Annotated in this window: 41 protein-coding genes and 11 pseudogenes; 26 read left to right on the top strand and 26 right to left on the bottom strand. The window is 58.7% G+C overall.

Features of this window, described 5'->3' with window-relative positions; translation table 11 throughout:
• From DH08_RS17205 to virG, 3 genes and pseudogenes are all read right to left on the bottom strand, one after another.
• Positions 1–640: IS1595 family transposase (locus tag DH08_RS17205; RefSeq protein ID WP_192180423.1), on the bottom strand; the 640-nt coding region annotated here is incomplete at its 3' end.
• 290 nt (positions 641–930) lie between these two features.
• Positions 931–1,517, bottom strand: a pseudogene (locus DH08_RS17200) (ISKra4 family transposase); the annotation flags it as partial.
• A gap of 26 nt (positions 1,518–1,543) precedes the next feature.
• Positions 1,544–2,269: a two-component system response regulator VirG gene (gene virG, locus DH08_RS17195; RefSeq protein WP_192180421.1), complete on the bottom strand. Its 726-nt coding sequence runs from the start codon at positions 2,267–2,269 to the stop codon at positions 1,544–1,546.
• Between the two features lie 1,086 nt (positions 2,270–3,355).
• On the opposite strand from virG, the gene DH08_RS17190 reads away from it, so the two are divergent.
• Genes DH08_RS17190 through virB11 form a run of 11 tightly spaced genes read left to right on the top strand, consistent with a single transcriptional unit; the run spans position 3,356 to position 12,772 of the window.
• Positions 3,356–4,132 (top strand): type IV secretion system lytic transglycosylase VirB1, encoded by a 777-nt coding sequence (locus tag DH08_RS17190; protein WP_192180420.1) that lies wholly within the window; start codon positions 3,356–3,358, stop codon positions 4,130–4,132.
• Between the two features lie 14 nt (positions 4,133–4,146).
• Complete coding sequence (gene virB2 / locus DH08_RS17185) at positions 4,147–4,506, top strand: pilin major subunit VirB2 (RefSeq protein WP_192180419.1); 360 nt, start codon at positions 4,147–4,149, stop codon at positions 4,504–4,506.
• Positions 4,506–4,832, top strand: a complete 327-nt coding sequence (locus DH08_RS17180; RefSeq protein ID WP_183465361.1) for a type IV secretion system protein VirB3 — start codon at positions 4,506–4,508, stop codon at positions 4,830–4,832. Before virB2 ends, DH08_RS17180 begins: the two co-directional genes overlap by 1 nt.
• On the top strand, positions 4,832–7,201 hold the full coding sequence (gene virB4, locus DH08_RS17175; protein ID WP_192180418.1) for a type IV secretion/conjugal transfer ATPase VirB4: 2,370 nt from the start codon (positions 4,832–4,834) through the stop codon (positions 7,199–7,201). The genes DH08_RS17180 and virB4 overlap by 1 nt, the downstream gene beginning before the upstream one ends.
• 13 nt (positions 7,202–7,214) lie before the next feature.
• Positions 7,215–7,898: a TrbJ/VirB5 family protein gene (locus DH08_RS17170; RefSeq protein ID WP_192180417.1), complete on the top strand. Its 684-nt coding sequence runs from the start codon at positions 7,215–7,217 to the stop codon at positions 7,896–7,898.
• 58 nt (positions 7,899–7,956) lie between these two features.
• A complete protein-coding gene (locus DH08_RS17165) occupies positions 7,957–8,844 on the top strand; it encodes a type IV secretion system protein (RefSeq protein ID WP_192180416.1) in 888 nt (295 codons plus the stop codon).
• A 24-nt stretch (positions 8,845–8,868) separates the two neighbouring features.
• A complete protein-coding gene (locus DH08_RS17160; protein WP_183465357.1) occupies positions 8,869–9,027 on the top strand; it encodes a type IV secretion system lipoprotein VirB7 in 159 nt (52 codons plus the stop codon).
• Positions 9,024–9,737 (top strand): type IV secretion system protein VirB8, encoded by a 714-nt coding sequence (locus DH08_RS17155; protein ID WP_192180415.1) that lies wholly within the window; start codon positions 9,024–9,026, stop codon positions 9,735–9,737. Before DH08_RS17160 ends, DH08_RS17155 begins: the two co-directional genes overlap by 4 nt.
• Positions 9,734–10,615: a P-type conjugative transfer protein VirB9 gene (locus DH08_RS17150; protein ID WP_192180414.1), complete on the top strand. Its 882-nt coding sequence runs from the start codon at positions 9,734–9,736 to the stop codon at positions 10,613–10,615. The genes DH08_RS17155 and DH08_RS17150 overlap by 4 nt, the downstream gene beginning before the upstream one ends.
• Complete coding sequence (gene virB10 / locus DH08_RS17145) at positions 10,612–11,748, top strand: type IV secretion system protein VirB10 (RefSeq protein ID WP_192180413.1); 1,137 nt, start codon at positions 10,612–10,614, stop codon at positions 11,746–11,748. Before DH08_RS17150 ends, virB10 begins: the two co-directional genes overlap by 4 nt.
• On the top strand, positions 11,732–12,772 hold the full coding sequence (gene virB11 / locus DH08_RS17140; protein WP_192180412.1) for a P-type DNA transfer ATPase VirB11: 1,041 nt from the start codon (positions 11,732–11,734) through the stop codon (positions 12,770–12,772). The genes virB10 and virB11 overlap by 17 nt, the downstream gene beginning before the upstream one ends.
• Here the strand turns inward: virB11 and DH08_RS17135 are convergent.
• The 8 genes and pseudogenes from DH08_RS17135 to DH08_RS17105 form a co-directional block, all read right to left on the bottom strand.
• On the bottom strand, positions 12,769–13,758 hold the full coding sequence (locus DH08_RS17135; protein ID WP_192180411.1) for an IS481 family transposase: 990 nt from the start codon (positions 13,756–13,758) through the stop codon (positions 12,769–12,771). The genes virB11 and DH08_RS17135 overlap by 4 nt on opposite strands.
• Before the next feature lie 228 nt (positions 13,759–13,986).
• Positions 13,987–14,181 (bottom strand): hypothetical protein, encoded by a 195-nt coding sequence (locus tag DH08_RS36400; protein ID WP_246800901.1) that lies wholly within the window; start codon positions 14,179–14,181, stop codon positions 13,987–13,989.
• Positions 14,182–14,187: 6 nt separating this feature from the next.
• A complete protein-coding gene (locus DH08_RS17130; RefSeq protein ID WP_246800900.1) occupies positions 14,188–14,694 on the bottom strand; it encodes a recombinase family protein in 507 nt (168 codons plus the stop codon).
• Entirely contained in the window at positions 14,678–14,992 is a 315-nt protein-coding gene (locus DH08_RS17125; protein ID WP_192180410.1) for a hypothetical protein, read from the bottom strand. Before DH08_RS17125 ends, DH08_RS17130 begins: the two co-directional genes overlap by 17 nt.
• Before the next feature lie 169 nt (positions 14,993–15,161).
• A pseudogene (locus DH08_RS17120) lies at positions 15,162–15,827 on the bottom strand (IS110 family transposase); the annotation flags it as partial.
• A 576-nt stretch (positions 15,828–16,403) separates the two neighbouring features.
• Positions 16,404–18,911, bottom strand: a complete 2,508-nt coding sequence (locus DH08_RS17115; RefSeq protein WP_192180409.1) for a two-component system VirA-like sensor kinase — start codon at positions 18,909–18,911, stop codon at positions 16,404–16,406.
• Positions 18,912–19,236: 325 nt separating this feature from the next.
• Complete coding sequence (gene virD4 / locus DH08_RS17110) at positions 19,237–20,982, bottom strand: type IV secretion system ATPase VirD4 (RefSeq protein ID WP_192180424.1); 1,746 nt, start codon at positions 20,980–20,982, stop codon at positions 19,237–19,239.
• 333 nt (positions 20,983–21,315) lie between these two features.
• Entirely contained in the window at positions 21,316–21,864 is a 549-nt protein-coding gene (locus DH08_RS17105; RefSeq protein ID WP_246800899.1) for a hypothetical protein, read from the bottom strand.
• Between the two features lie 381 nt (positions 21,865–22,245).
• Between DH08_RS17105 and DH08_RS17100 the strand changes: the two are divergent.
• Positions 22,246–23,314: pseudogene (locus DH08_RS17100) on the top strand (IS110 family RNA-guided transposase).
• A gap of 212 nt (positions 23,315–23,526) precedes the next feature.
• Here DH08_RS17100 and DH08_RS17095 read toward each other — a convergent pair.
• Positions 23,527–23,739: pseudogene (locus DH08_RS17095) on the bottom strand (transposase); the annotation flags it as partial.
• A gap of 375 nt (positions 23,740–24,114) precedes the next feature.
• Here DH08_RS17095 and DH08_RS17090 point away from each other — a divergent pair.
• The 4 genes and pseudogenes from DH08_RS17090 to DH08_RS17075 form a co-directional block, all read left to right on the top strand.
• The gene (locus tag DH08_RS17090; protein ID WP_192180408.1) at positions 24,115–24,261 is read left to right on the top strand and encodes a hypothetical protein; all 147 of its coding nucleotides are present in this window, start codon (positions 24,115–24,117) and stop codon (positions 24,259–24,261) included.
• Between the two features lie 99 nt (positions 24,262–24,360).
• On the top strand, positions 24,361–24,681 hold the full coding sequence (gene trxA / locus DH08_RS17085) for a thioredoxin (protein ID WP_123170339.1): 321 nt from the start codon (positions 24,361–24,363) through the stop codon (positions 24,679–24,681).
• 303 nt (positions 24,682–24,984) lie between these two features.
• Positions 24,985–30,447: a shikimate kinase gene (locus DH08_RS17080; RefSeq protein ID WP_246800898.1), complete on the top strand. Its 5,463-nt coding sequence runs from the start codon at positions 24,985–24,987 to the stop codon at positions 30,445–30,447.
• A 295-nt stretch (positions 30,448–30,742) separates the two neighbouring features.
• Positions 30,743–30,874 (top strand): annotated as a pseudogene (locus tag DH08_RS17075) (IS6 family transposase); the annotation flags it as partial.
• Between the two features lie 253 nt (positions 30,875–31,127).
• Here the strand turns inward: DH08_RS17075 and DH08_RS37460 are convergent.
• A complete protein-coding gene (locus DH08_RS37460; RefSeq protein WP_192180425.1) occupies positions 31,128–31,304 on the bottom strand; it encodes a hypothetical protein in 177 nt (58 codons plus the stop codon).
• Positions 31,305–31,495: 191 nt separating this feature from the next.
• Between DH08_RS37460 and DH08_RS36390 the strand changes: the two are divergent.
• Positions 31,496–31,675 (top strand): annotated as a pseudogene (locus DH08_RS36390) (hypothetical protein); the annotation flags it as partial.
• Here DH08_RS36390 and DH08_RS37455 read toward each other — a convergent pair.
• Both DH08_RS37455 and DH08_RS37450 read right to left on the bottom strand, forming a co-directional pair.
• Positions 31,632–31,790, bottom strand: a pseudogene (locus tag DH08_RS37455) (toll/interleukin-1 receptor domain-containing protein); the annotation flags it as partial. The pseudogenes DH08_RS36390 and DH08_RS37455 overlap by 44 nt on opposite strands.
• Positions 31,771–31,857, bottom strand: a pseudogene (locus DH08_RS37450) (toll/interleukin-1 receptor domain-containing protein); the annotation flags it as partial. The pseudogenes DH08_RS37450 and DH08_RS37455, both read right to left, overlap by 20 nt.
• 603 nt (positions 31,858–32,460) lie before the next feature.
• Between DH08_RS37450 and DH08_RS17060 the strand changes: the two are divergent.
• Both DH08_RS17060 and DH08_RS37155 read left to right on the top strand, forming a co-directional pair.
• Positions 32,461–33,342: pseudogene (locus DH08_RS17060) on the top strand (IS110 family RNA-guided transposase); the annotation flags it as partial.
• On the top strand, positions 33,321–33,704 hold the full coding sequence (locus tag DH08_RS37155; RefSeq protein ID WP_192180407.1) for a transposase: 384 nt from the start codon (positions 33,321–33,323) through the stop codon (positions 33,702–33,704). The pseudogene DH08_RS17060 and the gene DH08_RS37155, both read left to right, overlap by 22 nt.
• Positions 33,705–33,710: 6 nt before the next feature.
• On the opposite strand, the pseudogene DH08_RS17050 reads toward DH08_RS37155, so the two are convergent.
• Positions 33,711–33,843 (bottom strand): annotated as a pseudogene (locus DH08_RS17050) (IS6 family transposase); the annotation flags it as partial.
• Here DH08_RS17050 and DH08_RS17045 point away from each other — a divergent pair.
• Positions 33,837–34,370 carry an RNA-dependent RNA polymerase family protein gene (locus tag DH08_RS17045; protein WP_246800897.1) on the top strand — a complete coding sequence of 178 codons (534 nt, stop codon included), beginning with the start codon at positions 33,837–33,839 and terminating at the stop codon, positions 34,368–34,370. The pseudogene DH08_RS17050 and the gene DH08_RS17045 overlap by 7 nt on opposite strands.
• A gap of 344 nt (positions 34,371–34,714) precedes the next feature.
• Positions 34,715–35,293: a hypothetical protein gene (locus DH08_RS17040; protein ID WP_192180406.1), complete on the top strand. Its 579-nt coding sequence runs from the start codon at positions 34,715–34,717 to the stop codon at positions 35,291–35,293.
• A gap of 481 nt (positions 35,294–35,774) precedes the next feature.
• Here the strand turns inward: DH08_RS17040 and DH08_RS36375 are convergent.
• The 3 genes and pseudogenes from DH08_RS36375 to DH08_RS17025 all read right to left on the bottom strand — a co-directional run.
• Positions 35,775–36,149, bottom strand: a pseudogene (locus DH08_RS36375) (SIR2 family protein); the annotation flags it as partial.
• A gap of 580 nt (positions 36,150–36,729) precedes the next feature.
• On the bottom strand, positions 36,730–37,677 hold the full coding sequence (locus DH08_RS17030) for a nucleotidyl transferase AbiEii/AbiGii toxin family protein (RefSeq protein WP_246800896.1): 948 nt from the start codon (positions 37,675–37,677) through the stop codon (positions 36,730–36,732).
• A gap of 110 nt (positions 37,678–37,787) precedes the next feature.
• Positions 37,788–38,381 carry a DUF6088 family protein gene (locus DH08_RS17025; protein ID WP_428338505.1) on the bottom strand — a complete coding sequence of 198 codons (594 nt, stop codon included), beginning with the start codon at positions 38,379–38,381 and terminating at the stop codon, positions 37,788–37,790.
• Positions 38,382–38,788: 407 nt separating this feature from the next.
• On the opposite strand from DH08_RS17025, the gene DH08_RS17020 reads away from it, so the two are divergent.
• Positions 38,789–39,322: a hypothetical protein gene (locus DH08_RS17020; protein WP_192180403.1), complete on the top strand. Its 534-nt coding sequence runs from the start codon at positions 38,789–38,791 to the stop codon at positions 39,320–39,322.
• On the opposite strand, the gene DH08_RS17015 is transcribed toward DH08_RS17020, so the two are convergent.
• The 3 genes from DH08_RS17015 to DH08_RS17005 all read right to left on the bottom strand — a co-directional run bounded on the left by DH08_RS17015 (position 39,319) and on the right by DH08_RS17005 (position 42,142).
• Positions 39,319–40,395 (bottom strand): hypothetical protein, encoded by a 1,077-nt coding sequence (locus DH08_RS17015; protein WP_192180402.1) that lies wholly within the window; start codon positions 40,393–40,395, stop codon positions 39,319–39,321. The genes DH08_RS17020 and DH08_RS17015 overlap by 4 nt on opposite strands.
• The gene (locus DH08_RS17010; protein WP_192180401.1) at positions 40,335–41,060 is read right to left on the bottom strand and encodes a hypothetical protein; all 726 of its coding nucleotides are present in this window, start codon (positions 41,058–41,060) and stop codon (positions 40,335–40,337) included. Before DH08_RS17010 ends, DH08_RS17015 begins: the two co-directional genes overlap by 61 nt.
• 197 nt (positions 41,061–41,257) lie before the next feature.
• The gene (locus tag DH08_RS17005; protein ID WP_192180400.1) at positions 41,258–42,142 is read right to left on the bottom strand and encodes a hypothetical protein; all 885 of its coding nucleotides are present in this window, start codon (positions 42,140–42,142) and stop codon (positions 41,258–41,260) included.
• Between the two features lie 216 nt (positions 42,143–42,358).
• Between DH08_RS17005 and DH08_RS17000 the strand changes: the two genes are divergently transcribed.
• Entirely contained in the window at positions 42,359–43,087 is a 729-nt protein-coding gene (locus DH08_RS17000) for a hypothetical protein (protein WP_192180399.1), read from the top strand.
• 650 nt (positions 43,088–43,737) lie between these two features.
• On the opposite strand, the gene DH08_RS16995 is transcribed toward DH08_RS17000, so the two are convergent.
• Complete coding sequence (locus DH08_RS16995; protein WP_192180398.1) at positions 43,738–44,082, bottom strand: GIY-YIG nuclease family protein; 345 nt, start codon at positions 44,080–44,082, stop codon at positions 43,738–43,740.
• 189 nt (positions 44,083–44,271) lie between these two features.
• On the opposite strand from DH08_RS16995, the gene DH08_RS16990 reads away from it, so the two are divergent.
• The 3 genes from DH08_RS16990 to DH08_RS16980 all read left to right on the top strand — a co-directional run bounded on the left by DH08_RS16990 (position 44,272) and on the right by DH08_RS16980 (position 46,750).
• Positions 44,272–44,811 carry a hypothetical protein gene (locus DH08_RS16990; RefSeq protein ID WP_192180397.1) on the top strand — a complete coding sequence of 180 codons (540 nt, stop codon included), beginning with the start codon at positions 44,272–44,274 and terminating at the stop codon, positions 44,809–44,811.
• Positions 44,812–45,081: 270 nt separating this feature from the next.
• Positions 45,082–46,035, top strand: coding sequence for a hypothetical protein (locus tag DH08_RS16985; RefSeq protein ID WP_192180396.1), 954 nt, complete (start codon positions 45,082–45,084; stop codon positions 46,033–46,035).
• Positions 45,980–46,750, top strand: a complete 771-nt coding sequence (locus DH08_RS16980) for a hypothetical protein (protein ID WP_192180395.1) — start codon at positions 45,980–45,982, stop codon at positions 46,748–46,750. Before DH08_RS16985 ends, DH08_RS16980 begins: the two co-directional genes overlap by 56 nt.
• Before the next feature lie 17 nt (positions 46,751–46,767).
• Here DH08_RS16980 and DH08_RS16975 read toward each other — a convergent pair whose 3' ends face one another.
• From DH08_RS16975 to DH08_RS16965, 3 genes are all read right to left on the bottom strand, one after another.
• Positions 46,768–48,999 (bottom strand): nSTAND3 domain-containing NTPase, encoded by a 2,232-nt coding sequence (locus DH08_RS16975; protein WP_192180394.1) that lies wholly within the window; start codon positions 48,997–48,999, stop codon positions 46,768–46,770.
• Positions 49,000–49,083: 84 nt separating this feature from the next.
• The gene (scpB, locus tag DH08_RS16970; protein ID WP_192180393.1) at positions 49,084–49,812 is read right to left on the bottom strand and encodes an SMC-Scp complex subunit ScpB; all 729 of its coding nucleotides are present in this window, start codon (positions 49,810–49,812) and stop codon (positions 49,084–49,086) included.
• 2 nt (positions 49,813–49,814) lie between these two features.
• Positions 49,815–50,539, bottom strand: a 725-nt coding sequence (locus DH08_RS16965) for a DUF1403 family protein (RefSeq protein WP_192180392.1), incomplete at its 5' end; no start/stop codon positions are given.

Below are 50,539 nucleotides of genomic sequence, written 5' to 3'. Positions count from 1 at the left end.
CTCGCGCCGAGAGACCAGTCACGACCGCGGCACGCGCGTCACCGGCCAGAGTGCCAGACATGACATCGGTCGGTCGCTGCACCATTGCCATGACCGGCGTTTTGTCCGTATTCGTCTGGCCTTTCCGGCCGCGGCCCGGAGGCGGGTCGTCGGGATTCTTTCTGGGCCTTCCACCGAGATGGAAATGGTCGATCTCCACCGTGCCGGCGAGCATGTTCTCCCGCGCCACCATGAGACGCAGTGCATGTCCCATCCGCCAGGCCGTTGGCTGGCTCACCCCGAGCGCCTCGGCCAGGCGCACCGACGACAAGCCCTTGTCGGATTGCAGTAACAGCCACATTGCCTTCAGCCAAACACGCAAGGAAAGCTTCGTGGAGTGCAGAGGCGTGTGTGTCGTCACCGTGAACTGGAACCGGCAAACGCCGCTGGAACATTGATAAAGACCCGGTCGGGCGCGCCGCTTGCCGGTATCGCGGCCGGCAAGCGCAATCGAGCGTTTGAATCCGCAGGCGGGGCAGATCCGGCCATCCGGCCACACCATGCTTTCCAGCAACCGACGGCAATGCTGCTCATCCCGGAAGGCCGCGATCATTTCTTCAACAGTCCGAATGCTGGAAAGCGCTGCAAGCATTTCAGGCATCCTCACCTCCTTCAGATCCGCCCGAAGAATCAATGAAAAGCCTTATATATCACAAGGATATTGCTGTCTTTGGTTGATAAAGGCCGCGTACGATTTCGCACTGCTCTTGTTCCGACCCCTAAAACGAACGATAGTCCACAAAGCCTCGCCAAGGGGCGGCAGCGGAGCGAAGCAACCACCACGTCCATCAGCCAAGCCTCAGATCAAGCCCGAGCGGACCTGATGGCTTCCTTCAGAAGCAGAGAGCGCTCCGACGCGGGGCGTTGAGCTCCATGGCTGGGGTCAAGCAGAACGGCTCTCTTGACGACAGCGGCGCTGACGCGATCTCCGGAGCGGCAGCTCTCGCCGAAATTGATCAGGCTGGGCACTTTTGGAAGGCGATGTAGGCTTGGAACCCGCCGATGGCGGTCAGGAACTTGCGCGTGTCCGGCTGACCTGTCTCGAGACCTTCCGCGTCGAACTGCTGGTCGGCGATTTCGTCACAGGCACGATAAACGTTACGATGCCGGAGATGCCATTTGATTCTGCGCAAGGTTTCAAGCAGGTCCTGTCCGGCCTGCTCGTCGTGGTTTTCGAGCCCTTGCACGAACTGGCGAAGGACCGTGATGCGCATGGTGATATTGAACCAGTCGAGGACAGGCGTGCTCGCCGGTGCGATCATTTCCGCGAGCGAGCGGACTTCCTCCCCGCCGTCGGTGACGAAGGCAATATCCTGTTTGGCCTGGACGCACTGCTTCTTGAGATGGTCGAGAATGCGCCGTTGCAGCTTGCGATCATAGCTGGACAAAATCGACGTAGCGCGGAGCGCCGTCTTCAGGCTGCGAGCGGCCTGCGATCAGCTCGAATTTTTCTTCCGGTCGTCACGGTGGCGGATGTACTCGGGAAATCCAGCATAGCTCCCCTTCAAGCGGCCAACGTGCCTCCGTAGCTAATATCTACGTCAGCATTGAAGAAGTACCCTGCACCACGGGATGTTTTGACCAAGCGAGGATTGCTCGCATCGGCCTCCAGCTTTCGGCGCAAGCGCAAGATCAGGACATCGATACTTCGATCATAGACCTCTTCTTCACGCACACGGCTCGCGAGCAAAAGCCGTTCTCTGGATAACACGTTGCGTGGGTTCTCCAGGAACGCGATTAAGAGATTGAACTCACATGCGGTAAGCTTGACCTCGCCACGCTCCTGACAGACCAGCCGCCGCTGCTTGACGCTGAGTTTCCAGGTCCCAAAGTGAAATAAGCGCTGATCTTTTTTTCGCGGACTGGAAATGCGCTGGCGTAGCGCTACTCTAATGCGGGCCAAGAATTCGCGCAGCCCGAAAGGTTTGCAAATGAAATCGGTTGCGCCGAGCTCCAGTGCAACCACTTTCTCCGCCTCATCAAGCCGGTCGCCACTGATCACTATGATGGGAATGTCCGATTTTGCTGCCAGATTGCGGACGATCGCAAGTCCATCCTCCCGGCCTAGGTTGAGGTCAACAATCACCAGATCGACTGGGTCCTGTGAAAGAAGCTGGTTAAACTGCTTGCTATCGTTAACTGCGGTTACCTTCAAGGCATGTATCGCGAGATAATTGGCGATGAGGCGCCGCATTGCGGCATCATCATCGATGACAAGAACATGTTTCAACGGCTCACCTTTCAATCTTGAAATTGTCTTCCTAAATCTGTTGCCGAGTAATTCTCGGGCACTGATGCAGGACAGCGGCCTCTGATCCCACTCGCTGCTGGCGGCCAGGAACGACGGCCCTGCTCGTCCAGAATTGGCTGGCTGGGTCTTGTCATCAATCCCGAATTGGCCGCGTGCATTCAGCCGTGCCCCCTTACAGGTTCAAGCGCATTGCCTACCGTGACGTCTTTTCGCCTTTTCGGATCGTGATTCCGTTTTGGTCAGTTTGATGCAGGCCTGCTCACACTATTCGGGTGCGACGGCATGGGTGCCGAGTTGCCTGCCATATGTCTGCTTCCTCGTCACGCTAGCTGGCGCTCGGACCTCAATCATCTCGACATCGTCCGGCTCATGGGTCGGCGTCGGACGTGGTGAGCAGCGCGGCTTTGATTGGTTCCCTCAAAGGCCGTCGGCGGCACGACCGACGGGATTCGCTGCAACGGCCTTGTGCCAAATAGTATGTCTCCTGCCAAGCCGGGTTCTTCCGAGACGGCCGGCGGCGTCGAATCTCGTTTTGGCCGAGGACGGTTACCGTCCGAGCTAACGTTTCTCAGCTTACGCGAGACCTCCACTTTGAGCCTGTCACGTCACGGGCAGCACCTCAAACTCGACAGCGCCAAATCGAACCTCATGATTATGCTCGGCGATGGGCGGTCGGGTTCCGTCAATGGCGTGCGGTTTTTCTGCCGATGGGGACAATCTATGATCTACTCATCTACATTAGCGCGCACGGCCAAACAGCTAACCAGGTTCGCCAGCGTCAGCTCTCCGATCTTGGCATGGACGGCCTTTATATCCACCTCGCTCCGATTCTCCCGCGCCGAAACACGGTTGCGGCCCTTCCAGAAGCTGCTTTCTCCAGTCCGTGATCAGTTCGCATGAACATGCTGCGCCAGCTCGCCAGCGTCTTTTCTCCATGAACAAATGTCTTTGCTTCAGTTGAAACCGAAAAGCTGAACTTGAACATCATCGAGTAACAAACCTCCCGGATAAGGGCGTGCCGGACAGGCCAAACCGTGCGGCGGCTTAGAGAGGTAGGTCATAGGAATGTTTATAGCGGCTTGGCCCCTGGCCCTTATCTTGTTGACCTCTATGTCCCTCCCGGGCGAGCCTGCGCCCCTTTCCCTGCGTGAGTTCGACCGCCTATCGCGCACATGCGCTCCCTGGGTTGCGTCGTCCACGCTCGCCGCGATTGCCACAATTGAAAGTGGCTTTGATCCGCTTGTGGCACATGACAATACCACAGGTGAGCAGCTTCGCTGGACAGATCATCTGCAAGCTACGCGTGGCGTCAAGGACCGCCTCGAAGCACACCATTCCGTTGACGTTGGATTGATGCAGATAAACAGCAAGAATTTTTCTATTCTCAATCTCACGCCGGAAAAGGCCTTGCAGCCCTGCACCTCGCTTTCGGCTGCCGCTCAGTTGCTTGAAAGCCGGTATGCCGGCGGCATGACTGCTGTGGCACAGCAACTCGCGCTTCGCCGTGCCATCTCGGCCTACAACACCGGCGACGTCACCCGCGGCTTCGCCAACGGTTATGTGCGAAAGGTTGAGTCAGCCGCAAAGGATGTCTCAATGCTCCGAAGGCTGGCGCCGGCTGCTCGAGGCATCCGAAAACTTGAGGCAGCTGGTCCGAAAACGGTGCCCCCTCTGCTCGAACAGAGCCAACAGACCAATGAAAAGCAGCCCACACAAGATTCGTGGGACGTCTGGGGCTCCTATCAGCGGAACCGCTCAGGGGCAGATCCATCCGCTTCGCCAGGCAGCCAAGATGCGCAAGGGCGGGAACCCTCAAACCCAAATAAACGCATATTCGATTGAATCGTGGAGATCCAATGATGAAGACACTCAAGACATTTCGTATGCTTGTAAGGCATGTTCCTCGTGCCATGCTGCGGATGGCGGCTGAATATATACCGGCCGCTGCTGCAGGCGCGGCGTGGACGGTCTTGTCCAGCGCGCCAGCCGCAGCTCAGGTAACTGGGGGGACGGATCCTGCCAAGATGGTCGAGAATATCTGCACGTTCATACTTGGCCCCTTCGGACAATCACTGGCCGTGCTCGGACTAGTAGCCATCGGTATCTCTTGGATGTTCGGTCGTGCTTCACTTGGCCTGGTTGCCGGTGTCGTTGGAGGGATCGTCATCATGTTCGGGGCCAGCTTCTTGGGCAAGGCGCTTATCGGCGCGGGCTGATGAGCGACCGGTTGGAGGTAAGCACCCTTTATGTGGCAGCGACACGCCCTGCACTCTTTCTGGGTGTGCCGCTGACGCTGGCCGGATTGCTCATGATGTTGGCTGGGCTCATTATCATTATCCTTCAGAACCCACTTTACGAAATCATGCTCGTGCCACTCTGGTTCGGAGCACGGCTGGTTGTTGAGCGTGATTATAACGCCGCAAGCGTCGCGCTACTCTATTTGCAGACGGCTGGCAGAAGCGTGGACGGGCCGTTCTGGGGTGGCGCGAGCGTCAGCGCTAATCCGATCAGAGTGCCGAAACGCGGAAGAGGAATGGTGTAATGTTTGGCGCCAGCGGCAGGACTGAGAGATCTGGCGAGATCTATCTTCCGTATGTTGGTCATGTAAGCGATCAGGTTGTCCTTCTGGAAGACGGATCGATCATGGCCATGGCACACGTGAATGGTCTGCCCTTTGATTTGGAAGACGCTGACATGCGCAACGCGCGCTGCCGCGCGTTCAACACTCTCCTGCGCAACATCGCCGATGACAATGTCTCGATATACGCTCATCTTGTGCGACACAATGATGTGCCAGCGTCCGCGCCGCGCCAGTTTCAAAGTGCATTCGCTGGCAGTCTGAGCGAAGCCTACGAGCGACATGTGCTGTCGGGAAAGCTCTGTCGCAACGATCACTTACTCACTGTCATCGTGTTCCCTCGCAGCGCAATCAGCAAGATCGGCTTGCGGATTTCCAAGTCCCCCAGACGGAATGACAACGATCTAGCCACCCAAATGCGAAGCCTAGAAGACCTCTGGCACATCATTGCTGGCGCACTCGGCGGTTACGGTCTGCGCCGGTTGGGTATTCGTGAGAAAGGCAACGTGCTCTTCACCGAAATTGGTGAGGCGCTTCGGCTGATAATGACTTGCCGATTTCTTCCGGTTCCAATGGTTACCGGTTCACTTGGCGCCTCGATCTACACTGACCAAGTCATCTGCGGGAAGCGGGCGCTTGAGATTCGAAGACCCGGCGATAGCTCCGTGGGATCATTGTTTTCGTTCCGTGAATATCCGGCGACGACGCGGCCAGGCATGCTAAATTCCCTGTTGTCCGCCAACTTCCCGCTTGTCCTCAGCCAGAGCTTTTCCTTTCTCACTCGCCCCCAAGCCCATGCGAAGCTTAGCCTTAAGTCCAGCCAGATGACGAGTGCCGGCGACAAGGCCCTGACCCAGATCAATGAACTTGCCGAGGCAGAGGACGCACTGGCAAGCAACGAATTCGTGATGGGTTCGCATCATTTGAGTCTGTGCGTCTACGCCGACAGCCTCAATAGCCTTGGAGATCGCGCAGCAAATGCCCGCGCACGGCTGGCCGACACGGGCGCCGTGATCGTCCAAGAGGGTATCGGCATGGAGGCCGCGTACTGGTCCCAACTTCCGGGGAACAACAGGTGGCGCACGCGTCCCGGCGCCATCACCTCGTACAATTTTGCCGGGCTCGTCTCATTTGAGAATTTCCCAAGCGGTTCCAGTTCCGGCCACTGGGGCAATGCTATTGCGCGCTTTCGCACAAACGGTGGAACTTCCTTCGACTACATCCCCCACGAGAATGATGTCGGCATGACGGCAATATTCGGGCCCGTTGGCAAAGGTAAAACGACGCTGATGACCTTTGTCCTCGCCATGCTTGAGCAAAGCCTGGTCGATCGCAATGGTGCGATCGTCTTCTTCGACAAGGACCGGGGTGGTGAACTGCTAGTGCGAGCCACGGGAGGAACATATCTTGCGTTGCGCAGAGGCGCTCCGAGTGGCTTGGCCCCTCTGCGTGGTCTGGACAACACCTCCGCCTCGCTGGACTTTCTGCGCGAGTGGTTGATGGCCCTGATCGAGAGTGATGGCCGTGGCCCGATCTCGCCGGAGGAAAGCCGTCGGTTGGAACGCGGCATTGTTCGTCAGCTATCGTTCGAACCCGTCATGCGCTCACTTGCGGGCCTACGCGAATTCCTGCTGCACAGCCCCTCCGAGGGCGCAGGAGCACGGCTGCAGCGGTGGTGTAGAGGGAACGCTCTTGGATGGGCCTTTGACGGCGATGTGGACGAAGTAAGGCTGGATGCCTCCATTACGGGCTTCGACATGACGCAGCTCCTGGAATATGAGGAGATCTGTGCGCCGGCCGCCGCATATCTTCTGCATCGAGTGGGCGCTGTTGTCGATGGCCGTCGATTCGTCATGAGCTGCGACGAATTTCGCTTCTACCTACTCAACCCCCAATTCTCGGCTGTTATCGACAAGTTCTTGCTCACCGTCCGCAAAAACAACGGGATGTTGATACTCGCAACGCAGCAGCCTGAGCACGTCCTGGAATCGCCTCTCGGAGCTAGTCTCGTTGCACAATGTATGACGAAAATATTCTACCCATCTCCGACGGCCGACCGATCCGCGTATGTCGATGGCTTGAAGTGCACTGCGCAGGAGTTCGAGACAATCCGTCAGGGAATGGCAATCGGCAGCCGCAAATTTTTGCTCAAGCGCGATAGCGGGAGTATTGTTTGCGAATTCGATCTTGGGCAGATGCGCGAGTATGTAGCCGTACTCTCGGGGCGGGCCAACACCGTGCGCTTTGCCGACCAGCTGCGTGAGCAGTACGGAGATGCCCCAGGTGGGTGGCTCGACAAGTTCATGGCCCGTTACCATGAAGTTCAAGACTGACGGAGGAAAATTCATGAAATTTGCCAAGCTTGCAGCAACGACGCTTGCTGCTTCCCTTCTGCTTCAGGGACAGGCCAGGTCGCAGTTTATCGTCAGCGACCCCCTAACAGAAACACAAGCGACCGCGACCGCGATTTCCACCGCAGCGATCCTTGAGAATGCGAGCGCGACACTCGCCAACACAATCAACATGGTGGATATGCTTACGTCGTCATTCGCTGTCGTGGGACTGTTAGGCTCACTTGACCAACGAAATCATTACCCGTCGAGCAATCAGCTAGAGAAGCAGATGTTTGACAGCCAGACGCCAGCTTCGAATATAGCGCGTCAGATTGCGCAGGAGCCAAATCGTAGCGTCATAGGCACCGACCTGGAGGCGGGACAGTTGCGGACTCAGATCGCCGGCGCTGCCAATGCTGCAGGTATTGCAGCTGAGAGTCTGGTTATGATGGACAAGCGCCTTCAGGAGAACACCCGCACTCTTGGCCAGCTTTCCCGCTCGCGAAATATTATGCAGGCCACCGTCACCAACGGTCTAGTTCTCAAGCACATCCATGATGCGATTATCCAAAATGCCCAGGCCACGAGCCTGCTGACGATGGCCACTGCACAAGCGAGCCTTCGCGCCGCAGAGGAGGCCGCGATGCAGCGTCGCGAACACCAGAAGACCGCTGGCATCTTTGGCATCCTCCCGTAAACGACGCTGAGTTCATCCGGTCCAGCTGCGCTGATCAGGAACAAATCAGGCTCACGCCATGACTTTCAGAATTGCCGCGCCATTCACGGCTATACACACGATCTTTGATCAGGCCTTTACGTTGGGGCTGCACAGAGTGCTTGAAAAAATCCAAGAGGCAGTCAGCGCGCCTCTGGTTGCGTGTGTCACGCTTTGGATAATAATCCAAGGCTGTCTGGTCATGCGTGGTCAAGTCGATGCGCGCGGGGGTATCTCGCGCGTAATCATGGTATCGATTGTCGTTGCCCTTATCTTAGGGCAGGCCAACTACCAGCAGTACATTGAATCTGTCTTCGACGACACGATTCCAAGGCTCGCTCATCAGATCAGTGGCAGCGACTTGCCCTTCATCGGTATCTCCCAGAAGCTCGACATCATGTTTGCTTCAACTCAGTATGCCCTTCAGGTGATTGCATCCGAAATTGGGCCTATGAATGGCCAGGACTTACTTGCTTTCCAGGGAGCGCAATGGATTTTCTACGGCGCGCTGTGGACAGCGTTCGAGATCTATGATGCCGTCGGAATTCTGACGAAGGTGCTCTTGGCGATCGGTCCCCTGGTTCTTGTAGGCTACCTTTTTGATCACACTCGAGACATAGCTACCAAATGGATCGGCCAACTGCTCTCGTATGGGCTGCTGCTTCTCCTCCTCAACATCGTTGCAACGATAGTTATCGCTGCCGAAGCAGCCTCGCTGACAGTCATGCTTGTGGTGATCAAAACCTCCGGTACGACAGCAGCCAAGATCATCGGCCTTTACGAACTCGACATGCTTTTCCTAGCTGGCGACGCTCTGATCGTCGCGCTTCCGACGATCGCCAGCAGCATAGCCGGCGGCTCTTGGGCAGGTGCGAACCAACCGCCTAGCAGCCTCACTCGCCACTTTGCCAAAACGGCGGGTGTTTAATCAATCGACTAGCGCGGTGCCAACATGAAATTTTGCCTAATTTTATCAATCCTAGCTTTGTCCGCGTGCAAGACAACTAGTGGGCTTGCGACCTGCGCTGGTGCGCCATTCCAACTGAATGTGGGACAATGGGAAACCACCCCTGAGGATCTTCAGGTCGAATGTGCGGAAGAGCCCAAGTGAAGTTTCCCGAACATGCCCTTCTGGTGGAGAGAGAAACGCTAGCCGCCCACTACAAGAAGGTGGAAGCGTTTCAAACTTCACGAGCGAAGTCTGCGCGGCGCCTGTCAAAGGCCCTCATAGCCTTTGCAGCCGCGGCGGTCCTAGGAAACGTTGCGCAGGCCTTCACTATCGCTGCCATGGTCCCGTTGGCCAAGCTCGTGCCTGTGTTCCTTTGGGTACGGCCGGACGGGACCGTTGACAGCGAAGTGTCAGTCTCTCGACTGCCGGCAACCCAAGACCGGGCTGTCATAAACGCTTCGCTGTGGGAATATGTGCGCCTGCGCGAGAGCTACACAGCAGATACAGCCCAATACGCCTATGATCTGGTATCCAGTTTCAGCGCACCGGCTGTGCGACAGGAATATCAAGATTTCTTCAATTACCCGAATTCCACCTCGCCGCAAGTCACAGTCGGCAAGCGCGGCAAGCTCGAGGTCGGGCACATTTCCTCAAATGACATCAGTCCGGACGTTCAACAGATCCGCTACCAACGTACGCTTATTATTGATGGGCAGATGCCGGTGGTGAGCAGTTGGACAGCGACCATCCGCTACGAACGCTTGACAGGCCTGCCTAGCCAATCGAGGCTGACCAATCCGGGAGGTCTACTCATCACTTCCTATCAAGCCTCGGAAGATAGCGTGTCAAACCTGGGGCAAGTGCAGCCATGACAACTAGAGCGTTTCTCGCGCTGGCCTGTTCACTTTTCTTAGCGACGGACGCGTGCGCGGAAGACACGCCTCTTGCCGGCAAACTTGATCCGCGAATGAGGTACTTGGCATACCGTCCCGACGAAGTGGTGCGCCTATCAACCGCAGTGGGGGCAACGCTGGTTGTTACATTCGGGGCTAACGAGACCGTCACAGCCGTAGCCGTTTCCAACAGCAAAGACCTGGCTGCGCTCCCGCGCGCTAATTATCTCTTTTTTAAGGCTAGCCGCATCCTCCCGCCCCAGCCGGTCATCGTGCTTGCCGAGAGTGAGTCCGGTACACGGAGATACGTCTTCAGCATTTCAACGAGAGCGATGCCAAAACTCGATGAGCAGCAACCTGACCTCTACTACAGTGTGCAGTTCACCTATCCTGGTGATGAGGCTGCTGCTCAGAGAAAGGACGCAGAAAGGCGCTCGATTCTTGGTCAGGCCCGAGCGAAAGTGCTGCATGAGCAGAGAGTTCAGGATTTGTTGAATCGGCCCGCCGCAACTGCCAGTCCGGACGAAAGCAATTTTCACTATGTCGCAAAGGGCGATCGATCGCTGGCGCCGCTGGAAGTTTTCGACAATGGCTTTACCACCGTATTTGGCTTCCCAAGCAATTCCCGCATACCCTCCCTCTACATCATTAATCCCGACGGCAAGGAAGCCGCCGCCAACTATGCAGTCAAAGGGGACTATGTCGAAGTATCCGCAGTCGCTCGGGAATGGCGTCTGAGAGACGGCAACACCGTATTATCCATTTTCAACAGGGCATACGACCCTGTGGGACGAGCGCCGGGTTCCGGCACAGTAAGACCCGACGTGTGGCGCGTTTTGAAAGAATCGGGCCGATGAAGGAAACAGGCCCATCGGGACATGATGTAGATGCGTCCGGATCGTTGATCTCCGAGCCGGCCCGCCGGCACGTTTCGGGACTGCAGAAGTTGGCCGTCGCTGGTCTTGTTCTGATATCATCTCTATCGCTCATCTGGCTTGGGGGACGTCCGGGCACAAAAGACGAACCACCGCCGCCGAAACCGCCAATTTTCCCGAATACCGAGCCGTTCCGTCCCGCGCCAATTAAGGTTGCTCCCGAACCTCCGGCACCCGTAGAGACGGCGCAAGTGACAGATCCTGCGCCAGCGCCGACGCCACTGACACCAGCTGATCCGCCGCCCGAGCAAACACCAATTTTTGCTTACAGCGGCAGCAGTCAACAGCCCGACAACGGTCACTTGCGCGACGACGCGCGTAAGGATGCTCCTGCGACCGAGGAGGAGATTTCCATCGGGAGCGATCTTTCAAGTCGAATGAAGGCGGATGTTCAGGAGCCAAGCCGGGCTATACTTTTGCCGCACCCTGATCTCGTGATTACTCAAGGAACTATCATCCCTTGCATTTTGCAAACAGCAATCGACACAAATCTGCCGGGCTATGTGAAGTGCGTCTTACCAAAAGACGTCCGCGGCGCCACCAACAACGTGGTGCTTTTGGATCGCGGCACGACCGTGATTGGCGAGATCCAGCGTGGTCTCCAACAGGGGGACGCGCGTGTCTTCGTGCTATGGACTCGCATCGAAACACCTGACCACGCCCTCGTTTCGATAGCATCGCCGGGCGCTGACGAGCTCGGCCGCTCCGGAATGCCTAGCACGGTGGATAATCACTTCTGGCAACGCTTTGGCGGAGCAATGCTCATGAGCGTCATTCAAGGCGCGTTTCAGGCGGCGGGTCAATACGCTGGCGGCTCAGGCGGAGGAACAGGCATCGACAGCTTCCAGAGCAATGGCGGGCAAGCCGTCGAGACGACTCTTAGGGCAACGGTCAACATTCCGCCAACCTTGAAGAAAAACCAGGGAGATGCTGTATCCATCTTTGTGGCCCGGGACCTCGATTTCTCAGATGTATACGATCTTAGAGCGACTGTCGTAGCGCCATCCCCCAAACATCGCCAACATCGGAGAGGTAACAATGCGATCGGAGGCTGACCCTCAACTGCGGTTACTTCTCGACCCCGTTCTGAAATGGCTTGAGGAGCCAGGGACCGAAGAGGTCGCTATCAATGGGCCTGGGGAAGCCTTTGTCCGACAGGCCGGCGTCTTTACGAAACATTCGCTGCCGCTCGGTTATGACGATCTGGAGGACATCGCGATCCTGGCGGGAGCGCTGCGCAAGCAAGATGTCGGACCGCAAAGCCCTCTCTGTGCGACTGAGTTGCCGAATGGAGAGCGGCTACAAGTCTGTTTGCCGCCCGCTGTTCCCTCAGGAACAGTAAGCCTGACGATACGGCGTCCTTCAAGTCGTGTGACTGAACTCAAGGAAGTTTCAACTCGCTACGAATACTCGCGTTGGAATCAATGGCGGTCACGAAAAGAGCGCCAAGCGCAGCAGGACGAAACGATTCTTCAGCACTACGACCATGGTGACTTGGAGCAATTCTTACGTGAGTGTGTTAGGGGGCGGCTCACGATGCTTCTTTGCGGACCCACTGGAAGTGGTAAAACTACGATGAGTAAGACTTTGATCAGCGCCATACCGCCGCAGGAAAGGCTGATAAGTATCGAGGACACGCTTGAACTTGCTATCCCGCACGAAAACCATGTGCGTTTGCTCTATCCAAAAGACCGAGCAGGCCTAGGTGCGGTGACGGCAGAGCAACTGTTGCAAGCTAGCTTGCGCATGCGGCCTGACCGAATATTGCTCGGCGAGATGCGCGACGATGCCGCTTGGGCCTACCTTAGCGAAGTCGTCTCCGGCCATGCGGGATCAATATCAACTATTCATGGTGCTGACCCCGTCCAAGCCTTCAAAAAGCTCTTTTCGCTCGTCAAGAGCAGTCCGCAAGGGGCGGCTGTGGAAGACCACACGCTCCTTGATATGCTGTCGGCTCCCATTGATGTCATTGTGCCGTTCCGTACCCATGGCGACGTGTATCAGGTGGGGGAGGTATGGCTCGCCGCCGATGCCCGGCGACGCGGAGAGACAGCAGCCGATCTTCTTAACAAGCACTAGATGTTCGGTCCCGCCATGTGATGGATTGGGTTTAGCCTGAACCTTTGCGGCTGCTCAGTCCAGATTTTGCAGATGTGCTCGAAGGGGGTTAGGCCGCTAAGGCTCTTCAGGCGTTTGGCGAAATTGTAGGCGTCGAGGAATGTTGCCAGGTGGGCACGCAGCTGATCATGGTTTTCATAGTAGTAGCGGCGCACGGTGGCTTCCTTGATCGTGCGGTTCATCCTTTTGACCTGACCATTCGTCCACGGATGGTTCGGCTTCGTCAGACGGTGCTCGATATCGTTGCGGGCGCAGGCCACGTCGAAGGAATGGGCTCGGAAGATTTCCTTGCGCTCGATCATCGCCCTGATCTCGGGGACGCTCCAGCTTGCGCCTCCGGGCACTGTGAAGTGAATGCCGTTGTCGGTGAGAACGGTGTGGATCTTGTAGGGCACCAGTTCGATTAGCTTGCGCAGGAAGTCGGCTGCAACACGCCTGGTGGCGCGTTCATGCAGTTCGGCGAAGGCGAACTTGCTTACTCGGTCGATGGCGACGAACATGTAGAGCTTGCCCTCCTCGGTCCAGACTTCGGCGATGTCGATATGGAAGTAGCCGATCGGGTAGGCCTTGAACTTCTTGCGCGGCTTGGCGCCTTCGACGCCTGCCAGGCGGCTGATGTCGTGGCGCTGGAACAGCCGATGCAGACTGGAACGGGTGAGATGAGGGACCGTGGCCTGGAGCGCATAGAGGCAATCGTCGAGCGGCAGCAGCGTGTGCCTGCGGAAGGCGACAACCAGCGCTTCCTCTTCCTTTGAGAGCACTGTCGAGCGCACATCCTTCGGACCCATCGGCGTGTCGGTGACGAAGTCGCGCTTCTTCCACTTCGTCACCGTCTTGGGGTTTATGCCGTAGCGTCCGCTCAATTCTTGGATCGAAGCTTTCGATCGCTGTATCGCAGCTCGGACCGCGTGAGTGGTCGTGGCGCTCCCGTGAAGTGTCTGTCCCATAGTCTGTCCTTGTCGATGGCGGCATCAACGCTACCATCACACTGTGGGACTGAACATCTAGACTAGCTGAGCGCTGAGCACGTCATGGGATCGATGAAATCGATTGTGATGTGACGGCGGCATTTTGTTTTGATTCAACGTCCACTTGACGGTACGCATACGACGAAGGCCGCATGATTGGCACACGCGCGTGCGCGTGGCGGGCTCTATGATGGCGTTGCGTGAAGGTCAGACGGCCTGCTGATTGGCGGGCTTGGCGGCTTCGCGCAAGCGCTTCCATTGCCAAGGCAGCGCTATCTGGTCACTGCGAAGCGATAAGAACACCTGGCGGATACTTTGCATTTCGGCAAAGCGGGTGAAGACCAACCCGATCGCCTCTCGCACACGCAGGTCTGGATCCATTTTGATCTTGTCGCGGCCCACTTTCATTTAGCCGACAGCTACCGTGAAGAAGAGCTCGCCCCGTCGTGCCTTCTGCTCCAAGGCTTCCATCGAACGGGCCCGCAGGAGCGACAGTTCGAGTTCGCTCATCGTCCCTTTCATGCCCAGCAATAACCGATCGTTTGGATGGCGTGGTTCATAGATTCCATCCTCATCGACAATCACCGTGCCAACCAGTCCGCAAAATTCGATCAGCGTGTGCCAGTCGCATCCATTGCGCGCCAGACGCGACACTTCGATCGCAAAAACGGCACCGACGCGGCCCTCACAGATCGCTGCCAACAGCTTCTCGAAGCCCGGAAGACTGACGCCCGACCCCGAGCGGCCAAGGTCGTCGTCGATGACTGTCACATCCGCCCAGCCAAGAGCACGGGCACGCTCGGCAAGTCCATATTGACGCCGCCGGCTCTCATGATTGTTGGCAAGCTGATCGACGGTGGATTGCCGAATGTAGATGAAGGCGCCGCGCGCCAGGTGGTCAGACGTGAACTTCATCGCCGGCCTCCGTCACTGCGGGTGTGCTGAGCGTTTCCGACAGCAGCGCGCTCACCAGTGGCAATAGCTTCGTCCGCTCGGACGCTGCTACCAGTACCGGTGGGGTCTTGGGCACGAAGAGATCGAATTGGCGATGACAGGGTTGCCGTTGCTTATGCTTGTCTCCTCCTTCGTGACGGGAATCGTCACGCAGCAAGGTTAGACAGGCATCGAGCTCAACACGAAGTTCGTGCAGATACGCCAGCGACAGACGGGGACGCTCCGTCATCATCATCGCCTCCGCTTGATCTTCCGTCATCCAGATCGGCAGATGCGCCAGGGTGTCGTCAGGCTGGCGGATGGTCAGACTGACCTCGTCACCACGACGATTGCGCCCGGCAACAGTAACCGTTTTCCCGTAACGGGGATGGAATCGGTAACGTATAATCGTCTCGCCAGACTGATAGCGGGTATTATGAAGCTGTTGCCCCGACCCCGGGTGTGCTCATCAATCTGCGGCAGACCTTGTCAGCGCGCGCGATCTTCAGCATCTCGCGATGGAGCTTGGTGAACTCGCTCCACAACGCCGTCCGCGCCGCCAGCATCGCACCAATCACTGTCTCCAGAGCGACGTGCCCTGCTGTCAGTTCCCGGATACGCGCCTCAAACCTTCCACGACTGATTTCTCCGACCTTCAGCCCGTAACCGCGCAGGATCCCGCGGATGCTCAGTTCGACGTCGAGAAGCTTGCCTTGGAGAAGCTTGCGTCCAACAAGAAGGGCTCGGCTATCCTTGCAAGTCACCGATTTGGCATGAACCGGGCGGTACCATCCCATCCGCAGTAGTTGGGCGATCCCGCGTGCATCTTTCCGGTCGGTCTTCACCGTCATAGCCGAGAGCGCCGCCTTCACGTGCCGTGTCTCGAGCAAAATCGCATCGCGTCCGGCGGCCACAAGCCCGGCATGCAGCCACTGCGATAACGGCCCAGCCTCGAGCCCAATGCGGATGACAGACAATTCCAGTTCGTCGAAATAGCGCACCAGTGCCTCCGGCGCGCTGGCGATCTTGACCTCGCGGATGATCCTTCCGGTCGCGTCCACAATGCACACGCTGCTCTCTTCCAGAGAGACATCGATTCCCACATAGTGTTCCATGGCTGTTCCTCTCATGATGCTCGGAGCCGATCGCTCGGACTCCGTTTCAACACCATCATTCTGAGGGACAGCCACCCAACCTGGCTATGCTCGCGAAGGCCGGCCCATTACGGCATCTAGAGCCATCACCCAGGAACACTTCCGGACCTGGGATATCGCTGGCCCGCTGGGCTGCGATAGCCGTATCGATCCGCATCGAGCATCGAGGATGCCGTAGCCGATGATGAAAGGACAGGAGAAAGTTGACTTGTATGGGGCGATGATTGTTAAGCCTGCTCCAGAGTCATTTCGTCAATCTCCTTTTTTGACCGACTGGGGACCATTTCCTTGTCACGACCGTACCTTCGCCTGGCGCCAGCGCGCAGAAGGATGGAGGGATGCGGGCTCCGTCCTTGACGAGCGTGGCGGCAGGCTGCCCGGGAGCCCTTTCCTGGGCTAAAGCCCACGACAGTGTTGGACGGGAACTTGCTGTGAGCCGGGTGTGCAGAGATCGCCGGACGAAGTCGTGTTCGGTGGATCCCAGCCTCCTCATTCGATTGCCTCGGTGGCCTTGTTAGCTTGAACGCGTCGGCGGCATTATCCCATCATCATCGTACGAATCGCATGGCCCATTGTCCTGAATGAGACCGGCTCGGGCAGACACAGGACGAACGTCTGATTATCAGATGGGATCGGCATGGGATCGGTGCCACCAATGACGATGATAGGCACCGTCATGAGGGTGGGGCACACTGTTTCGGCCTGTCCTCGCCCCAGGAAAGACGATTTATCGAAAATTAGGAGCTCGGCTGCCTTCCCACTCTCGATCCACTCGCAAAGACTTTCGAAGGTCGCGAAGCCAATCGGCTTATAACCCAGCGCGGCGATCCTGTCCTTGTAAATCTCCAACGCTGCTGAATCGGGCTCCACGACTGCAATGATTTCTCCGTTGCCGAGTGAACCATCGTATGGGCCGAAAGCGAGATCAGCTCTGACTGGCTCCTCCGCAGAGGCCGGTAAGTAGAGATCGAAGCGTGTACCTCGGCCAACAGCCGAGGTGACGTCAAGGCATCCTGCGAGCGCCCTCACATGGCGGTCCACTGCTGCAAGACCCAATCCAGTCCCGCCGACGCGAGAGCGCGTGGTAAAAAAGGGCTCGAAGATATGCGGTAGTACAGAACTTGCGATTCCTTGGCCATCGTCGCTGAGGGAGAGGAGAACGTAATCTCCCGGAGTCAAGGTGCCCTGAGCCAGGGGCCTCGTTCGACAGATGTGAGCGCGAGAAACGCTGACCTCGACACGACCCTCATTCAAGAGAGCCTCCGACGCGTTCTTGCACAGATTCATAAGGATCTGCTGAATCTCGCTTGGGCTGCCCTCGATCACCGTTTGCCACTCGTTGATCTTGAAGTTCAACTGAACATCCGCACGAACTGTAACCCGCAACAATGGCGCGAGATCCATTACAATCTCGGAGACATCGAAAGGCATCGTCACGCACTGCCGATTTCGACTTAATAACAAAATCTGTTCAATGATCAGCTTGGCTCGGTTACCGGCCAAGATGATTTGGTCGATGTGGCCCCGAGTTCTCGAGGGACGACGCACAAGACTTCTGGCTATCTCTGCGTAGCCCATTATAGCTCCTAAAATATTATTGAACTCATGTGCAACGCCGCTTGCGATTGTGCCGACAGCCCTCAGCCTTTCCGCATGCTCAAGCCTACTCTCAAGAAGGTTGCGTTCCGTCTGTATATGTTGCATTTCAAGATGATTGCTTAAACGCACAGTAGTGTCGGCCAGAACCCGGAGCTCGTCTGCGGATGGTACTGAGCGGTCTCTTTCAAAGACAACGATACAAACCGCGATCTGCTGATCGGAGACCCTGCAACCAACAATTTGACAAGAACCGGAAGTGCCGACCGCAGTCCGGACCACTTCCAGCGCGGGAACGACGCGAAAGACTGGCTGTCCTGCATGGACAAGTGAGACGACCTCATCGATTAACATGGCGCGCCAGACGACGCTCATGCGCGGATTGGCCACAAAGCACTCGGAAATCCTGCTGATACTCGGATCCACCAGAGCAAGCGCGCATTGATCCGCACCGAAAACGCGCTGGACGAGTCTAAGCGCTGCTTCGGTGGAGAAGCGGCGCGAGGCCTTCGTTGCTTGACGGCCGTTGAAGCAAGCTTCGATCTCACTCATTACCGCGCCAAGCTCCAACCGCCTTTCCAACCGGTTCGTCCGCACGTTCAGCCTGGAGGCTCGAAGGGTCGCAAACAGGCAAAGGCATATGGACAGCGAGCCAAAGAAAAGTCGTGTACGCTGCGCTTGCGCGCTGGCCAAGCTGTAATCTTTTAGATGTTCGCGCTCCAGTTCGGCGGCCTTGGCGAACGTGTCAGAGGATGCGATCCGATTGGCAGCGCGGTCCACTCTCGACAACGCGGACAGGATAGCGCGGCCCTTGCGGACAACATCCTCGGTGGCTTGGTCCTGGCTCGGAGGAAGTCGGCTGAGAGACTGATCGATCTGTGATGCGAGGCTGAATCCTAGTCTGGCCGAAAACTGAAGGATCAAATTGGAAAGTTCAAACCTGTTCGACGGTGTCCCCTCAAGGCGATTGGCCGAAAGAGCAAATCGTACGAGAGAGCTTTGTATAAGCTCATTTTGCGCCGCCGCGGCCGAGATGGCAGACTTTGTGATCTCGACGGACTGCTTGAGCTGTGCAAGCAAACTGGGGTCCCCTCTGGAGCTCTCATCGGGCGAAATCTCGACAAGGCGTTGCAAGTCTTCAACGTTCCTTTGCAATGCCTGTACCGTAGAAACAACGGAGCCGAAGTCCAATGCCATGCCGGTTCGAGCGCGGGCGACATCGCGCTGGAGCAATGCAGAGTTGATCTGAATCGTTCGCAGTTCAGTTAGGACCGCCTCGTTGATCTGGGGGTCCTGCCTCAGCATCGCGGCCAAGAGCCCAAACAAGGCTGCCAGCATGATTACAAAAACCGTTTGATCCGCGGTCCGCGTCTTCCGAAGGTCCGATATGAATTCTACCTCCTCATTGCTTTGGTGTGGGGCCGAATGCTGCTGGAACAAGAAAACCATGTGTATCTCTTGAGATCATTCGCCAATCGGCGAAGTGCAAACGTGTATGTTTGGACCGTTCTCTCGCTATATTTTAGCTGAGCCGCAGCGTGAGTGATCGCCTGATCAATAAGGTCCCGGTGTTCGCCGGACAGATGGGGATAGCGGGTAGCGTCGCGGGCGCCAGTCGCGACAGGATCGGCGCGGTGCGGCTCGGCCACGTGCTGCTCAAAACCCACTTGCCGGGCCTGGCCCGCTTGCCCCTCTTCCAAGCCATCGTCCTGCACCTGCGACAAAGCTGTTACACGGATGGATTACTATTTCTCGGGCCCATACTAGCCTCACATCAAACTGTATCGTCAAAGTCCTGCGCCAATTCACGCAGCGGGTCATCGAGTTGAGATTCTGCGGAGAGCCCCTCGTCTGCTATCGTCAAGGGTACCGGCTCCGGGAGGGCGCCTGTCTGGCTTTCAAAGATGCGTTTCAGAATGCGATCCGAAAAATATCGCACCTTCCTCAATTGCAATGGTGGCAGACCTTTGATGAGAACGATCTCGTACTCGTCATTGAGCAGCCGCACCTGTTCGGGACGCAACAGCGGTGCACCCTGATGTGACTTCTGAATGTTCAAATCGAACCTTCGCGCCTGACTGTAGGAAATCGATTGGGCTTGAAACGTGTATTCACCGATTGCTTTGGAAATATAGTTCGGAGTCTCGTCATCGGCCGTGGCCATGAACACTTGCAGACCGGTATTGCTGAGAAAATTCTGCTTGCCAGCCTCGCCATAGGCCCCCGTCAGTGCCGAGAGACTTTGGATGATGAGCATGAAGCGACCCTTGTAGCCCGCGATGGTCGTAATTGCGGTCTCGATCGCCTCCAGCTTGCCCAAGTGCTTGAATTCATCGAGCAGAAAGAGAACTTCGTGCTTTTCATCTCGGCGAGCCAGCGACCGCTGTAGAATTGAAACGACTTGCTGAAAGAACAGGCGTATTAAAGGCGCGACCACCTCAAGATCGTTCGGACCAACGCAAAGATAGATGCACGTTCTGCGACGGCGAAGATCATAGACCGAGAAATCCGAGCGACTTGTCGCCGCCTTTACAGCGGGATCCGCCCACAATTTGAGCCCACCATCGCCAAGCACGGACGTGTAGGAGGTTAGGATCTTTGTATCGTTCCCCGCCATGTCGTCGAAGATGCGTTGTGCCTCTTTGTTCCGGGTCTCCATGGCAAGTCGCGCGAAGAGCTTAAACTTTTCCCCCGGCTGGGCGAAGAGATCATAGACGGCGCCTATTGTTGGCGTGCCCCGCTCGATACAGGCGAGGATGCCCGCGACAAATAAATCTCGCGCGCCGTTGACGAAACCTTCCGCGCCCTCCCCCTTCGCCGTAATTAGGTTTGCGGCCAAGCGACGTGCCTCGGTGAATTGCTGCTGTGGAGACAGCGCTATAAGGTCCGACAGCGGATTATAGCAATTCGTGCGCCGCTCCGAATCCAGCGGCGCAAATTTGAATACCTCGTCGCCGGCGGCCTGGCGCGCCCTCGAGGTGAGCTCAAAAAGCTCCCCCTTGACGTCGAGAGCTATCACTGAGCCTTTGAACGTAAGTAGCGTTGGAATGACTATGCCGACACCCTTACCAGCACGGGTCGGTGCAACGATAAGGCTATGAGGCTGCTCGCCATTGGTCAGGTAGTGGCCAGGCCAGAAAGGACCACTCGACTTGCCAAATACCGGGCCTGTCACACCACGGTATCGTCGTAGATAACCTGCGCGTCGCATTTCATCCACCCGCGCCCAGCGCGCCGTCCCGTGATGTTCGAGGTTGCGCCGTGTTGCGATCTGCTGAATCAGCAAGACGACCACGGACGTTGAGAGCAAGATAGCTGTGCCCCGATAGAAGACGGGGGTTGCGAAACCCAGATAGAAGGGCGTCTCAAACCAAAAGGCACGGACGTCAAACGTCATCAACGCCTCGCCGCTACCCCCGTGGCGGAACGTTGTGTACAGACTTGCCGCGCAGAAGCCCAAGGCGAGCGAGCACGCGATGCTAAGAGCTATGTTGGGGGGCGTTGCTTTTGTTGAAGTCATCGTTCGGTAGCTAATGCTGAGCTTGCTTTCAGACACCGAACCGACATCACGCGATGCAGCCGCTCGACAGGTCGATGCGGGACCGGTGGATGCGAAACTTAGCATCGGCACCCCAGCAAATGGGGATTTGAAAGTCACGCACCGAAGAAAATGAACGGAAATTGGAGGGAGAGAGCGTCACTGTGCCATGGTCAAGACCTCAGCGGCCCAAGTTCGTTCGATCTCTGCTTCTGGAGGAAGCCATTAGGTCTCCTCGGGCGTGATCGTAGGCGTCGCTTATGGACTGCGCGACGTTGCCACCCTGCAACAGCTGTTCATGCGACGTTTGCGGTCCTACTGTATCACGGGCTGTGCGGCATTTTGTGCGGTCGCCTTGACCATGAGGTCCTGGCCAGGATGAGCGGCCAATTCCATGGCCTGCTCAAAAATGCGAGATTTATTCTGCTCATTGAACTTACCAAAGTCTTTCGCCACAAACATAACTCCAAGAGCTTGCTCCATTGGGTCCCTGTTGCCGATGCGATTAACACGAGCAGTCTGGTTCTGGGGCCCTAAAAAATGGCCCACATTACTAGCCGCTCTGACTCTGTCGACCAGATCGTTGGCTGATCGCCCGAGCTGGTTGTTGCGCCTATCAAATCTGCTGAGATCAGATTCTTGCCCGGGTGCAACGCCCTGAACTGCACGGCGCGCTTGCCTCTCCGCGGATTTGAAGCTCCCAAGATCGCGTGCTGTATCGCGCGGGTTAGCGGTTACTAACCGTTCTGCAACATTGGTCAGGGGTCCGTCTGGAAGGTCAAGGTTGTTACGGCGTTCCTCGGCCCTCATCCCGTCGCTAGAAGAACTTCCAGCTGCACGTGCCCGTTTGCTATGGCGATCCATTGCTCGGCCTCCAAAGTCGTTTCTCTACCCCATGAGATTACCACCGACGCTTGATCTGCTAAACCAATATGGTGTTACAGTTGTAGTCTCGCAGAGCTTCTCCCAGCTCTCTGGGTCACGCCGTGAGCCGTAACCGGGTCAGGTTTTCCGGGCGGAGGGGGTTTGCGGCGAGCGCGTTCGTGATTCACCATGTGCCGACGCTACGGCCGACTTCGCCTGGAGGCCTGTCTCTCGCCGAGCTCCGCTGGCTGTCTGCTGCGCTGTTCAACGAAATGCCCGGTCCTCAAGGCCGGGTCGATAGCCTTGAGATCGACAACCAGAACTGAACGTGCCTCCAATATTCAAGTCCAAACCGCCTCTTCTACGCGCCGCCTGACCCCAGTGAAATTACCTTTCTCACAGAGGACACGGAACAAACCCAGGCCGGCAACGGTGTTTGGGACCGATATTGGCAAGAACCTTTTCCACGTCGTTGGGCTCGACGCCGCCGGAATGCCGATCCAAAAGGCGACGTTTCGGCGAGATACACTCTTGCAGTTCTTCGAACGCGCCGGGCCGGCTCTGGTGGGGATGGAAGCCTGCTCCGGCTCGCAATGGTTGGCACGCAAGATCGCCGCGATGGGGCATACCGTCCGCATTATTCCGGCTCAATTCGTCAAGCCTTATGTAAAGTCCAACAAAAGTGACATCATCGATGCCGCGGCGATCGCGGAAGCAGTGACGCGACCAACAATGCGCTTCGTCGAGATACGGTCGCCTGAACACATTGACCTGCAAGCGCTGCATCGTGTTTGCGATAGGATGATTTCGCAACGGACGTGCCTCATAAATCAGATGCGCGCTTTTTGCCTGGAATATGGGATCGCTATTCACCAGGGCGCCGGCAAGTTCAAGGCTGATCTGCCGAGGGTTTTGGCAGATGAATCGAATGATCTAACGTCGGCTATGCGTCGCATTCTTGCATCTACATTCGACGAGCTGCGGCAGCTGGAGCTGCGGATTGCTGAAGTCAACCGAGATTGAGGCGATTACCTCTCAAAGCGATACCGCACGTCGATTAATGACTATCCCGGGCATTGGTCCACTCGCGGCGACGGCGCTTTTGGCAGCAGCTGGATCTGCCCGGCAGTTCAAAAAGGCCTGCGATATGGCAGCTTGGCTGGGTCTTGTTCCCAGAGAATACTCTACGGGAGGCAAAACGAAGCTGTTGGGGATAAGCAAGCGCGGGAACCGATATCTGCGCCGGATGATCATCCATGGCGTCCGCTCCTGCGTGACACATCTTGATCGCTCGCGATATCACCTTGGCGCCTGACTTGATGCACTTCAGGCACGCATGCACACTAACAAGGTCACCGTCGCCTTGGCGGCCAAGATTGCGCGGATCGCATGGGTAGTGATGACTAAGCCCGGCGCAAGCTACGAACGGCGGGATCCGGCCTTTAGCTGATCCCGTTTGTTCCAGACTGCGAGGCTCGTGAAAGTGATGACGAGCAGTCGATCGGCGCGCCGTAAGCCCTGTCCAAAAAAGCGGGTTGTGAGCCCGGACCATTTATCTGGGAACGGCACGCGCGGATCTCATCATGGCCTGGCCGCAACAGCGGCTCACTTGCAAGAGGCCGGATACATTTGTGCAGACTGCATCGTCCTGATCGAAACGACCCTTGCATGGGCGGGGCGGGTCATACATTTTTTGGAAAGCAGCTCGCGAAGGGCGGCCGCGTCGAGCATCTGCTCGGCCAGAAGCTTCTTCAGCTTCGCGTTCTCCTCTTCCAAGGCCCTCAGCCGCTTCGCCTCGGAAACGTCCATGCCGCCGAATTTGGCCTTCCAATTGTAGATCGTCGCTTCGGAGATCCCATGCTTGGGAGCCAGGTCCAGCATGTCCGATCTATCCACATTACAAGTGCAACCCGTTTCGACGTTGACGCTTCAGAATTTTGGATCTTCATTAAAGGACGCGCTCCAATCGGCGCATTCGATATTGAACGGGGGTCCATTTGCCGCTCGGAAAACTTACATCATCTCACTCGGGTCTCAGTCAAAGTGGAAACAGCGTTCGGCTATCACGTGAACTGAGTGCGCTTCTGGACATTAATGCAGACGACTATGCACCGATCGACGATCCGATTCTGTTTCTGGAATCTCGTGAACGTCGGCTTATAGCATTGCTAAGAGCTGTTAAGTCCCGAGATGAAAAACAAACGAAAAAAATTGCAGCTGAGTATCCAGGTTTATTGAAGGATCGCTTACATGGCCGATGATGATATGTCCGACGTCGAGAATCCGGGGTTTCTGCTGACGAAGTCGATGCTTCCGCTAGACGATTGTCAGCGCTTCGACTCAACGCAAATCGACGCTCCGACGCCGCCAGACTTCCTTCGAACGACGACCTTTTGATTGCGGTCAAGGATACCACACTTAGTCGTATCAAGAACATCTACATAGTGTCGTTGGATTTGAAAGGTTCATTCACGTCACTTGCTCAAAGGAGCAGCCATGGCTACCGTGAAAGTCGATATCAATAACTTCCAGTCGGAAGTTCTGGAATCCGCGGCACCCGTCGTCGTCGATTTCTGGGCCGAATGGTGCGATCCCTGCAAGATGATTGCTCCGAGCCTCGAGGAAATCTCCGTCGAGATGGAAGGCAAGATCAAGGTCGCCAAGCTCAACATCGATGAAAACCCGGAACTCGCCGCCCAATTGGGCGTGCGCTCCATTCCGACGCTCGCGATCTTCAAGGGCGGCGAAGTGGCCGATTTCTCGGTCGGCGCCAAAACGAAGACAGCTCTTTTAAACTGGATTTCGAACGCTGCCTGATCGGATATCGCTCAATCTGTACCGCGATGAAAAGACCGTAGATTCGCCCCGTAAAGCGGTAGGGTTTCATAGTGATTTATGGGCGTTTTGTACAGGGCTCAGCCCTTTGAGCTTCAGCCTGATGTCGGAGCGATCGAGTGGCGAAGAAGCTTTTCATTGCGGCGTTGTCGAGGCAGTTGCCGTTGCGTGAATGCTGCGGCTTTCAAGCATGCCGTTGCAGGCTCGCGTGACCGCACTCAAACCAATGATGCCCTGTTGTTGACAGGCTTTAGGCGACGCGTTTTGCTGGATCGGAGAGGGAATATGGGCAGCACCGGAGAGCTGGTCGGACAAGCAGGGCGTCCTGATAGCGAAGGAGGCCCGCACCGCATCTCCGACGCAATGTCGGACCAGCAGAAGACGCGCGAAGCGACGCTTGCCATCGCCGGCGCGGTGGTTGCCCGCGACGGCAATCTCGACGGATTTTCGGATCCAGAGTTGGCCGATTTGGTGAACGGCTTCAGCAGATGGCCGGACCAGCAGAAGACGCGTGAAGCGACGCTTGCCATCGCCGGCGCGGTGGTTGCCCGCGACGGCAATCTCGACGGATTTTCGGATCCAGAGTTGGCCGATTTGGTGAACGGCTTCAGCAGATGGCCGGACCAGCAGAAGACGCGTGAAGCGACGCTTGCCATCGCCGGCGCGGTGGTTGCCCGCGACGGCAATCTCGACGGATTTTCGGATCCAGAGTTGGCCGATTTGGTGAACGGCTTCAGCAGATGGCCGGACCAGCAGAAGACGCGTGAAGCGACGCTTGCCATCGCCGGCGCGGTGGTTGCCCGCGACGGCAATCTCGACGGATTTTCGGATCCAGAGTTGGCCGATTTGGTGAACGGCTTCAGCAGATGGCCGGACCAGCAGAAGACGCGTGAAGCGACGGTTGCCATCGCCGGCGCGGTGGTTGCCCGCGACGGCAATCTCGACAGATTCTCGGATCAAGAATTGGCCAATCTGGTGAACGGTTTCGGCAAGTGGCCGGAAGAAGAAAAAGCACGCAAGGCGATCGTTGCCATCGCTGGCGAGCTCGGTTCCAAGGGCCGTCGCTTCAGTACTTTCAGCACGCCTGCGCTAGTCAGGATCGCCAACGGTCTGTCGCGGGGTATCGAGGAGGGAGAGACCGCCGGCGAGGTCGCCGAACCCGCCTTGCTGAAGGACCGGCTGCATCAGCTGGCGCACTACCTCCAATATGCCGAGGATCGGCTGCAGCAGGCCGATGTCCATGCCATCGCGAGTATATTCAAGGCGTTGGGCAAGGCGCAGTTGTTGGACGATCTCGGTGCGCTGGCACAGCCGGGGCTGGACAGGCTCGAGGTGTTACGTGCCGCTCCCGGGTTTAAGCTCGACAACAACCTCGAGACGATGGGCAATCTTTGCGCCTCCCTGCTGCCACTAGCTCGCAGCCCGAAGCCGGTGTTGCGCTGGCACCGCAGGTCGGCGCTGAACCTGCTCAACGCCATCCAGCCGGTGGTGGAACACAAGATCGATGCCCATCTCAAACCAGGCCAGGCCGAGCGCACCAGCGGCGCCAATGCAAGCCGCTCCCCGGCGCTTTCGATCTATCAGGTGCTCAAGACCCGGGCGGTGCTGGAGACGCTCTACCGGCGGCCCTATGTCGAGGGCGACGAGCTCGCCTTGCAGGCCAGGCAGGAAGAGCTGCACGGCAAGACCAGGCAGATCCTGGACAGTGCCCGCGCCCTCATCTACGCCGACCTTTCCTACATGAGCTGGAACGTGATCGCCGAGATCGAGGCGAAGGAGCCGCTCGAAGCGCTCGACACCTTCATGGCGCAGAACGCATCGATGATCCAGGCCCAGCATGCAGCCGCCAGCTTCGATGTCCATCGGGTCCTTCAGGCCATGGACCACGAGCCGAGACCGCCGCAAGGCGATGCCGGACTGATGCGGCTGCCGGTGGTCGACATGCAAGGCCGGCCGCTGGCCAGCGAAGCCGAGTTGCGCTATTCCATTTTCCACCGCTTGACCTCGGGCGCGGTGAAGGTGGTGGCGGTGCAGCTAAAGGGAACTCCGACTGGCGCCATGGTGACACGCACGTTCACCGTGGAGGGCGTGCCCTACCGCATGGACCTGTTCGGCGGCAGCAAACTGAAGCCGCCGCAAAAGAGCCTGAACCAGCTCGCCTCTCACCTGCCCTTCGCGGCCGAAGAGGCCCCAAGCGGCAAGCTTTTGGCGATCCCCTATGCCGAGACGGCTCCGGGTACGGCCTTTGAGCAGCTGTCGCGAGCCTGGGCGCCGTTCAAGGAAGCCTATTACTATACCCAGCGCCGCGGATTTGCCGCGCCGCCGGGCATCCCCGACGTTGGCCCGCATGATTATGCGCTGGAAGGGTGCTTCAAGCTGTCCCTTCTGCCCGACCGCCCCGCAGGCGCAGTGCATCCCTTCCGGTTCGAGGGGCGAGACGGCGAGATCGCCTTGCGGCCGCATGACGGCTGCGGCTTCATCAGGGCCTCACTGGCCGAGCGCATGCCGGCCATTGCCCGGGCTCGCCACGACGCTCCCGAGCGGATGCCTGCCTATGCCGATAAAAGGCAATCGGCGGTACCGCCCCAGGCGCTGCAACATTATCCGCGCAGCGTCGAGGTGGCACAGGAGACCCGCGAGAAGGCTCTGGCTTGGCTCGAAACCCATCAAAGCCTCACCACCGAGGAGCTGTTCCGGACGGTCACGGGCGGGCATATCGAGGGTTCGAGCGCTATCGCCGTGCCGTCCAGCGACGAATGCCTGCATGTGCCGACGGGCAAGAGCAAGACCTTGACCCATGACGCTGGCGTGCTTGTCGGACGCTCCCCCTACGACAAGCCCAACCTGCGCCCGTTCGCCGCCGACCGGGTCAGGTCGGCGCGCGATGGCGATCGGACCGCGGCGTTCCTGGATCGGTGCGTGGCCTTCCAATACAGCTTCAACGTCGCGCACAGGTCGGGGGCTGGGCTTGCCGCCGACGATCCGACCTTCTTTGCCAAAGGCGTCTTGATCGTTGTGCCCGACGAAATGTGGCCGGCGGACTTCGCAGAGCGCGGGGTGGTGATGTCCGCCGAGGACGTAAAGTGCCATTCGCGCTGGCTGGAGGAAAAGGATCGGGTCAAGGCCGACACCGCGCTCGAGTGCGTCGGCATCCTGCAGGCGACGGAGGTGTTCGCGCCCGGCTCTTTGGTTGCGGTTCCGAGCGCCGAACAAAAAATGCTCGACGGCGATTTTGACGGCGACGCCGTCGTCATCATCGGCGACCAGCCTCGCCTTTACGAGCATGTGCGCCAGTTCGACGCGCAGCTGCAGGCGCGCGGCATCGCCTCGATGAAGCCGCCGAAGTCGCACACGCCGGCCGTTGAGAAAGGCAGCTACCAGTTCAGCCGGTCCAAGCAGATCCTGTCGGCCACCGGGCCGGTGCTGGAGACCTATAGCTGCCTGCAGCGCAACGTGCTGGCGCAGCCGCTGGAGGCGCAACGCTGGTTTGCCGAGCGTGCCATCTTCGGCACCTACGAGGGCATTCATCAAGAGCTCAAGGCCGACATCCGCGCACTGTTGCAGGAAGATCGGCCGGATGGCCAGACCCTCCATGAGCTCATCGCCAGGGCGAGGGAAGACAGCAAGGCCGCCAGGCATCCGGTGGCCTGCGAACTGGCCGCGTTGCTAGTGGCCGAGCTCCAGGACTGGAACCTGCAGCTCAATAGCGAGCCGGCTCATGAGCAGTCGGACGTCAAGCAGCAGTTTGCGCGATACGTGGCCTCAACCGGCGCGAAGCCTGCCGTCAGCGCCGACGCCGGCGCGCTCTTCCCGAAACTCAGCGAATCCTATCCGGCAACCGCTGACGCCAGGAAGCGCATCGACTTCCTGCTCAACCACTACCAGCCGCGCATTGATCCGCGGCCCGACGGCTACAACCCGGACGATCTGCATGAAAGCGCCATCAATCTGTTGAGCGTCGGCATCAAGGTCGGCACGGACGCCTACAAGTCCGATACCGGTGCGCGGGTGTTCATGAAAAAAACCGCTGAATTGCAGCGGCTCTTGGAGCGGAGGCCGGGCTTCAAGCCGGCGCCCTATGTCAAGGCGCAGGCGGCAAAGCTCCACCAGGGCCGGTTCGACGTCGATGGCAGCCTGGCGGATCTGAAGGACAACCCCACGCTAGCGGCCTCGGTCATGGAGGCCTCGATCAGACTCGCCGTCGAAAAGCGCATCCTGCCCAGCGCCTTAGCAATCTCGGCCGACGACGACCCCGCCAGTAGGATAACGCTGAGCAGCGAACAGGCCCTGGAGCGCGCCAGGCTCGAAGCCGCCCCCGCCGAAGCGCAAGAAAGCGCGATTACCGAAACTGTGCATGCGGTTGCCGAGCTTTTGCGGCAGGACGGCATCGAGGTTAAGGTGCCGCATCTTGACCAACGGTCGCGCGGGCAGGTCTGGATAGCCGACGAGTTGACCGGCCAGAGCGTGAGCGCGGCGCCGGAGGCCCAACTGGTCACCGATGCCGTGCGCCATGTCTTCGAGATCCCGGACGAGGCTTTTACGCGCGCCTTCAGGAAGGCGGCACTGGCCTTCGAGGAGCGGGACTGCAGCGAGGTCGAGACCACCAACTGGTTCATCAGGATGGACACGCCGCGGTTACGCGGCGTTCACACGGCGTTCAGAACCGCGCAGAACTATCGCTTCGAGGTCGAGTTCCATACGCCGGCCAGTTACCGGGCCGAGCTCGCGCAGCGCGCGCAGAGCGAATGCGAGCCGGTCCCCATTCCCCGTGGTGCCTGGGAGATATTACACTGGGGCTCGTCAGGAGAAAGCAGGTCGAGGGCGGCAGGGACCTCCAGGTGGCTCACCGTCGCAAGACAACAGATTGCGGTCGCTCGCTCGCCGCAAGCCGGCGAGATCCTCGCGGCCCTCGGTACGCGGCCGGTCGTGCTCGTCGGCATGCCGGCGAGCGGCAAGTCGACCATCGGCCCCCAGCTTGCCAAGGAGCTGGGGGTGCAGTTTGTCGACATCGATAAGCTTATCGTCAAAGGGCACGGCAATATTAAGGATATCTTCGAGCGCAGTGGCGAGCTGTACTTCAGGGAGCTGGAGGCTAGAGAGCTCGCCGAACAGCTGAAGAAAGGGCCCATGGTCATCGCAACCGGCGGCGGCGGCTTTGTCAAGCAGCACAATCGAGACCTGATCCGCGAGAAGGCGGTGTCGATCTGGCTCAATACTGACCTGCAAGAGATCGGCAGGCGCCTCGACGTGCAAGAGCGCCTCACGGGCGACACCGGCCGGCCGCTGCTGCAAGGCCCCGACAAAAAACAGCAGCTCGAAAACATGTTCGAAAAGCGCGGGCCAGACTACCAACAGGCCGATATCAGGGTGGTCCCGCCCTTTAAAAAAGACAAGAAGAACGCCAGCACTTGCGTGAAGGAGCTCTACGCTTTCCTGTGCAGCAGGGAGAGAGAAGCCGCCCTGACGCCCGCTGCCGAGATATCAGATGTCTCCGGTGCTTCCGGCACCGGCATCAGCATGTCCCCAACAGCGCAGCGCATGCACGATGATCATCACAACGGCTACGATTGCGGGGGCGGCGTCGTGGAAACCATCCAGGCGCCGGCGGCACCATTGAGTGAAGGGGAACGACCGCCGCCCCTCGACACCCTCACCGCCGACCCGCAGCCTTTGCTGGCCGGCAATAACGCACGAGCGGATTTAGCTTCTTCCACGAGAAGCAGAGAACGCTCAAGTCGAGGACGATAAGCTTTAGGCGGCAACAATCAAGGGTTCTTTCGCAGGTTTGGTGAAGGGTGCGGGTTCGCGCCGAATGCTAATAAAAGTGAGAATTGCATGCATAAAGTCGTGAGAAGCCTGGTGGCCGAGTTGATCCGGCCTGGATGACACAGGAGGATTCGCCGCACAAAGACGAACCGCCGGTGCCGGGTCGCGAGCCAAATCCTGGTGATAGACCGGGAAGGATCAGCTCCGAGTCTAAACGGCATCGTCAACTTAATGAAGCGTGGATACTGATGTGTGCGATGACAGGCTATGACAGAGCGTGACCCACTCTACCGCCGCGCCATCGCTTCCCGAGATCATCGCCCATGCTGTCTGGCTGTATTTCCGGTTTCCTCTCGGTTTGCGAATGGTCGAGGACTTGCTGGCGGCACGAGGGATTATTGTCTCGCATTAGACAGTCCGGCTTTGGGGAGAGTGCAAATTCCGAGGCATGTCGCCCCCTTGTTCCGAGAATTAGCCGCCCCCTTGCTCCGAGATGATGTCGCCCCCTGATTGGGGTGTTTGTCGGGAGGGGGTCCTCTGGTGACGTTCGTCCTTTCAGGTGTGCTGAGAGGGAGGAACGCAATGCCAGCGGAGAGATTGAAGATGCGGCGTGTCCGCGAGATTTTGAGACACAGATTTGGAGACAGGTAATTTCACTGGGGTCAGGCGGCGCGTAGAAGAGGCGGTTTGGGCTTGAATATTGGAGGCACGGTCAGTTCTGGTTGTCGGAAAGGCGCCCGCAGCCGGTTGCGAAGTTCGCCATTGATCTCCGCCGCCCGGACCTGCATGAGCATATGCGCACCGTGAAGCGACCAGCGCATCTGCTGTTTCTTGACCATACGTTTCCCGACGACTGAGTTGACCGCCGACTCGGCGAGAGTGGTGGCGACGCGAAGCCCGGCCCGGTAGCGCTTTCCATAGTTGACGATCGGCCGCGGTTCGAACGGACGTAGGTGAGGAGCTGCTCCCCGAGGCTGTGAAGCCGTGCGATCGAAACCGCGACTTCCTTCAGTCTTGCTAGAAGGGGCCGGAAGTCCTTCGCAAACCCCGGCATGGCCGGGAGAGCGTGCGAGCCCTTTGGTCGCGCGTGCCGCCTGCGCTGCAATTGACGAATGTTTTTCGCACAGCCACGGGTCGTCAGATGTGTCCTGGTCGACCTCGCGGCTTACGAGGCTCCGTAGCTCATGCTGGGTCCAGTTCCGGGAAATGAAAGCCGGACTGACAACGACGATGCCAAACCTCGAGTTCGCGATCCCGCGGTCGATCTGCTGCGAGATGCTGTCCCCCGAGCTCGAGGGAAAACTCGTCGTACCACACAGCGACACCAAGCTTGCGTAGCGCCTCGGCGAGCGGCCGCACAAAGGTAGCCTTGTCCGGCGAAGCGTGGCTAATAAATACATCGGGCTTTTCGCGATCCGTCTCGATCGCCGTTCGGCGTTACGAACGCCTCCGCGCACTTCGCTCGATTGCCGATAGCGCTGCCAAATTAGTCAGCGTTTTTGCGGCAGCGTACCACGAAACGTTGCGCCCGGGCACTACCGCGGAGGGGCCCGATCGAACGAAGATCTTGCTCAGCGCTTGGCTGCCCCGCTGGAGTCTAACGTGCGCCACGAACTATTGATCATGTGTCTTGCCTGCCTCGACGTTTCGAGAAAACGACGAGTAATCAATCCAGAAATCGCGCGCGACATGGCCATAGGGTCAACGTGACTGCCTGAATAGGAGGTCATCTGGAAAGCGCAGAAAACTGGCGTATGTTCATTCCAAAGGGCACGTAGCTGAATAGCTCGCCAGTTCGATTGTCGCCGGCGCGCACACAGCACCTCCGAATCTCTTCGTAGCCCAATTAATCATGATCTCTGAATGACCGCGGGCGACTTCTTCAACAGATGGGGTGATTGGGGTCTCGCCCGGGCCTAGATGCGGGCGGCTGCTCCTGTCGGGATGTTAGAACGTGGTCGCCTTGGAGCGCCACAAACATCGGGAGGAGCAGCCGTGAAGTATTTTGCTGGATTAGACGTATCTTTGGAAGAGACCGCGATTTGCGTCGTCGATGAGAGCAGTCGGATCGTGAAGGAAACACGAGCGGCGAGCGAACCGCAGGCTTTGTCCGATGCGTTGCGGAAGCTCGATCTGCCGCTGGAGCGCATCGGGCTGGAAGCGTGCTCGCTGACGGCCTGGCTTCACGATGGATTGTGTGCCGAAGGCCTGCCTGCGATCTGTATCGAGACGCGCCAGGCCAACGCGGCCATGAAGACGATGCCCAACAAGACCGATCGCAACGATGCCCGCGCGCTCGCGCAGATCATGCGCACGGGCTGGTATCGGCAGGTGCATGTGAAGAGCCGGTTGTGGCGCGCGCTGTTGGTGGCCCGCCGCACGGTGCTGAACGAGATGCGCAGCACAGAGAACGTGGTACGCGCCATCCTGCGCGAGGCTGGTGTCAAGCTCGGCAGGCCCTCGCGCACTGCCTTTGCTGATGGTGTGCGCGAGCTGGCAGACGCCGAGGCGATGGTGATGGTCGAGCCGCAGCTTTCGATCCTCGGCTCCATGCTCAAGGAGTTCGCCCGTCTGACAAAGCAGGTTCTCGACATCGTTCGCAAGGAGGAAGTCTGTCGGCGACTGATGAGCGCGCCCGGCGTCGGGCCGATCACCGCGCTCACCTTCCGCGCCACGATCGACCGGCCGGAGCGGTTCGGCTCCTCGCGGGCAGTGGGAGCGCATCTGGGGCTGACGCCGGCGCGAAACCAGTCCGGTGAAACCGACATACCGGGCAGAGTCAGCCGCTGCGGCGACGAACTCGCCCGCACCGCCCTCTACGAGGCAGCACATTCGCTGCTCGTGCGCCCGAGGAAATGGTCGAGCTTGCGCGCCTGGGCATGCTTCTGAAAGCAGAGGTCCACTCGGCGGGCATTCAGGATCGCGACGGAGCGGCACTTGTCTTCGACAAGCTGGCCAACCGCTTTCCATTCATCGAAAAAATCTGCGGCGATGGCGGCTATCAGGGCCCAACGGTCGAAGAGGCGAGCCCGCGATCGATGGAGATTATCAAACGCAATCAAGCCGGTTTCCAGGTGCTACCGAAGCGATGGATCGTCGAACGAACGCTGGCTTGGCTCGGCATAAACCGCCGAATGGCAAAGGATTTCGAGCGCTTCTCAGCCACAAGCCTCGCCTTCATCCAAACCGCAATGATCAAGCTCATGACCAGAAGGCTCGCTCGATATCCCCTTTCTTGAATAGTAAGGGAACCGAAAATACAGCCACACCGCACGGGCGATGATCTGCGGTGGAAAGCGGTGGTTCTTGTAGCTTACGGTCGGACTGTTCATCCCAACCTATTAACCGACAATCGTTAAGCCGCAGACAACGTGACATCACCGCTGAATATGCTTCTGGCCCTCAAGGAGCGACTAGGCAGTTTTGGCCTGGCGCTCCACGAAGGTAAGACGCGGCTGATCGAGTTTGGCCGGTTCGCGGCTTTGACTCGGCAGCGGCGTGGCGAGCGAAAGCCTGAGACCTTCGCCTTCCTGGGCTTCATTCACTATTGTGGAGTGACCCGTGATGGCAGGTTTATCGTGAAGCACAAGACGGAAGGGAAACGCCTGACGCGAACGCTGAAGGCGTTGCGCGAGGGAGCATGGCGGCACATGCACATGGCGTTGGCTACCCAGCACAAGTGGCTTGCCGCTGTGCTGCGTGGACACTACGGCTACTACGGCAGGCTGCATAACTATCCCGCGCTCAACGGGTTCTATCATCAAACACGCCGCATATGCCGCTGCCTGAGGCGGCGAAGTCAGAAAAGCCGGCGAATGAGTTGGTTGGAATTTGAAATCCTCACCGCACGCTTTGCGCTGCCAGTCCCACGTATTACTCGAACTTGGGCGCAGGCCAGGAGATGACGCGGGTTACTCTCGGGAAGAGCCGGGTGCGGGAAATCCGCCCGCCCGGATCTGTGAGGGCGAAGCCGAATGGCATAGCTACTCGACCATGATCCGTCGGGAAATCGCGCCGAATATGACAAAGGAAACGCAATGTCGATTTACCGGGTACCGTACGTCAAATAGTATTCCAACAATGCAAGCTTCTTGATGAACATCTAATAATGCGCCGTGGGACAGTTCCAAAGTGGAGCGATGATCGTGGCGAATCAGTGAATATAACGATCGACCGCTGAATGCTTAATTCTATTGGTTCAATGCATTAAAGCCTTAAATAGATGAGATCGAGCCAGAAGGAGATTTCAATGGACGACAATCTGCCAGATGACGTGCTGTCAAGCATATTCAGTCAGCTAGCCATACAAGCCGACAGCGCCACGCCTTTCGAAGGCGACCCCGCCGCAGCTTTCTATGAAATCAATGCGTTGCGCAGCACCAATCAGAGGTTCCGAGCACTTATTGAGAACGATGAAACAATTCGGTCTAAAATAAACAAGCTTGAGAAGATATCACTATTTGATCGTGCCACGAGGGCCATGAAGGAAGCGGAAAATCCAGCTTGCACTAAAACTACAAACGACATCATCACCTATCATGGCCTGACCGATCCGAAATTTCAGGACAGGGTCAGATCGGCAGCCGCGGCGCGCGACATCGACGCCATTCCCGACATGGTTGCCCCTGCCGCCATAGAGCTTCATGGCGTGACCCTTCCTGACAACCAGGACAGTATCAAATGGCGAGCCACGAGGCGCGACATCATTGCCGGCATGGCTGCCCCTACGGCCATCGAGCGCAATGAAATGACCGATCGGTCCATGCAGGACCGGGCCAAGATGATTCTCGGTGAACATTCTCGTCAGGAGGGAGGACGTGGGCGATGATCGGCTTCCAAAGCGTAGGACGACCCAGGTGTGATCTGACCCCTTCAAACTGGACCAGTTTTGGTTAGAGGGCACCGTAACGTGAGGTGCTCCCCGATTTTGGGCCAGCGGGAGCTGGAATTTTCCGGGGTTATGGCTCAGCTCGGCGGGGGTGCCGATGAGCCGTTCATAAGCGAAATCGGCACCTTGTTGCCGATGGCGCTGTGTGGCCGGAACTCGTTATACAACACGACGACAGAACGCCCACGGGATCGCGGAGCACGAGCTTTTTTATCCGTGGCATCCTTGGGCCGGGAGCCTGGCCCATATTCATGAAGTGGTCGAGAAGGCTGGTAGAGAGGTTTTCCGTTGCAGCCTCTCTGGTCGGGGACCCGATCGGTGGCTGGAGATTCCAGCCTGGATGTTTGATCGGGCGGCTAGTGCCGCCTGGCACGAAGCTGGGCCTGTTTCCAGGCCAAGGCCAGCGCATCACGGACTTCGCCTTTGCGAAGAAGGCCTGGATATTGGAGTCCTGGGCCGACAGGCCCATCATGATAGTCGGCTTCGAAACGGCTATATCGAGCAGACGGTTGATCACGGCTTGATTTTCGGGCGCGGCGGCCCAGCGGTTGATTTGCGAGTAGCGGCCGACAAGAAACGGCCTGTAGGTTCCCTCGTCGGCGACGGCCAACACCGCGCAGCCGTGAAATTTGATGATCTGACCGGCAAGCTCCGGCTGACGAAGATCCTCGGCGCGAACGCAGACCACGAGCTTGGGAACGCCTCCTGTCAGTTCGGCAACGGCCTTCTCGACCAGCCCGTCCCAGTTCGCCGTGGCGATGCTGGACGCACTGCCCTCGAGAACTAGAACACCCATACACAAATGCTCGACATCGGGTTTGATGGCGGGGTTCGCGAAGGTAGCGGGGACGCCCACGCCGTCCCACAGCAGATAGTCGTCGGCCTTCCCGGCAACCGTGACGTCGAGCAGCCGAGCATAATTGTTGGTCAGCCGCGCTACAATGGCGGCCTGGTCCGGCCAAGCAGCGAAGCCAAGGGTGAGATCGACCCTTGCCCATTCGTCGGCCGACAGCGGAGCGAGGCCGAGGGCACGCTTGAGAGCGACGTTATAGGGGCAGTTGGGGTTGGCCGGATCAATCTGCTGGCGCAGAAACTCGATCACACGCACGATGATGTGCTTCAGGCCATCCACCCGCCCGAATGAGATGCCCGAACCAAGCCAGAAGGCATACTGGTCCTCGGCGATGCCCGTCGCGAGGCTGCGAAAGGGACCATCGAGGATCTCGAGGGTTTGACGAACGGAAATCGTTGAAGCGCTGGCGCAGCTGGCATACTTTGGCTTCGACGCACGGATAGATATTGTCCGTAGATGAGCATGGCGCGCGCGGCTAGATAGCGAAACCGCCAAGTAGAACGCCATGCTCCGATAGGACACCCTATTTCGGCGTGTCCGCGACCGGCACATCTCCATTGATCGTCGCTTGCAGCTTTTCGACGAGCGCAAGGATCTCATCGAACGAATACGATTTCTCGTCGAACATCATCGCCTGCATGGCCTGGTAGTCGGTGCGCAGGTCTTTTAGGCGATACTCGGCCGGCATCAGGCGCAGGGTGCCCGGATGCGCGGTGTCATAGCTCGCCCAGCTCGATCGAAAGTACACGGCCTTATGCCTGGCGACCTGCGCCAACATCTCGAAGTCGATCGCCGCTGCCTGCCCCTCGGCCGTGTCGAGAAGCATCGCCACATCATAATAGTGACGTGAAAAATACTGAGGGGTGGGAGAGGCTTCGGGACGGTGCGCTTCGGAGTGAAGCGCAGTGACCTTCTCCCAGAAAGTTCTGCGCGCCGCCAGGACCGTGACGGTGCAATCCGGATTCTCGAAAAAGGTGGGGAAATCGTCGGCTGAATAGGGTCGGATGGTCTTTTGCTCGGTCGGCCAAGGATCGCCGCGTGCACCGAACTCCAGTTTGACTCGCGGGGTGATATAGGTGACGCCTTGATAGTCCTGACCGGTCAGCGCGGCCGGGTAGTGAAAGTTCAGGGTCTGGGGGTCGTTGGCGTCGACCTCCAGCGACCAGTTGCCCTTGACCGGCTCGGCAAGTTGGGCGGCGATCGCCTCTCGCAAGGCAGGAAGCATGTTGGTGGCGATATGTTTTTCGACATCTGCCATGAGCGCATCGATGAGCTTGGCGGACTGCTTCTTGCTGATCCCTTCCCGCTCGGGATCACGGTCGCCGTCATAGCCGAGGTCGGCACGGTCGAAGGAGAGGTCGATGTCTTCCGAGAAGCGTTGGATCGCACCATAGGCCTTGGAGAGAGAGGTGCCGCCTTTGAAAACCAGAGTGGGCGCACCGCCCTTCTGGAGTTCAAAGAGACGCTTCAAGGTCCAGCAAACCCAGAAAGTCCTTCTCGATGATAATGCTGGCGACGCCACGCAAAGCGCCGGACTCGCCGAAGACAGCCGCCCTATCGGACGCGTCCTGGCGAGCGAAGCTATCCATTGACCGCGTCCGATCTGGTGTCCGCAATGGCGTGCAGCGTCGGGCGCATCCAGGCCGGGGCCTGAACGGCCGTCGAGGCGAGCCTCTTCTTGTCGCTCGGCGACAGTTGGCGCGACGCGACAAGAACGATATCGGCCGCCCGTGACGGCCCCAGATGGCGCAGCGCCTGAACAACAGTCCCCGCCGCACTGCCCGGTGCGATGAGGTGCTTGGGCGAAGCGTGGCGGAGATCGACGATGCGTTTTCCGAGCACCACCCGACGGGATGGACCATCCGTCAGGTATGAACTGCGGGCCGGAACCTGGGTCGATAGACCGAGGACGTTTGCGGCGCGCGAGCCGGCGACCTGCACCTGAGAGCCCGTCTCTCTGGCCAGTGCCTGGGCAATGTCATCGGGCGCGGGAGAAAGGGGACCAAGCTTTGGATGCACTTTGGGGAAATCGTAAAGGCCGCGAGCGAGGCGACGGAGCCTGCCGCTCTTGACGAGGCGCGATAGAGCCTGATCGATCGCTGCCCGCCCAGCCAGGTCAAGGAAATCGTTGGGCGTGAAAACGCTGCCGCGTCCGCTGCTGCGGGCGCGCCTCACAATCCGATCCGGAGCTGAAGACAGGGTCGTATCCATGTGTCAGAAAATAGTGCATATTTTTCTGACATGCAAGAGATGAACCCAATCGGCAGAAAACCCCTGTTTTCTGGGCTTCGGGCGAGCCTAGAGCGGACGAGCACTGTCCCGGACATACTCTTCGAACGTCAAGAACGACAACCTGCCCTTGGCTGCGTTGGACCTGGCAATGCGGGTCTTGCCGATCCGCTCCAGGAGATAGCCGCAGAGCTCAGGCAGTCTTTCAATCGACAATGCGCGCCAAGCGGCTCGGAACCTGGCTTCGATGTTCTTGGAGGTTGCGCCGTAACTGAACTTGGTTGCCCGCGATGTGTCGGCCGAGGCGAACTCATTGTAACGCCGATCAGGTACTGGACATAGCGGCTGGCGTTTTGGTCCGCCCCTATCGTTCCTGCGGCAGGAAGGATCTTCACAGCGTTGCGGGCAGCCTTGATGTTTATGGTTCGCCCAACGATCGCCCCTGGGCTGGCGATCACAACGTTCCCGGCATTATTGTTGACCTCGACGCGCCGCATAGAATTGAGCAGGAGCTTTGCGTAAAAGGCATCGGTCTCCTGTTCGGGGCGGCGGAACTGTCTTTCCCCGATTGCCTTGAGCTCTTCGAGCGCATCGACGGAATAGAGTTCGGGTTCTTCGTCGACGATCCGGTGGTGCCGACGGCAGAGGAGAATCAGGTTCTCATAGGCGTGTCGCGCTTCCTGGGTCTGCGAAGCGTCGAATCGGGGCCCACCAGGGCTCTGCGCCCGGATGTGACAAATCTCACCAGTGAGCGTTCCGCTCACCTCGACGAGCGGGGATGGGCAGCCCAGGAACGCGCAATTATTCCCCGACATGGCGAACAACCGACGGATCGTCTTTTCCGATGGTCCCGACAATCTGCCTCCCAATTCTCGTCCCGCCCCTAAGACCGCTGCATCAAGGCTACCAGAAATACCTCTCGATCGACCGGAGACCTTCCCGCCCGGCCCAAGGCCTGGCCGATCAAGGCCGCTACGACGCGCCCCGCCAGCCTTCTGGCACGAAATCTGTCGCCGCTTGAGGTCGGCTCCATGGGTCGACCAGCGTCTTCCCGAGCCTCGCCGGCACTAAGCGCTGCCAAGGGTGCGGCCAGGTCGCTGATGCGGTTGTAATTGACGATCCGGCCATCGGTCGTGATCACGGGGAACCTGCTGATGACGCGATGCTCAATTCTGTCGAGCCCGAGCCTGTCTTTTAGAAGCTGCTCTCGCCGCTCCTCCTTGGCCAAGGCTCTAATGTAGTAGCTGGTTAGCTTGCGATTGTACCGGACATAGAGGGCACGGTCTGACTCGACCTTGCCTAGGTCAATCCAATTATTCTTGCACTGGAGGTTGTAGATGACGTCGTGACGGGTCGCCACGACGTCGAACTCCTTGCGATTGATCCGCTTGATTTCGGTAACGGTGAAGCCGAGCCTCTCAACGTCTCGCTTCACCATGTCCTCGAAGATGAAACCGGCATGGATCTGAAAACGCCGGCGGCTCCCCAGATGGATATTCTTGAAGGCGTAGAGAAAGCGGGACAGCAGGTTGACGTTTGAAACCACGGCGTTGCCCACATCGATGAAAGGCTCGAAGGCATTGGTATTGGGCGCGTAGTCGCTGGCCGAACGGTTTACCAGCAGTCGCTCAAACTCGTCGGGACCAATGCCGCCTTGTGATGTGAGGAGCGCCCGTAGCCTGTCCTTGCCGATGGCAATGACGTAATCGTCCTGGCATCGGCGCGAGAGGCTGGTGACCACTGCGGCCATCGTCGCGAAGTCCGAATCGTTCAATCCGAATGCTTCATAGGTCGCGCTGAGCAGCTTGACGCTGTTCCGCAGTTCCGCAGCGGAAATCACCTTCCTCGGATCGATGACCTCGAGCTCGGCCGGAGTGATCTGATCGCGGCGAAGCTCATTCATGGTAATGATCGAGGCACGTTCGGGATCAAGATACCCCGCATCGAGCTCTGCAGCCAATGGCTTCCGAGCGCGCCCGCGTCATCGACCTCAAGGGTGAATTCAGGAAGTACGTCGATGAGGGCGAGCTGCAGATAGAGGCCGGTGATCGTGGTGCAGCTGTGCTCGACGTGGGGGAGGAGGACGTTAAGCGTGTCAAGGGGCACCAGCCTATCTGTTCCCTGGCAGGCGCGGGGCATAAGGTAAAGCAGGGCCACGAAATGGCGCCGGCGGGACTGCAGGTATTCCACGGCATCCCCGACCGTATCGAGCGTGATGCCGGGCCCAAAACTGCGTTGACCGCGCATTAGGAAGCCTGACCTGATGGCGGCCAGTTGAACCATCAGTCGACATATGCGGTCCACCGTTCCGCCATCGACATGGATATCAAGAGCTGCCTTCACTTGCGCCCAGACCCGGGCGGGGTTTCGAAGAAGCGACTCATCGAGCCTCACCGACAGCAACCATTGAACGACATCGTCATCGTTGATCGCAAACAACGGGACGTTGATGAATTCCTCGATGGCACGAATCGTGCCGTGCCAGACGCGTACAGCGTTGCCGGACTCATATTTGCGTAGCGCTCTCAAAAGGCCACCGTTATGTGCCTCGATCTGAGCCATGATTAGTTGACGCGCCTCATCCTCTGCAACGGTGCGGTTCGCGCCGGGGTATTCATCGCTCATTGAGTGGTCTCACTGGACTGCATCTCCGATCCTCGAACCGCGGTGGATCCGAGCGCTGAGTCAACCTGTTCGGCAACTTCGGCTTCGTTTTCATAGTGAGGGTGGGTCCGATACAGGCGCTCTGACCATTCTAGGTGACCATGGGACCGTTGCCCATTGCCGGCTAGACGAGGCCGAGGGGAAGGTCGTCTGGAAGGCTATTCCGCAGTGACCCGGGTGCTACAGGATGGGCAGACCAGCCTGTCGTTCGGCCTCCTGGTGCCGCCGTAGTAGGGATCGCGGATCCAAGCGGGATGTTCGTGACCGACGACGAGATCAGGAGGAATTGCCCTGGCGAGGGTGAATGTGAAATCGCGCTCAGGCACCCAATCCGGGCGATTGACCTTGATCCGGGTCCATTCTTGCAGGAGCGCTCGGGCGAGTTCGTCCCGGGTGCCGGAGGCCACCATGTTGAGGGGGAGATCCACCAGGACAATGGTCGGGTAGCCCCACTTCAGCAGCGCATTGTGGGCGCCGAAGCCCAGGATGCATTGCATCCATTCGCTGCCATAGAGCAGGTAGTGCCCCGCATCATTTGTCTGCGTCCGGTCATCGAGCGCGAGATGGACCTGGCCGCGGTCGCGGTCGCGATTTTCGAACTGGGCAATCATCCGGTCGATATTCGCCTTATAGAACGCCAGCCCTTCCTCGGCGAAGACCAAGGCCCGTAGATTTGCCGCGAGCACGCTCGGATCGTTCAGCCGAAGGCCGTTTTGATGGTACGACCCGGGATCTGCACTTCGGCAGCCATGGAAAGCCCTCACTCGAGCGAACGACAATGCGTCTGAGAGGATTGAGATGACGTCATCGACGTCGTCATCGAGCATCCGCTGGGTGAGCTTCAGCCAATCGGAATCATCCCACGCCAGATCCTTTTCGCCGAGCTTCTGCAGATGGCGGATGCCCTTCTTGTTTAGTCCGGGACGCAACCAAGTCGAGAGCGGCGACACATATGAGGCCGGCCGCTTCCACTCGATCAGCGTTCGTTGCCACAGCTTGCTCAAGAGCTTCTCATTGTTCGTCCATTGGTTCGCTTCGAGCACAGAACATCCTCCGGCGCGGCCGGTCTTGCAACTGACAGCGGGCGCGAAGCGTCGTGGTCTCCTCCGCTCCTGCGGCTACATCGAGGAAGATGTCCGTGCGGAGGGCAATTCTTCGACGCCCCGGCAGTGTCGCGGTCCGTGGCAGCGGATATCGCGCGGAACTGCAGTTGCCGGCCACCTTGGTTGCAGCGCATATGCGCAGGGCCTACGGTCCCGGTGAGTCCGCGCTACTTTGCCAAGTCGGAGGTTTCTGGTCTGGCCCAACTTTTCGGGTTGGCAAACGAGACGGTCACCGACGCCATCGCGGCAGAGATAACGAAGCGATGGCCGAAGGCGACGGGTCTGGACTACTTCCCTGGTCGCAATCGATATGGCCGGGACGGAGACGAGCGATATGAGTTCTACCGGGAGCATATCCAAAGACATGCCTTGCTCAGTGCGGCTACAACGCTTGTCGCGACGTCGCCGATTGTGAGGCATAGTTACGATGCAGATGATGGCTCGCCTTGGGAAGACTGGCTGCGTCGCTACGACATCACCTTTGCGGACGGATCCTGGTTATCGGATAGAAAGGACAAAGTCCCAGTTGCTGCGAAAGTGAAGCTGCTCGGCCGCAGGATTGGCCAGCAGGAAACGCTTCAAGACCATGGCAAGCTGCTACTGGCTCTGGGGCTCGCTGGCGAAAGCGTTGAAGGTCTCGTCCCCATTTATGGGAGCTGGATCTCATCAGACGGTGTCTATGTGCGTATCGTATCTGGACTGTCGCCGCGCCGAGGATCCATCGGCAGATGCGAGGCGTTTTCCAAGCTGAGCAACCATGAGCTCTCTTCGTCTGGGCGCCGGAAGCCTATGGCCTTGGCATCGACATCGGAGACGAAATCGCGGCGCGAGGTCCCGCCGCAAGGCCGCGACTCGGCATCGAGTTCACCGAGCTGCTTGGGTTGAAGCCTGATTCCGATGCCCGAGCATGGTACGATAGGGATGGGGACCTTGCGCTCAAAAGTCAGGTGTGGGGCAATTGGGAGCCTGCTCCAGGGCAACGGCAGAACGACCATCACAATGACGGCGAGATTCTGTGGGCCACGCCCGCGTGGCTCGATCGCACCCTTTCCCTGCTTGGCAAGCGACTCGTTTACTCAATCAAGCTTTCAAAATACCGATCGACTCAGGAGTACGATGAAACAACAGGTGTCACGGCGATGTTCGTTGGCCTCAGGACCGACACAGCCGAACTTCGCACGTGGTACGCCAGGAAAGCCTCACGCCAAGAGAACCGAGCCTGATCTTGCAGACCCAAGGCATACTGATTCGCTCCATTCGTGGAAACTTGAACGCCTCTAGCTATGCTCGCTGACCAATTCTCCCCAGGCCGCGTCCCACAAGTCTCGCTCTCGACCGCAACCACAGCGGTCGTTTTTCGATATTCGGCGAGTACCTCCACCGCAGGTCGTCGCCGGTCTGTCACGGCATCGGCGTAGCCTGTGTGTTCATGGCCGTCAGGCTCGAACCATTGCATACGTTCGACGCTTGCCATGGGATCGCCCTTTGTCCCGCGCGAAATCCTGATGATGGCCGTGCCGCCAAAATCCATAATGTCAGCATCCATAGCGACGCGTCGCCACCGCCTGGCCATCTAGCTGCTCCACACCCATCTTGTTCCACGGTGGCTGGATCATCTTGATCAGCCCGGCTTCGAGCCCAGCGGCGGTGATCACCGGCAAGCCGTTCCACTCGAGCGCGGGGGGCATCGCGATGTAGATCTCGACGACTGTGCCTGCCGTTACGTGTTCGTTGATGATCTGGTTCACGCGGGCGCTGGTTTTTTGCCCCGCCTGGCCGAGCCGGTAGTTCGACATGCGGCTGCGGATGCCAGCCCGACTGACGCCGATGTACTTGATGAGACCGGTTACCACGAACACATAGACGCCGGCAATCGCCAAAAAGTTCAGGACGTCGTCGCGCTTTCATCTTTCTGCCCGTCCCCGTCTCCTTCACAAACACACTGCAGTTGATGATCTGTTCCCTTGCAAAGCGTCGATTGGAACGACATTCTTCTTGGGAACGCTCACGTCATCATTGGCCTATGCTGGGACCTACGAATATTTTCAGTGTTCAAAAGGGGAGGGAACATGGGGAGCGAAACAATTAGTTCCGGCAGGGAATTTGGGGAGCTTGTTTCGCTTCTCGGTCGCGTTGACCCCACTGAACTCGAACGTTTGAGAACGCGGTTCCCTGATGCTGCGGCACAACTCCGTCCTGGCGGAGTACTGGGCGATTCATCCGAAGAGATCGGATGCAGCGTGGCAATTGCCGCGCTGTCCAAGTCAAACGAAGCAGCCACGAAGCTGTTGCCCCGGCTACGCCAGCGACTGACGTGGAGTCTTCGTTTCGATCTCGTCTCGAAGCTGACTGCTACCGTCGGATCGGGAGGTGCAATCGGAGCCTTGACGGTAGGTGCCAACGACAAGGCGATCGTCGGCGCCGGCGTTGCGCTGCTCGGAAGCATTTGCAGCGTCATCTTTGGCTATCTGCAGCGCGACATCTCTTCCGGTTCAGTCACCGATGCTTATAACCGGCTCATCGTCAGCATGGTCGAAGCAGACGACTCCTGCGAACATTGCCCGCTTTGTGCGCTCGCAGTCCCTCGGCCAAGCTGGACGAGGTGCTGACCAAGGCAAATGACGTTGCCGGGAAGTTGAACGAGCTCGTGATCAGATTCGCATGAGAACCTTCCTTGCGATCGCAACTCTCATTTCGGTGGTCTCGATCGCCGATGCGCAGCGGGCCGAGCCGGTCGACAGGCCAGTCGACCCCTGGCGTTTGCCGAGCATACAGACAAGTCCCGGATTTGGCACGCCCCGTTTCAGACCTGTCGAACCAATCGAAGAGGAACTGCGGAACCCCGGCCCGAGGTCATTGAGCCACGGTTGAAGGAGTTGATGTCGACTGACAACGCTGTGTCCAACGAGGCGCTCGATCAACTCACCGCACTGCTAGTCAACGCGCCGACCGACATCATCGCGATAGAACCGTCCAGCCCCCACCTCATGATTCGCATGCCAACGGAGCCGGCGCTGCGTTCGATCGCCGAATTCGTCGCCGATTACAGGCTGAAGCGCGCTCTAGCAGCAGAGATCGACCGCGACGCGTTGATCCTGATGCCGTTGTTGATCAGCAGGGATGCCAAGGCGTTGGCCGGGAAAATCGAACCTGGACGCCAGACCCTTCGCGGCGTTCTGGGATCTGTCACCCACGGCGATTTCGATGTGCTGGACGAGCAGATGTTTATCGGGCTTCGTGGCAAGACATTGGTTGTTGTCGGCCACGTCGTCAACGGTGGTGGAGAGCTGTCTTTCGAGATTCGTAATGGGGACACCAAGCGCTACCTGCCTTTGGAAAGCCTGGAAAGGGCAGCGGTTGACATTGGCTTCAACTTGATCCCGCTCGGATGCGAAACCGGTGAAACCTTCGCCGTCGGGACGGCTGCCAAAATAACCGATGTCGAAGGCGTTGCAGCGTTCGAGCGGGCGATCTCTCGCAATGGGCGCACTTCCTATTTGGAACTTCTAAACGACCTAGCCAATGAGAATATGCGCCTAGTGATCGACGCGCGGGTTGCCAACAGCAACCTGATCCCAATCGATCTGATCGATAAGGATGGGACCTCGGTGCAGCGACCCCCAGGATCTGCGTATGTTCATCGGTCGGGGGCCCCCCGAAAGACAACCCCTCGCTCAATTTCTTGCTCGACGAGTACGGATATTCAAGTATCACCTGCGAGGCCTCGGCAACCAGCCTGGCATGGTCGCTGCTATATCATCGGTTGGTCGATCAGTCTTGCCGCTTCTGTTTGTGGCCCTGCTGGCCCTCCTCGTCATCATCGGAAGCGTTGAGGTCACGCTGAATAATCGCGGGAAACCTCGCCTCCAGACGTTGCCCAATTCCAACATGCGGCAATTTATGATGAGCAACACCGGAAACTCGAAACTCGCGTCGTCGGTCTATGACGGGCTCGCGCTAGCAGGCGGCTTGACCTTTATGGCCGCCGTGTACGGGTACGTCACCGTTTCCTGGATGACAACGGTCTTGCTGGATTCGAGCAATATTGCGATGCGGGATCAACCGATGGACATCTTCATTTTCATCTTGCTGCTTGTTCCGATCCTCTATCTCGTCGCGCCCTATCCGGTTCAAAGAATGATGCTGCAGGTACCACGCTGGGCGCGGATTGCTACGGCTTGTGTAGCTGTCGTGCTACTTTTCGGCCAAACGGGTTCGGCATTCTTTGCGACCATCGGGCTGGTGGTCACAACCTTTCTGGTCGCGATGCCTTTGTTGCTCTATCGAGGAACGAAAGACCAAAACCACAAGGTTTCAGCAGGAGTTTCACTGGCGATCGCATGTGTGCTGGTCGCGACGGTGATGCTAGGCTGGTCGTGGACAGCAGCGACCGCGGGCTGCCTGCCTGCGAGCTGGCTTCGAGACAGTGGTCAACGCCCGCTTGCGCTTGATCACCAAAGGCCTGCCGAGAACGCTTGCGAAAATGCAACGTCCTTCAGAAGCTCGTGTCTTCCCGTATTAACTGGCCCCGCAAGAGGGGCTGGCTAGACATCCGCTCGCCTTACTCAATCATCGACATCTTCGAAGATGGTGCTGCTGTCTGCAACAGCTGACGTCGCAGAAATGCTGGCCGAATTTGTCGCCTGCGCCGACCAAGTGGAGGTACCAGAAGGGGAAGCGCTCTCTTTGAGCGAGCCAATATGGATATCGATGTCGGCGTAGAACATGTCGAGCGCCGGGGTACGCCCATCTGGGAAGAAGAAGGGTTCGGCCTTTTCCATACTGTCCTTGAAGCCCTCATAGAGGTTGAGCTCGTGCTCCGAGGAGAACTGGCCGCGCAGTTGGTCGACCAGGTTCTCCGGATCGTTCAGCCATTCCTTCCGGAAGCGTGCGGCAAGATCGTCGAACTCCTCGTCACTGAAAATCTGCCGGTACATCTTGTTCGCAAACACGTCAGCCTGCATCCAGGTGATCGCGTCATCGTCGACGCCTTCCACAATCCTTCTTCGGGCTGCTTCGGGCAGAAGTCCGTAAGCGTTAAGAGCCGCCAGGATTAGTAGACTGCCCGACAACAGATCGCTGGTCCTTGTCGTTGCCGCCCATTCGAGAATGTCTGGCCGTGCGGTTACGATCTTGCTGAGAAATCGGTCACCAGCGCGGCCACCGAGGAACGCTTTAAAGCTCTCGTCGAGCGGATGGTCGTGAAGCCGCTGCAAGAGCGCTCCAAACAGCGAGACCGGGACGCGGACGTAAGCATATTCAGCGGTCAACGGTGCGCATGTGACCTCGCGCAATAGCCGATCGACCTTGGCACCATGCACATAAAGCTCGATCAGTTCGGGGGAGCGGGCGACAATCTCGGCGAATGCATCGGTCACGGTCGGATGCCGAAACACCCAGCGATCACCGTCTTCAGCCGAAAGGCGCCGCGTGAGGCTGTCATTCAAATGTTCCATGGCCATGGCGACGGCAGCCGGCTGGACGCCGAGGAGCCGTGTCACCATTTCGAGCGCCGGGTGCTGACCGATCGGTGATGGCACGCCCCTTTCCGAATTGAGGAAAATCAATGCAATCGCGCCAAGCGAGGCGCCATCAAGCTGTTCGAGCACTTCGGTCAGAAACTCGACCGGCTGCTCGACAAGCTCCTTCATCCGCCCGGCGCTCAGCTTCAACTTGCTCATGAACAGGGGATCACCGAGCCGCCGGGCGGTTTCGGGCAGAAATGCTTTGTTGGCGGCGACAGCAGGCAGAAATGGCTTCAGCCGTCGGCGCATTGCCTGGGGATGGACCCGGCGGACATGATTATAGAGCATCTGAGCACGTTCATTCTCGGTCAGCTGCTGGACGTTCACGACGACCTGGCTCTCCTTCAACAAGGGGAACGCGCTTAGCTTTAGGTGGGGCCTGGCCGCGCCCCAGACATAGTTGCGGGAGGTGAAGATGATACGGGCGCCGCCCTCGATCGCCGCCCGCAGCGTACCGAGCTCCGCATTCCACCGGCTCATTCGATCCACGTCGAAATGGTTGGATCCGAAGGCATCGTCCACCCACAGCAACTGCTTCTCGCCAGGATGCCAAAGGTGCAGTTGATCAGGCGCATTTATCTTCAGGGCGCCGACGCATCCGTCGTCGATCGCACCCAGCGCCAAGATCGCCGCGATCGTCGATTTGCCCGAGGCCGGATCACCCAGCAAGATTACGAAGCGATGTTCCTGGAGTGCCTTGACCGCCTCGCGATAGGTATCGGTCGGCACGAAACAGCTGAGATCGGATCCCATGTTGTCCAGGATGGCCTTGGCCTGCGTGTAGGCTTGGTCGGTGATGATGTGGGAAAGGTCGCCTATCCCGTAAATTCGGGGAACCAGCATGCGCAGACGAACCGTCTGTTCGAGCTGTTGCTCGATCCACGACCCGCCAAAGACCTGACATCGCTTAATGCCTATGGCCTCGAACGCGGCGCAGATCTCCTTGTCCGCCTGACCCGAGACACCGGCGTTGGTTAGGATAACATAATCCTCGGCGAGCCCGTCCTTGGCAAGCAACTCCGCCTTCGGCAGCTCGTTCTTAAGGTTGGCCAATGTCAGGTTCGCGCCCACCTTCCCCATGAACTTGCACTGAAGCGTCGACTTGACCATGCGACCGTCATCACCGGTCCATATCCCAAGAAACGCTCCGTCTCGCCCGCCGTCGTTCGACCCCAAAAAGGTCTGCACCGGGCGCTTCAAGATCTCGGCCGCGACCGCTGTAGCGAGATCCTGGAAGGCCTTCCAACCCAGTTTTGTCAGATCAAACGTCATCCCTTCACTTCGCCTGTCGCATGACAAATCATCGCGATGGCGAGTTGGCTACGATCGCTGACGACAGGATCCAGGGACAACCGCTCAAGACATCTCATCTGTAGCGCCCCCTGCCCCGTCTTCGTCCTCGTCATGCGCCCCGCGCGCCAACCCGGCCAGAATGTCGCCAGCCAGCATCTTCTCTTTCGACAGCAGCCCAGCGTCCTCAAGGGCCTCGAAATCCGGCAGGTCGCGCAGCGTGTCGAGCCCGAACTGCGACAGGAAGTTTTTGGTCGTCACATAGGTGTAGGGCGCGCCCGGCTGCGGGCTGCGCGGCCCCGATGCGATGAGGTCCTGCGCGCGCAGCACGCCGATCAGATCGCGCGAGACCTCCTTGCCGAAGAAGCTCGACAGTTCTGCGCGCGTGATCGGCTGGAAATAGGCAATACATATCAAAACGAGCACCTCCGACTGCGACAGCTCTTTTGTCCCCTGCCCCGCGGCTGTGCCGAATGCGATGTGGATGACGTCTCCAAAGGCTTTCTTGGTCCGGTGCTGCCAGCCGCCGGCGACCGACACCAGCTCGTAGGGGCGGCCGGCGAGCTCGGCGCGGATGTCGTCGATGATCAGCTCAAGATTACAATTTTTCCCCACTACCCGCGCCAGCACGTCACGTGACACCGGCTCGCTGGCGGCAAAGATCACCGCTTCGACGCGACCCATCCATTCGCGCCAGCGCAGCTCTGGCGGCAGGTGCTCGAGCTCGGTGTCGACCAGCATTCGCTGGACATCACCCTTTTCTCGCGGACGTTCGGATCGGGCGGCCTCGGCCATCGCTACAGTCCAAAAAGCCGGAAGCTGGGGCGGCCCGACAGCTCGCGCACGGCCTGGAGTTGTTGCAACCGCTCGAACAGGCGCCGCGCGGCAAAACGCGACAGGCTTTTGGTCGTCAGCGAGCCGGAGACGGCATCGTCGTTGAGCAACAGAAAGATCACGTCGCCGGCACCCTTGGCGCGCAATTTCGGCGCCACCGCCAGGAGTCTTGCGGCGCGACGCGACAGGTCGGCGGCCAGCCGGCAGGCCTCCGCCGCCGCTTGGACGAGCGCCACGCAGACCGCCCGCTCAAAATCTTTCTCCCCGGGTCGGATGCGCTTGCCGCCGCCGGCCTCGGCGCGGAAGGACGGGCCAAAGGCCTGCGCCATCAGGAGCGGCAGCGGCCGCGGCCAGCGCAGGCTTTGCGCCAGCACCAGGTCGGCGAGCCACCAGGCCAAAAGCTCGGCATCGGGACGCATGGCGACGACGTGAGCGGCGATCGCCGCGGCGGCGAACGGCGCCGGCCGCCCCGAGCGCGCCAGGTCGTCGATGTATTCACAAAGCGCGGCCAGCGCCTCGACGTCCCAATGGAGACCCAGCTGGTCGAGTATCTTTTCGAGCCGGTCGGGGGTAGCGACGGGCGGCTGCCCGGGCAACTGCCGCCAGGCGCCAAAGACGGCGCCGGCGGGGCCGGGATCGGCGCCGGCCGGGCGCAGGTGCCAGGCGTCGCGCAAGGCGGCCGCGTCCT

Origin of the sequence: Mesorhizobium amorphae (genome assembly GCF_014843845.1) — a bacterium.
GTDB classification, from domain to species: domain Bacteria; phylum Pseudomonadota; class Alphaproteobacteria; order Rhizobiales; family Rhizobiaceae; genus Mesorhizobium; species Mesorhizobium amorphae_A.
Note: the sequence above shows the minus strand (reverse complement) of the source record. Positions and strands in the feature narration are given on the sequence as shown.

Excerpts from the sequence above, each read along its gene's own strand:
- DH08_RS17190 (WP_192180420.1), top strand. The coding sequence starts at position 3,356 with ATGTTTATAGCGGCTTGGCCCCTGGCCCTTATCTTGTTGACCTCTATG.
- virB2 (WP_192180419.1), top strand. The coding sequence starts at position 4,147 with ATGATGAAGACACTCAAGACATTTCGTATGCTTGTAAGGCATGTTCCT.
- DH08_RS17180 (WP_183465361.1), top strand. The coding sequence starts at position 4,506 with ATGAGCGACCGGTTGGAGGTAAGCACCCTTTATGTGGCAGCGACACGC.
- virB4 (WP_192180418.1), top strand. The coding sequence starts at position 4,832 with ATGTTTGGCGCCAGCGGCAGGACTGAGAGATCTGGCGAGATCTATCTT.
- DH08_RS17170 (WP_192180417.1), top strand. The coding sequence starts at position 7,215 with ATGAAATTTGCCAAGCTTGCAGCAACGACGCTTGCTGCTTCCCTTCTG.
- DH08_RS17165 (WP_192180416.1), top strand. The coding sequence starts at position 7,957 with ATGACTTTCAGAATTGCCGCGCCATTCACGGCTATACACACGATCTTT.
- DH08_RS17160 (WP_183465357.1), top strand. The coding sequence starts at position 8,869 with ATGAAATTTTGCCTAATTTTATCAATCCTAGCTTTGTCCGCGTGCAAG.
- DH08_RS17150 (WP_192180414.1), top strand. The coding sequence starts at position 9,734 with ATGACAACTAGAGCGTTTCTCGCGCTGGCCTGTTCACTTTTCTTAGCG.
- virB10 (WP_192180413.1), top strand. The coding sequence starts at position 10,612 with ATGAAGGAAACAGGCCCATCGGGACATGATGTAGATGCGTCCGGATCG.
- virB11 (WP_192180412.1), top strand. The coding sequence starts at position 11,732 with ATGCGATCGGAGGCTGACCCTCAACTGCGGTTACTTCTCGACCCCGTT.
- DH08_RS17135 (WP_192180411.1), bottom strand. The coding sequence starts at position 13,758 with ATGGGACAGACACTTCACGGGAGCGCCACGACCACTCACGCGGTCCGA.
- DH08_RS17130 (WP_246800900.1), bottom strand. The coding sequence starts at position 14,694 with ATGAAGTTCACGTCTGACCACCTGGCGCGCGGCGCCTTCATCTACATT.
- DH08_RS17125 (WP_192180410.1), bottom strand. The coding sequence starts at position 14,992 with ATGACGGAAGATCAAGCGGAGGCGATGATGATGACGGAGCGTCCCCGT.
- DH08_RS17115 (WP_192180409.1), bottom strand. The coding sequence starts at position 18,911 with ATGGTTTTCTTGTTCCAGCAGCATTCGGCCCCACACCAAAGCAATGAG.
- virD4 (WP_192180424.1), bottom strand. The coding sequence starts at position 20,982 with ATGACTTCAACAAAAGCAACGCCCCCCAACATAGCTCTTAGCATCGCG.
- DH08_RS17105 (WP_246800899.1), bottom strand. The coding sequence starts at position 21,864 with ATGGATCGCCATAGCAAACGGGCACGTGCAGCTGGAAGTTCTTCTAGC.
- DH08_RS17090 (WP_192180408.1), top strand. The coding sequence starts at position 24,115 with ATGGCCGATGATGATATGTCCGACGTCGAGAATCCGGGGTTTCTGCTG.
- trxA (WP_123170339.1), top strand. The coding sequence starts at position 24,361 with ATGGCTACCGTGAAAGTCGATATCAATAACTTCCAGTCGGAAGTTCTG.
- DH08_RS17080 (WP_246800898.1), top strand. The coding sequence starts at position 24,985 with ATGGGCAGCACCGGAGAGCTGGTCGGACAAGCAGGGCGTCCTGATAGC.
- DH08_RS37460 (WP_192180425.1), bottom strand. The coding sequence starts at position 31,304 with ATGGTCAAGAAACAGCAGATGCGCTGGTCGCTTCACGGTGCGCATATG.
- DH08_RS37155 (WP_192180407.1), top strand. The coding sequence starts at position 33,321 with ATGGTCGAGCTTGCGCGCCTGGGCATGCTTCTGAAAGCAGAGGTCCAC.
- DH08_RS17040 (WP_192180406.1), top strand. The coding sequence starts at position 34,715 with ATGGACGACAATCTGCCAGATGACGTGCTGTCAAGCATATTCAGTCAG.
- DH08_RS17010 (WP_192180401.1), bottom strand. The coding sequence starts at position 41,060 with ATGAGCGATGAATACCCCGGCGCGAACCGCACCGTTGCAGAGGATGAG.
- DH08_RS16990 (WP_192180397.1), top strand. The coding sequence starts at position 44,272 with ATGGGGAGCGAAACAATTAGTTCCGGCAGGGAATTTGGGGAGCTTGTT.
- DH08_RS16985 (WP_192180396.1), top strand. The coding sequence starts at position 45,082 with ATGTCGACTGACAACGCTGTGTCCAACGAGGCGCTCGATCAACTCACC.
- DH08_RS16975 (WP_192180394.1), bottom strand. The coding sequence starts at position 48,999 with ATGACGTTTGATCTGACAAAACTGGGTTGGAAGGCCTTCCAGGATCTC.
- scpB (WP_192180393.1), bottom strand. The coding sequence starts at position 49,812 with ATGGCCGAGGCCGCCCGATCCGAACGTCCGCGAGAAAAGGGTGATGTC.